Raw genomic sequence first — 57,671 nt, forward strand, 5'->3', positions numbered from 1 at the left:
GATGCAGGGCATGAGCAAAGCCCTCGATGTGGATTTCGTACGGAAGCAGTTCCCCGCGTTCGACGAGCCTTCGCTGAAGGGACAGGCGTTCTTCGAGAATGCGGGCGGATCGTATGCGTGTGCCCACGTGATCCGCCGGCTCGAGACGTATTATCGGCGGCTCAAGGTGCAACCGTATTACCCGTTTCGGACGTCCACCGAGGCGGGGGCGTGGATGGATGCAGCGTATGCGCGCTTGGCGGAATATTTGGGCGTGGACACGGACGAAGTCCATCTTGGACCGTCCACCTCCCAGAATACGTACGTGCTCGCGCAGGCCTTCCGCGAAATGTTGAAGCCGGGGGACGAAATCGTCGTGACCAATCAGGATCACGAGGCCAACGGCGGTGTGTGGCGGCGGCTCGCCGCGGGTGGGATCACGGTGAAAGAGTGGCGCGTGGATGCGGAGAACGGTGCGCTGGATCCGTCGCAGCTCGACGAGCTTCTGACCGAGCGAACACGCCTCGTGGCGTTTCCGCATTGTTCCAACATCGTGGCCTACGTGAATCCCGTTGCGGAAATCACGGCGAAGGCGCACGCGGTGGGCGCGGTCACCGTCGTCGATGGTGTGTCGTGGGCACCGCATGGATTGCCCGACGTGAAGGAGCTCGGCGCGGACGCGTACGTGTTCTCCCTCTACAAGGTGTACGGGCCGCATCAGGGTGCCATGGTCGTGCGGCACGCGCTGGCGGAGCGGCTCGGCAACCAAGGGCACTATTTCAATGCGCCCTACCCGCGCAAGCGCCTGGTGCCAGCGGGGCCGGACCACGCGCAAATCGCGGCGGCGCAAGGCGTGGCCGAGTACTTCGATGCCCTCGATGCGCACCACGGCGGTGGTCCGAACGCGACGCGCCCTCATCGGGTGCGAGAGCTTCTTCGGAATGCCGAGCTCGCGCTCCTGCCGCGGGTGCTCGATTACCTGACATCGCGAAGCGACGTGCGCCTACTGGGCAGCGCCGATGCACACCGCCGGGCGAGCACCGTCTCCTTCGTGCCCCGTCAGCGCGATCCCAAGGACGTCGTCGTCCAACTCGCCGAACGCGGCATCATGGCCGGCTTCGGCCATTTCTATGCACTGCGGTTGCTCGAGGCGTTGGGTGCACCCGACGGCGCCGTGAGGGTCTCGTTCGTCCACTACACGTCGGCCAACGAGGTATCGCAGCTTCTCGATGCGCTCGACGCTGCCCTGGCGTAATCCCAAATAGCAAAAGGCCGGTGGGGGAAACCCACCGGCCCGCAACACGCAAGAACCCGCGCGTCGGACGACGCGCAGCGCTTCTCAGAACTCGCCCTTGGCGTCGTTCGCAGCGCCCTTGACGGCCTTGCCGAGCTTCTTGTACGCGCCGGCAACGATCAGGAGAATCGCAACGAGGAGGAGACCGTACTCGATCGCGGTTGCACCCTTCTCGTCCTTGACCAGCTTCATGATGTCTTTGTTCATAGGAATTCTCCTGATTGTTATCGTTCGTTAGGGGGATTTGGGGAAGCCGCGTTGTCCGCCGCTTCGTGAAGGCACTAGTACACGCTCCGTGCCAGCGCCTCGCGTCGCGCCCGCGAGACGCCGTCATTGCGGTCATCTCCCGGGAAATACTCACGAAAACCTGGCAGAGGACCTATTTCACCCCAAGTAGAAAATCGGCGCGAAATACGGACTTCATCGAGTCCACAGACCGGTAAACGATGATCCATGCGCGTTGAAGTTCGCGAGATCTGGCTCGATTTCGCGAGCGCGCAGCCTCGTTTGGATCATCGCTTACCCTCCAATGAACGAGGGTCGGTCCAGCCTTTTGCCGCACATTTCGGCATCCGCGCGCCATTCAAGAACCAAACAATTTCAAACACTTACGCAAATCGCTCCTTTGACCGCGCGTTCGCAGCGAGCTTGGCACGGAGCGTGTACTAGTGCCCTCACGAAGCAGCGGACAACGCGGCTTCCCCAAATCCCCCCAAGTTACGAAATCAATCCAGGAGAATTCCTATGAACAAAGACATCATGAAGCTGGTCAAAGACGAGAAGGGTGCAACCGCGATCGAGTACGGTCTCCTCCTCGTTGCGATCCTCCTGATCGTCGCCGGCGCGTACAAGAAGCTCGGCAAGGCCGTCAAAGGCGCTGCGAACGACGCCAAGGGCGAGTTCTGAGAAGCTCCGCTCTCGTCGTTCGAGAGCACAATCGAATCGCGGGTCGGAGGTTTCTCCGGCCCGCTTTTCGTTTAAGCGCTGCGAATCACCGAACCGCGGCGAGAACGCGCTGGACGAGTTCCTCACGGCTCGAGGCGCGGAGCGTTTGCCCGTTCAACTCGACGGCTTCGCCGTTCGCGCCGTCGGCGTCGACGCCGGCCACGATGGCCAGCAGCCCGCCGCGCGCACATGCTTCCGCGGCATCGCGTGCGTCGCGCGCCTCGTCGACCACGGTGGCAATGCGCCCGCCGTCGAACAGCGCCCGCTCCAGCGCATAGCCCAGTTCGAACGCGCCTGCGAGCGAGGACGCCAGCACGCGCAACACCGCGCCCGATTGGCCCAAACGCGCCCGGCGCTCCTCGTCACCCACCAAGGTGCGCGACGTTCCACGCTCCGCGCCTTCCAGTGCCTTCGTGATCATCCCCGCGGCCACCGTGTCGTTGGTGACGGAGTCGATCAGAATGAACGCGCCCGTGGCCCGCTGCGCCGCGTATGCATCGAAGAAGATAGGCGCCCTACAGCGCACCTGCACGCGCGCGATGTCATTGAGCACCAAGGTGGATTTGGCCACCGGCTCCAGCGTCTCGGCATCCGTGCCATACACGATGGACGCCACTTCGGCGCGCACGGTGCGCGTGGTGTGCTTCAAGAGGTACGACTTCGCCCGGTCCAGCGGGCGCTCGCTCATCCACACCAGATCGGCCTCCACGTCCGACGCCACCGCCAGCGGCGCATCGGCATGCACCAGGACGTCACCCCGGCTGATGTCGATCTCGTCGGCAAGACGCAGCGCGATGCTCATCGGCGCAAACGCCACGTCCACGGGTTTGCCCGCCACGTCGACGCTCGTCACCCGCGAGGACTTGCCCGAGGGCAGCACGACCACCTCGTCGCCCGGCTTCACCGAGCCCGAAACGATCTGCCCCGCGAAGCCTCGGTAGCCGATGCCCGGACGCAACACGAGCTGCACCGGCAAGCGAAACGCGCCCGCCCGCGCGCCATTTTCGACCGGCAACGTCTCCAGGTGCTCGAGCAGCGTCGTCCCCGCCCACCAAGGCGTGCGCTCGCTCTTGCTCACCACGTTGTCACCCGCGAGCGCGCTCACGGGGATCGCGTGAAGGCTGCGCAACCCGAGCTTCTCGCCGATGGCCCGAAGATCGCGCACGATCGAATCGAACACCGCGCGGTCGAAGTCCACGAGATCCATCTTGTTCACGCACGCCACCACGTGCGAAATCCCGAGCAGCGCGGCAATCTGCGCGTGACGCCGCGTCTGCGGCAGCACACCGAGACGCGCATCGACGAGGATCAACGCGGCATCCGCCGTCGAGGCCCCGGTGGCCATGTTACGTGTATACTGCACGTGGCCCGGCGTGTCCGCGATGATGAACTTGCGGCGCGCCGTCGTGAAGTACCGGTAGGCCACGTCGATGGTGATGCCCTGTTCGCGCTCGGCCTGCAGGCCGTCGGTGAACAGCGAAAAGTCGATTTCCGAGGTCGAGCCCTCGCCGCGCGTGGAACCGCGCACCGATGCGCGCCGCACGGCGTGCAATTGGTCCTCGTAAAGGCCGTGCGCATCGTGCAAAAGGCGCCCGATGAGGGTGGATTTTCCGTCGTCCACCGAGCCGATGGTCACGAAACGGAGCAAATCTTTTTGCTCCTGCGCCCGCAGCCAGCCTGCGAGCCCGTTCGTCATTTCCGTTGCCGCCGCCATGTCAGAAGTACCCTTCGCGCTTTTTCGCTTCCATCGACGCTGCCTCGTCGTGGTCGATGAGGCGTCCCTGGCGCTCGGACGTGGTGGCCTCCACCATCTCGCGCAAAATGTCCGGCAAGGTCGTCGCGTTGCTGCGCACCGCGCCCGTCAGCGGATAACAGCCCAGGGTGCGGAAGCGAACGACTTCCGTGCGGGGCTCCTCACCGGGCAAGAGCGGGAAGCGCTCGTCGTCGACCATGAGCAAGGTGCCCTCGCGCTCCACCACCCGCCGCGGCGCGGCGAAATAAAGCGGCACGATGGGGATGTCCTCCTGCCAGATGTACTGCCACACATCGAGCTCGGTCCAATTGGACATCGGGAAGGCGCGGATGCTTTCGCCTTTGCGAATCTTGCCGTTGTAAAGGTTCCACAGCTCGGGGCGCTGGTTCTTCGGATCCCATTGGCCGTACGAGTCGCGGAACGAGAGCACGCGTTCCTTGGCGCGCGAGCGCTCCTCGTCGCGGCGGGCGCCGCCGAAGGCCGCGTCGTATCCACCTTCGCGCAACGCCTCGAGCAGGGCGTGCGTCTTCATCACCTGCGTGTACTTGTTGCTGCCCCACGCGAAGGGACTCGCGCCCTCGGCCAGGGCGCGGCGGTTGGTGTGAACCCGCAAATCGAGCCCATTTTCCCGGGCGAAGCGGTCGCGAAACTCGATCATCGCGCGGAATTTCCACGTCGTGTCGATGTGCAGCAGCGGAAACGGGAGCGGCGCCGGCGCGAAAGCTTTCTGCGCGAGGCGGACCAGAACCGACGAGTCCTTGCCAATGGAATAGAGCATCACGGGTCGATCGAACTCGGCGACGACCTCCCGCAGGATGTGAATGCTCTCAGCTTCGAGTTGCTCCAGATGCGATAGACGGCCTGGCTTCATGTCCAAAATACCGAACCTGCCGTCTAGCATACCGAAGTTCTTCACGGTAGCCCATCGCGTTACGGATTTTGGCCCTTCAGCAGAGCGAACCGCCAAGGCGCCAAGGACGCCAAAAGGAATTTTTCCTAAAAATCCCAACCTCTTGGCGTCTTGGCGGTTCCATTTTCTCGGCGCGGACTAGCTCAGCTCAACCAGAATGACGGTGATGTTGTCCTTGCCACCACGCTGGTTGGCCAAGTCCACGAACTGGCGCACGGCACTCTCGCCACCGATGCTCACGGTGGGGACGATGTCGCCTGAACGCAGGTAGCCGTGCAGGCCGTCGCTGCAAAGCAGAAAGCGCGAGTTTCGCTCGACCGGAAACACCACGGTGTCGACCTCGACATGGTCACGATTGCCCACAGCCCGCGTGATGACGTTGCGGTAAGGCGAGACCATGGCCTCCTCTTCGCTGATGAGACCCTGTTTGAGCTGCCACGCGATGAGCGAGTGGTCTTCGGTGAGCTGCTCGAATTTCTCCGCGGTGACGTGATAGATGCGACTATCGCCCACGTGTCCAATGATCCCGTATTCGCCGGAAAGCAGCAGGGCGCTGATGGTCGTGCCCATGCCCGCCTTCTGCCGATCGAGCTCCGCCATCGAATAAATGATGGACGTCGCCGCCTGAATGGCGCTTTCCATGAGCTGACAGGCTGCCCGGGTGCGAGACTCGGTCAGCGGGCTCTTGAGCTCTCCGAACTCGCGGACCGCCTGCTTGATCATGCTGTAAATGGTGGCGGTCGCTTCACGGCTGGCAATTTCCCCCGCGGCGTGCCCGCCCATGCCATCGGCCACGATGTACAAGCCCAATTCGTCGTCGACGAACAGCGCGTCCTCGTTCGTCTTCCGCTTTCGGCCCACGTCGGACATACCCCAGCTGGATCTCTCCCCCGGGGATTTTCGTGAAACCTTCATGGATGCCCAGTTTTGCACTGTAACTCTTTAGGCTTGTGCTTGCACAGGAGGGAGCCAACATTTAATGGCGGGAAACACACTGTTGCGGGCGCGGCACTCGGGCGGAGTGGCGGGTCGGATGGATAGACGGTCGCAGCCGCAATCGGGCAAGGGCTCGGGCTGGAGCGCGTCAGGAGTTGGCGCGCTTTGGACGACGGGCACCCGGGCTATGCGCGCGGAAGCTGTCCTTGCGCTGATGGTCGTGGCCGTCGTGGCCATGATGATTGTCCCGCTTCCAACGTGGCTTCTGGACATCCTTCTCTCCGCAAACCTTTCTCTTTCGGTGGCGATTCTTCTCGTCGTTCTATACGTGCCGGATGCGCTAGGCATTGCGACGTTCCCGACGATTCTTCTGCTGACGACTCTTTTTCGGCTCGCGCTCAATGTCTCGTCGGCCCGCCTGATCCTGCTCCAGGCCAATGCCGGTGAGGTGATCCATGCCTTTGGCTACTTCGTGGTCCGTGGCAATTACGTCGTCGGCGCGGTCGTATTTCTCATTCTGACCATCATTCAATTCGTCGTCATCGCCAAAGGTGCAGAACGCGTCGCGGAAGTCGGGGCGCGGTTCGTGCTGGATGCGATGCCAGGCAAACAGATGGCCATCGATGCGGAGCTGCGAAGCTCGGCCATCGACGGGAACGAAGCCCGCCGCCGGCGCCGCGAATTGGCACGGGAAAGCCAATTTTACGGGGCCATGGACGGCGCGATGAAGTTCGTCAAAGGCGACGTCATTGCTTCGCTGGTCATCACGGCCGTGAACATTCTCGGCGGGCTCGCGATTGGCGTTTTGCAGCATGGAATGCCCGTTACGCTCGCTTTGAAGAGGTACGGACTGCTCACCATCGGTGATGGGCTGGTCTCGCAAATTCCCGCGCTGGTGTTGTCGACGGGGGCCGGCGTGCTGGTCACGCGAGTTGCCAGCGAGGAGCCGGATACGCCACTTGGCGAGGAGCTCTGGCGACAACTTTTCGCATCGCCCAAAGCCCTGTTCGTTGCCAGCGGATTCGTGGCGCTCATGGCACTGACTCCGGGTCTCCCGGCCATTCCATTTGCGCTCATCGCGGTAACTCTGTTTTTCGTCGCACGGGCGCGGCGGGATCGGCTCTCCCGGGAGGAGCGCGAGGCTCGCGACGCGGTATCGGCGGCTACCGGTATTCGCCTGCAGGGTTCGTTGCCGCGCGGGGCCGGCGAAGAGGGACATTTCGTGCCGATGGTGATTCCGTGGAGCGTCGACGTCAGCTCCGACTTGGATGCATTGCGCGAAGATGCGGAGTCGCGTAACCGGGTATTCGCATTGCGCGAAACGCTGTTTGCGGAGTTGGGTGTTCCCCTCCCCGCCCCGCGTATTCGCGTCGATCCGGTGTTGCCGCCGCGGCATGTCGTTCTTTCGCTTCACGAGGTTCCAGCGCGGGCTCTTTCGGTACCGCCCGACTTGGACGACCGGGACGCGTCGATCTTCATCGCCGAGGAAGCGCTCACGCTTTTGCGCGCGCGGGCCGCGGATTTTCTCGGGCTCGCCGAGACGCAGCGTCTGCTGGACCAGCTGGAGCAGATTGCGCCGGCCACGGTGCGTAACGTGGTACCCAAGCCGGTATCGCTGCCGCTTCTGGCCGACGTGTTGCGACGGCTCCTCGAAGAAGGGATTTCGATTCGCGACTTGCGGGCCATTCTCGAGTCCCTATCGAGTGCCGCAGCCACGCAGAGCGATCCGCTGCAGCTCTCGGAATTCACGCGGACGCAGCTTAGGCGGGCGATTACATACCGGCTCACACGGGGAGCGCCGCATCTTGAGGTGTGTCTGCTCGACACGATGATCGAGGACACCGTGCGCCGGGCGATTTCGCGCACGCCGGAGGGCGCCTTCCTCGCGCTTCCACCGGCGCAGGCACGCGATCTCATCGCGGCGATTCAACGTGCGCTGACCGAGGCGGCCGCACCCGAGAACGAGGAGCGCGCCGCCGCAGGCATGGCCCCTCCGCGGATCATCCTCACGCAGCCGGATATCCGGCGCTTCGTGCGCAAACTCGTGGAGCACGACTTCCCCGAGCTCACCGTGGTGAGCTTCGCCGAGCTTTTGCCGGAGGTGACATTGCGCCCCATCGCGCGCGCCACCTTGACCGGCATCGGCTAGCGAGAAGTCACATCTTCTGGCGGACCATTTTGCGCGGGACCGCGCCGGTGCTCATGAGGATCTTCTTCGCCTCGCGCTCGAGCAGCGGGTGGGTCTTCTTTGCGCTGACGAACATGCCCAGAAGCTGCGGACTCGTCTCGGCGAGGCGGCGCAGGGTGCGGGCGAGACCCTTGATGTCGTTCGCGTGAGCATAGGCGAAGGCGCGGGCGCGGAGCATCTGCACGCGGATTTCGGCGAGCTCGTCGTCGTCGGGATTGAAAAGCTCCAGGGTCTCCAGGGCCTTCTTCGCTTGGCCGGTGCGGGCCCACGCCTCCGCGGAAACGGTGGCGAACATGGCGCGCTGCTTGCGGTCCTGCGTCTTGCCCAAGTCGATCTTGTCGACGAGCCCGCGCGCTTCGTTCGGCTCGCCCAAGGTCAGATGGAGCATGCCGCGCAGCGAGCGCACTTGGTCGGCGACGGGCTGCAACGCCTTGTCGAGGTTGATGGTCTCCAGGGTCGTGAGCGCCTTGCGCGGGTCTTCCTGCATCTCGAGCTGCGCGCGCGCGAGGACGGCCTGGGTGTCGCCCTTCTTGAAGTCCTTATCGAGCTTCTCCAGCGCTTCCTTGCGGCCCTCGGCGGTGTCCGCGCCGCGGAGGAGATCGCCCAGCGCTTCGTTCTTTTTGACGAAGCGCACGAACCAGATGCCAAATCCGATGGCCACCAACGTCAGCGCGCCGGCAACGGCCTTCGCAATCCACGACGGGATGATGAACGCAATGACCCAGATGACCGCGAGGATGATGGCGATGCGTCCGAAGGTCTTCTTGTAGTCGATGGGCGTCTTGGGCTGCCCCTCGCCTCCGCCACCAGATTGAGCCGCGCGCAGCGCCTTCTGCAGATCGGCCGCGTTTTGCTTCTTTTTCTTCAGGGGTTTCTCATCGGCCATGGTTCTACTCTCCCAGATCCCGCACCGACGCGACGGGCTCGTGGGAGAGCTCGGGATCGGTCTTTTGGACGATCTGTCTGAAATGAATGAATACGCTCTGTGCGATGGACATGCACGGCACCGCGAGAAGCGCGCCGGTCACGTGGAAGAAGTGCTCCCCGACGAGGAGCGAAAAGATGACCAGCACGGGGTGAATCTTCGCCGCATCGCCCATGATCTTCGGGTTGAGGATGTTCGCCTCCAGCTGATGGATCCCGATGATCCACAGCAAAACGAAGACCCCCGTCCCGAACGACTGCGTCAGCCCCAGCGCCACGGCGGGCACCGAGCTGATGATCGAGCCGAAGATCGGAATGAGCGAAAACACCGTGGCGATGATGGCCAGAATCGGCCAGTACTTCAGCCCGACGATAGCCAGGCCAATGGCGCTGAGCACACCGTTGATGAGGCAGATGATGATCTGCCCGCGCACCACGCCGGAGAGCCCCTGATCGATGCGCACGATCAGCCGCTCCAGCCCTGGACGGGACGACGGCCGCACCAGCGACGAAAAGAACGCCAGGATGCGCTCGCGCGTGAGCATCAAGTACGCGGCGATCATCAACGTCAAACCAAAGACGAAGAAGAATCGCCCGATGCTGAAGACGATGCCGCTGCCGATGCGCGCGAGCTCCAGCGCATTGTGCTGGAGGTACGTCATGGTGCCTTGCACCGATTCGGCGAGGAACAAATCCGGATCGAAGGGCACGACCTTCTCGTGCGCCTGAATCGTGTAACCGCCGCGCGTGTTGCGGACGGAAACGCCGCCCTGGATGTCCAGCGCGTAGCTGCCATCGGGCTGCGGCCGCGCGACGAACGCCGGCTCTTGTTGCTCGGTCGTGTCTTCCTGCGGCGGGGAGATGCCCGTGATGGCGTGCAGCTTGTTCTGCAGCGCAGGCACCCATTCATTCTTGAAGCGCGCGGTGAGCGCGGGCACCTCGCGTCCGAACTTGGCCATCTCGTAGCCAATGCGCGGTGCGACGGTGCGGACGAAAATGCCCAGCGTGCCCAGTACCAGGATGTACACGAGCACGATGGCGGCGGCGCGCGGGACGTGGCGCGGGCCAGGAAGCTTCCACCGCTCGACCCATTCCACGAGCGGCATGAGGACGTACGCGATGATGAGCCCGAGCACGATCGGGAGCATCACCTCGCGTGCAAGCCAAGACACGGTGACGACGATGCCCGCCGTGACCGCGAGAAACACGGGGCGCTGCCAACGTAAGCTAGTCACAATGGGTTTCATTTACCCGATCCCGCTCCCCCTCCCGCCCCCGAATGCCCGAAAAAGATCGGGAGAGGGAGCGGGCCCGAGGCCCCCGCTTTGGGGGGCCGTTCATGATCGGGGAGGGGAAAGAATACCGCTTTGGAGCGGTATTCTTACTACTCGTCGCCCTTGTCTTCTTTCTTCTCGAGACCGAGCTGCGCACCGAGCTTCGCCTTGATCAGCTCGCCGATGGTGCCGCCCTTGGTCTCCTCGGAGGAGCCCTTCTTCGGGGCGACCGAAGCGCGCTTCTCGTTGGTCTTGTTCGCCGCCGCAACGCCCTCGCCGATGCGCATGCTCAGCGACAGGCGCCGATCCTGCGTGTCGATGTTGGCGATTTCGGCCTGGATGGCATCACCCACCTTGAGCGCGCGCGTCTCGCCCGATTCTTCCTTGGGCTCCACGATCTCGTTCTGGGGGACATGGCCTTCCACGCCATCGCGGACGCGGACGAAGATACCGTAATCGACGATCGAGATGACCTTCGCGTCGACCTGACGGCCCGGGGGGAACTCCGTGAAGATGGTCGGCCACGGATCATCGAACAGCTGCTTGATGCCGAGCGAGACCTTCTTCTCGTCGTGGTTGATGCTGAGGATGATCGCCTCGACGTCATCACCCTTGTGGTAGAGGTCGGCCGGGTTGTTGACCTTGGCCGTCCACGACAGGTCGCTCTTGTGGACCATGCCGTCGACACCCTCTTCGATTCCGATGAACACACCGTAATCGGTGAGCGAACGGACCTTGCCGCCGATCTTGTCGCCGGGGTGGTACTTCTCGGTGAAGAGAGTCCACGGATCGGGCTCGAGCTGCTTGAGACCGAGGGAGATGCGCTTGGCCTTCGCGTCGACCTCGAGGACCTGGCAGTCGAGCGCCTGGCCGATTTCGAGGAGCTTGCTCGGGTGCTTGACCTTCTTGGTCCAGCTCATCTCGCTGACGTGGATGAGGCCCTCGACGCCCGGCTCCAGCTCCACGAAGGCGCCGTAGTCGGTGATCGACATGACCTTGCCGTGCACGCGCTTGCCCGGCGGGTACGCCTCTTCGGCGTGGTTCCACGGGTCTTCCTGCGTCTGCTTGAGACCGAGCGAAACGCGCTCCGTCTCCGCATTGTACTTGAGGACCTTGACGGTGACTTCGTCGCCCACCTGGAACACTTCGCTCGGGTGGTTGACGCGGCCCCACGACATATCCGTGATGTGGAGCAGGCCGTCGATGCCACCGAGATCGACGAAGGCGCCGTACTCGGTGATGTTCTTGATGACGCCGCGCACGATCTTGCCCTCCTCGAGGGTCTGCAAGGTCTGCGTCTTGATTTGATCGCGCTCCTTCTCGAGGAGCACGCGGCGCGAGAGCACGATGTTGCCGCGCTTCTTGTTGAACTTGATGACCTTGAATTGGTAGGTCTGGCCGATCAACTTGTCCAAGTTGCGGATCGGACGGAGATCGACTTGCGAGCCCGGAAGGAACGCCTTCACGCCGCCGCGAATGGTGACCGAGAGGCCGCCCTTCACGCGCTGGCTGATGGTGCCTTCGATGAGCTCATCGCGCTCGCAGGCGCTCGAGATCTCGTCCCACACCTTCATCTTGTCCGCTTTCTCCTTGGAAAGCGTGACCAAGCCGTCGTCGTTCTCGCGGCTCTCGATGTAGACGTCGACGCGATCGCCCGCCTTGACCGTCAGCTGCCCGGTGGCGTCGGTGAACTCGCTCGCGGGAATGATGCCTTCGCTCTTCCCGCCGATGTCGATGACGACGTTGTCGCGCTGGACGGCGACGACGGTGCCCTGGACGATCTCTCCCTCTTTGGCGAATTCGCCAGTCTGAAGACTCTCTTCGAAGAGGGCCGCGAAGGTGTCGGCGGCGGGGCCGGCGACGGTCTCGGTCTTTTTCCCTGCCGAGGACAGGGCTTGGGGTTCGGTGGTCATGTGGTGGTTGGGTTGCCTTGCCTCACGTTTGCGCGTGATAAAATGGATTGGATTGAGGAATAGAGTGCGCGACGGACCCGTTCCGTTGCGCGCTCGGTGAAACTTCTTGAGACGAGCTTGAGACGAGAGTGGTGCGCCTAAACGAAAACGCGCCAATCCGGCCGGGGTATCTACCTTGCATAGCCCCCCGTGTCAAAGGACGACTTGCAGGGGCCTGAACAGGTACCGGGAGCCGAGCGCGGGCAGGCAGGCTACGACAGGCTAGAAGGTTCCCTCGAGGGAAACGCCCCCACGTTGCAAGCTCAACGATGGAACGACGCGCAATGTCGCGGACTTCTCGACGGACGGCGGCTTCGACGTGAGGATCAGGATGGTTCCTGCGGCCAAGCCGACGATGCCGACGCCAAAGGCCGCGGTGGAGATCCACCCCGCCGTCTGGGCGGAGCTTTTTTGGTCCTGGTCGGCCTGCTCGCTGCCTCCGCAGAAGCCGTTGCACTTGTTGTAGTCGTCCTTCTTGCCCAGGTAGATGACACCGAACACGGTGCCGGCGGCGAGGCCTGCGATACCGACGCCCCCGAGGACGAAGCCGAGGGTGCGCTTGCTGGACGAGGGCGATCGCGTGGGTTCCTTGGGAGCCGGCTCCTCGGTGCGGGCGCTCGCGACGGAGGTGTCTTCCAGGGCGGGGACTTGGATTTCCGTGGTGCTCGGCCCCTGCGGGACTTCGAAGGTGACGTCGCGCGATTTTTTGCCCGACGCGCTGACCTCGATGCGATGCGTGCCCGGATCCATCGGAATGGACGTGCCGAGGGTGCCGGCGCCGATGGTCTTGCCGTCGATCTTGATGGTGGCCGCGGCGGAAGACGGCGGCGCGGAGACGAACTTCACGCGCGAGAGCTTCGCTTCGACGGCGGCGGCGTGTTGCTTGGCGAAGTCGACGCGGCTGCTCTGGCCGGCGCGGGCGGCTTGGGCCATGACCTCGTTGAATTCACCCCACGCGCTGGCGGTTTTGCCGGTGATCTCGTGGCAGGCGGCGAGGTTCAAGAGGGTGCCCATCTGCGGGTCGAGGCGCATGCTCTCGCCGAATTTGGAGCACGCTTCTTCGTAGCGCTTCTCGCGCATGGCGGCTTTGCCTTCGCGGAACAGCGATTCGGCGACGGCGAGATCGGAGCCCGCTTTTTGCTCTCTTACGGGAGGATTCGCGGGTGGACTCGTGGTCGGTTGTTGCGCCAGCGCGTCGGCCGAAAAGGAGAGCACGGAGAGCACTGCGACGCTGATGCAGGCAACGACTCGAGACTTTACGAACATTCGACCCCCACCCACCTTTATTAATGACGTTCGTCCAGGACTCCGTCGACCGGTTTCGCGGCCGCGACATCGTTCGGGGTGTTTGCTGGCTTGGGCGCCGCGGCTTTGGCGGGCGCTTTGCGCGGGCGGTTCCCCGGAGGCGCAGCACCGGCGTCGATTTGCGCTGAAACGACGCTCGCTTGCGCAGGCGGCGTGGCCACGGCCAAGGATTGCACTTTCGGCGGAGGCTCGGTGGCGAGCGGATCGACGGCGGAGGCCGCCGGGCGATCGGAACCGTTGCGGTCGACGATTTTGACGATGGCGATGCCGCCCAGGAAGAGCAACGCGGCAGCGCCCAGGCCGGTGATGAGTTGCCAGCGGGGCCGGCGCGGCGTGAGGTGCGAGGCACTGGTCCCCCACCCTCCGCTGGTGTGGCGCACCGCCGGGAGCGAAACGGCGACCTTCGGCGCGACGCCGCTCACGCCGGGCCCCACGACCATGGCGTTGTGGCTCGAGGGCGGGCCCTCGGTCATCAGGCGCGAGAGCGATTTGCCAGCAAGGAGCCGGCGCGCGCGGTGGACGCAGCGATCCCACTCGCCCGAACCAAACGGCGCGAGCGCTTGGGCGAGCTCCGCGACATCGGCGTAGCGGTCCTCCGGCTTTTTGCGCAGGCAGCGGAGGATCACCTCCTCCAGGCCCTCCGGTGCATCGGGGCGGAGATCGCGAACGCTGGTGGGCTCGTTCTGCAGGACAATCTCGAACACCTCGCCGACGGTCTCGCCGATGAAGGGCACCTCGTGGCAGACGAGCTCGTAGAGGATCACGCCGAGGGCCCAGATGTCCGTGCGCCAGTCGACGCGTTTCGAAGAGCGGAATTGCTCCGGCGACATGTAGAGCGGCGAACCCATGACGGCGGCCGTGCGCGTGAGGGCGGCCTTGTCGATGCCGGAGGAGAACGCGTCCGATTTCGAAATACCGAAATCGAGCACCTTGATGACGTTGCTGCCATCGTCTCGCCGGGTGACGAAGAGGTTCGACGGCTTGAGATCGCGATGGACGATGCCGCGCGCATGCGCCTCGGCAATGGCATCGATGGCTTGAATCACGTAATCGACGGCGACCGAAACGGGCACGGTGAGGCCGTCCTCGAGGATGTCGCCGAGATCGCGTCCATCGAGGAACTCCATGACCATGTAGGGCGAGCCCGTTTCGAGCATGCCCACGTCGGTCACCTTGGCCACATGTTCACTGTGCAGTTTGACGGCGGCGCGCGCCTCGCGAAGAAATCGCTCGACGGCTTCGCGCTGCCGGATGGCGTCGCCCACGAGGAACTTCAGGGCAACTCGTTGCTCCAATGCGGCGTGCCACGCAGAGATGACCACGCCCATCCCGCCTTGCCCCAGCACGCGTTCGACACGGTACTTCTTGAGGAGAACTGCACCTGGCTCGGGTACCCCGTCGATCTCCGGCGCCACGGTCATGCGTTCTCCCCTCGTGTTGGTGAAAGAAGATAACATAAGGATTCCGAGAGTCAGGCATTTCGCGCGCAAAGTCCGAACACCTGCGCGAACACGAGAGTACGAGCACGTGTACGCGCACCGTCACGTGTACGCGCACGTGATCTCGATGGAAGCTCTGCGCTTCTACTTCTTATTCTTCTTTTTCGGCATCAGCTAAACCGCGCAAAAGCTGGGACGGCAACTTAGCTGTAACTTGCACCGATCGTCCGGAGCGCTGAATCGTCGCGTTGCGCAGGAATGCCAAGTTCGGGGAGATCTTCTCGGGGACGATGGTGATGAGCTCTTGCGCACGGCCGCTTGCACGCTCGGCGGCTTTGTCTTGTTCGTAAAGGAAGACGGCTTCGAGGTTGCCTTGGTCGCCCGAGGCCAGCGCCAGGCGCACGTAGCTGAGTTGATCGAAAATCGGTCGCAGGCCGCTGCGTGCGACGCCGCGCAGGGAGTCGAGCAGCTCACCTTGCAGCTTGATGGAGAGCGGCACGTCCTTCTGGTTGCCACTCGGCGCGAGGGTCGCTGGCGCGCGGGGCATCGAGCGGCCGCCCCGTTCGACGAGGCGCTCGCGCACACGTTCCGCCGCGGGACCGACGCCGAGCACCCACGTGCGCTCGCCCACGACGTAGAGCGTGCCCGGTGGATTGCCTTCGCGCGACGAGAGCGCGAGAAGGCCGTTGGGCATGCGCGTGGCATCCTTCCAGGGCGAGCGCCCGTCGTCGTCGCGCACCTTCTCCACGTCGACACCGGCCGGGACGCCCGAGACGATGACGACGGCATCGAGCGGCCGCGAGGAGCGCACCGCGAGCAGGACCTCGTCGGATTGCTCCAGGACCTCGAGGGTCGTGCTGCCCAGGTACGAAGAGCGACTTTCCCCGGCAGCGAGCCGGCTCGCCTTGCGCACAAGCGGGCCGTAAATCGGATCGTGCGAGAGCTTTTTCGGGTGAAGGTTCACCGTCAGATCGCGCGAGCCATCGACGATGTCGCGGACCCATGCCGTGTCGTCCGCGGCCGCGACCGAAGGGCGAGGCTCCGGCCCCGGGCGGCCTGCACAGGCGAGGGGCATCGCCACGAGCAAGGGCAACAGGAACCGGAGGCTGCGCATCATCCTTCCATCTGCGTGATGTGGGCCTGAACGAGATCCGCCATTTTGGAGACGGTTTCGTCGACGGTGTTGTCGGACGAGTCGATGAGGATCGCCGTCGGGGCGCGACGGAGCGGCGCGTGGGCGCGGTTCATGTCCTGCGCGTCGCGCTTTTTCACTTCCTCGAGGGTGCCCTCGAAGGTCACGCTCTGGCCTTTGGCCAGGAGTTCCTCGTAACGGCGCGTGGCCCGCACCTCGGGCGATGCCGTGAGGAAGAATTTCACCTCGGCATCCGGGAACACGACGGTGCCGATGTCGCGGCCCTCGAGGACCACGCCCCCGCCTTCGCCGAGCTTTCGCTGCAGGTCGAGCAAGCCCGCGCGCACGCCCGGGTGCGCCGAGACGATGCTCGCGCCCATGCCGATTTCCGGCGTGCGGATCGCATCGGACACGTCCTCGCCCCAGAGCAGGACGCGCGGTTCGCGCCCTTCGGAGCGCGTGAAGGCGATGGCGCTGGACTCCACCAGCGAGTGCGTCAGCCGTTCGAGGCCTTCCGCATCATCGAAGGCGATGCTGCCCCGCTCCGCCGCGAGGGCGACGGTGCGGTACAGCGCGCCCGTGTCGACGAGCACGAAGCCGAGCCTTTCGGCCAGCCGGCGCGCCACGCTGCTTTTCCCCGCCCCCGCGGGCCCATCGATGGCAACGATGGGCCTATTTCGCGACGTACCCGACGCAATTGAGGTCATTGGCGGCGACTCTATCAGCTACGCCCTTACTGCGCCTCATCGACATCGATGCGGGCGCCAAGGCCGCGCAACGTGGCAACGAATTTCGGGAAGCTCGTGGTGATGCAGCCCGCGTCGCGCACGCGCGTGGGCGCGCGCCCGAGCAAGCCGAGGATGGCCGAGGTCATGGCAATGCGGTGGTCGCCGTGGCTCTCGATGTCCGCCGCCTCGAGCGGGCCCTCTTTTCCTTCGATGCGGAGGCCGTCGGGGAGCTCCTCGCACGTCACGCCGAAGGAGCGAAGCACGGTGGCCATGGTGGCGATGCGGTCGCTCTCTTTGACGCGCAGCTCCTCGGCATCGCGGATCACGGTGGTGCCGGAGGCCCGCGCGGCGAGTGCACACGCAATGGGGATCTCGTCGATGGCCCGCGCGACACGCTCTCCGCCGATGGTGGCCGCGCGCAAAGGCTGGCTCCACGCGTGGATGTCCGCAATGGGCTCGCCTGCACGCTCGCCGAGCGACTCGATCGAGAGGCCCGCGCCCATGTCGCGCAGGACCTCGAGCAGGCCGGTGCGCGTCGGGTTGGTACCGACGGAACGGGTCACCACGCGCGAGCCGGGCACGATTTGCGCGGCCACGAGCAAGAAGGCGGCCGCGGAGGCATCGCCCACGATTTCGGTATCGAGCGCAGGCATCTGGCCGTTCCAACCCGCGGGATCGAGCTCCACCATCGTTCCGACCGTGCGGAGCGGCACGCCCAGGGCCGACAGCATGCGCTCGGTGTGATCGCGCGACAGGGTCGGCTCTTTGAAGTGCGTCGCGCCGTGGGCGAAGAGGCCCGAGAGCAAAATGGCGCTCTTGATCTGCGCGCTCGAGACGGGGCTCTCGTACTCGATGGGACCGAGGTACTGGCCCTCGCCGAGGCCGTGGATCTGCAGCGGCGCGGTGATATCGCCCTCGCGCTTGGGGTGCGGCTGGCCATCGATGCGCGCACCGCGTGCTCGCAGCGGGCCGACGATGCGCATCATGGGGCGCTTGGTCAGCGAGTGATCGCCGATGAGGGTCGAGGGAAACGACTGCGCCGCGAGGATGCCCGTGATGAGGCGCATCGTGGTTCCCGAGTTTCCGCAGTCGAGCGGCTTGTCGGGGGCACGTAGGCCGTAGAGGCCGACGCCTTCGACGGTCAGCTCGGTCTTGCCGGTCGTCTCGATGCGGACGCCCATGGCACGCAGCGCGTCGGCCGTGGAGACGTTGTCTGCCGAGAACGAAAAGCCCGAGATGCGGCTCTTGCCGTTGCAGAGTGCGGAGAACAAGAGGGCGCGATGGCCAATGCTCTTGTCCGAAGGAACCGGGACGCTGCCCGAAAGCGCGCCCTCACCGATGGGATGGATTACGAGATCAGTCACCCGTCCAATTTGCCATCACGAGCAGGCCGCCGGCGAGAGCCGTCGACGCCGCAACGCAATAAAGACCCAAGGAGCGGATCTTGGTGCGGCCGCCGTAGCGGATCAGCATGCTTCCGACGACGCCCAGGACGAAACCGAGCCCGGCCAGCAGCGCAAAGAGGCCTTGGACGGCCCGAAAGCCAGATCCGGCCACGGTGCGCCACATGAAAAGAGCAAATAGCGCGGCGTGCGCCACCCCGTCCGCGGTGGCCAGCACCCGCGCCGCCCGCTGAAGGCCGCCACCTGGATTCCCAAATGCCATGTTTTCTAGAGTGAGCCCGCAAGGCCCCGCGCGCAAGCTGGGGTTTGCGCGGCTAGAGCGCGAACTGCTCGACGGCCTTGAGGAGGGTGCGCATCGACTGGTCGTCGACCGAGAACTTCCATTGCACGCTCGTGTCCGCCACCTGGACCGTGAGCCCCTGGATTTTCGGGATCAGGCCGCTGAACGTCGAGGCCATGGTGGCCAGGTTGTGCGCGCTCTCGATCCCGCGCTTGCCGGTCTGCGCGGCCTCCGCCGTGTCGTACGTGAGGCTTCCCGCGACCTCCATGCCCGGCTCTTTGAAGTTGCCGATCACCCTCACCTTTTGCAGGCCTTTGAGCCAGTCGAGCCGCAGCGGCCCTGCGCTGAGGTTCGCGAGGTTCTGCGCTGCGAAATCCGCGGCAACCGCGCCCTCCGCGCCCTCGGTCTCGATCGTGGTGATCATCCACTCGGGGATGGATCGCTTGACCCGGCCCTCCTTGATGCGGTCGAGCGCGCGGCGGATGCCGGTCTCCGTCCCGGCCAGGATGGTGTGCGAGGTCAGCACGCAGATGCCGATGTTGTTCAAGGTGAAGAGCGTGCGCCCTGCGTACGTGGACTCGACGATCTGGCCGCCGCCCTTGGCGGGGGTGTTCTTTTTGGCCATTTCGTCGAGCTTTTTCTCGTCGAAACGGCCCGTCACGACGGCGGCGACGTCGACGCCCTGCATCGCGTAGCTGCCCAGCACGATGCGGTCGACGTCGCGCGAGGGACGAAACCCGGCCTCTTCGCCGATGGGCAGAAGGCGCTCGGTGATGCGCGCAAGCTGCGGTCCCAAGGTGGCGCTTGCGTAAAAGGCGCGCGCGTCGACGTTGGTGACCGCGATGGCCGACCCGGGGAGGAGCGCCAGCGGGTCGGCGTCGATTTGTTCGGGTTTGACGTCGGCCGGGGTCTGCGGCGCAACCGAGTTCTCGGATTCGCCACCACACGCGGCAAGGCCGGCCGACAGAATCAACGAGGTGAAAGCTACGGCGAAGAAGCGCATCGCTCCTTCATACCGAATACGAGCCGAGCACTTTGAAAAACTTCGTCAACCGTTTGACCTCCTCGAAGGCGGTGACGAGCGGGCGGTCCGTGGTGTGGCCGGCCACCTCGACGAAAAAGAGGTAGGTCCAGGCATCCACGAGCAGCGTGGACTGGAGCGGTTGCGCCGGTTGGGACTGGATGCGCAGCAGATTGACGCCACGCTCGGCGAATTGCCGCAGGACGTCGAGCAGCGCCCCCGGCGTGTCCGCCACGTTGAAGACGAGGGCGGTGACATCCTCCCCCGTTCGACTCGACGGGCGCGCGCCGACGATCGCGTAGCGTACACGCTCGCTCGCATCGCCCACCCCCGGCTTGCTCGGCGACTCGACGGCCGACACGATTTTCAGATCCGTGGCAACGAGTGCCAGGATGGTCGGTTGGACGATGCCTTCGAGCTTCGTTTCGATGGGCACGACGGCAAACTCCGCACGGCGCCGTGCCACCTCCTCGAGCGCGGCGGGCGTCCCTTCCACGGAGGTAAGGTCCGCGGTTTTGCCGAAGCGCGCACGCGCGGCCTCGTGGGCAAGCCCGCCCTCCGCCCCTGCGTACACCACTTTGACGGGCAGCTCGAGGGCCAGGCAGGCGGCGAAAATCTCACGGAAGATCGCCTCCAAGCTCTCGGCAGGCATGTCGTGCCCGCGGGCCACGAGCTCGTGAAGGGCTCCCGGATCGCTGCGAAGCTGCGGTGCATCATCGGCCCGAAGTTCGCGAAGTTTCCGGGAAATCCGCGCTCGGTTGTCGAGTGCGGCGAGAATCTGAGCGTCGAGTTTGGCGACTTGCTGCAAAAGCTCCACGCTCGCGCGTTTGCGGTCGCTCACGACGAAAGAAGTTAAGCGACAAGATGCGGCCTGTCCATGGCGACGCGGGCGCACGCGCGCTTCGCGAGTTGCGGTATCCTGTCTCTGTGACGCTTTCACGCGCCGACCTGACGGAACTAGCGGCCAAGTATGCCGAGATGCTCCGCTTGCGTCGCGCCGATGGCACGTCGGCGTCGCCCGGACCCATGAAGGCGGCCATGGCGCGGCTCGCCACGGAGTTCCCGGGGGTTCTTCGCGAGCTCGACGATTTTCCGCTGGAGCTCATCGAGTCGCGCCACGCTGCACTCGAACGGGCGGCCCATGCCGACGAGGTCGAACCGTGGATGACCGCCTGCGTCGCCTTTCACCGCCTCACCCGAGGGGCGCTCTCGGCGAAGCGATGGCTCGGTGGCCGAAAACACGTCGACGCGGTCACGACCTCGACCTTCGCCAACGCGGCGGGAGAACTCGCGTTTCCCGAGGATGCCCTCGCCTGGAAGGACGATCTCCAAGCCATCGCGCATCCACCCCGCGGGCGCATCTCACAGCTCGTGCTCCAGCGCGTGGCGAGTACCTTGGGCATCTCGACCGGTGAGGTCCGCGTTCTCATCTTTGGGCCGAGCCGCCGTTCACCCCGCGAGACATGGGTATGAACGCGCGAATCACACAGGCCCCGCTCGATGCCAGCATGCGCCAACTGGGGGCCCTCGCGCTTTTTCCGCTCGCGGGCGCCGCGCTCGTGATTCTCGCCGCGCAGTTCGCGCCGCCGCCGTCGCTGAAGTTGTTCTTCCACCTCGAGGCCGCCGTGGCGGAGGCGCTCGCCTTCATCGGCAGCGCCATCGCCGCGCGCGCGTTCGACCGCGATGATTACCTGCGCAGCGCGTGGGTCTACCAGGCGACGTGCTTCCTCTTCATTTTTCTCTCGGATCTCACGCGCTTCCCCGGCTTTCCGCAAGCGATGGGCATCGACATCGCGCGCGGCGTCCTGTCGCTGATCGGCAACGGCTCCGCCATCGTGAGCGCGTTTCGATTCGGGCGCGCGTGGACCGAGGCCGATCTTCCCGACGCCGTCCGCACGCGCCGCCGTGCTTACGTGGCCACGGCCATCGTTGCGTTTGCCCTCGCGGGCGGGCCCTTGGTGCATGATCTGCGTGCTTTTTTCGCAGGCTACATCGAGGCCCTCACCAACGTGGCCTCCGAGCTGGGCGACATTGGCTCGCTCTGCATGCTCGCGCCCGTGCTTCCCACGGCCATCGCCCTGCGGGGTGGCACACTCGCGTGGCCCTGGAGTTTTCTCGGGGCGTCGCTCTTCGCGTGGCTCGCCTTCGATGGCGCGGTCAACTACGCCGGAGGCGCCCACGTCGACGACGTGACGAAGCGCATGCTCGTCGAGGTCTTCCGCGGTTTGGGCTGCACCCTCACCCTTTCGGCGGGGCTCGCGCAGCGGCACGTCCTCCGCCTCACGCAGCGAACGCTGACGCCGCCGACGTACTAGTTTCTCGAGCTATTCCACGCGATTGCGGCCGGCGCGCTTGGCGACGTAAAGCTTCTCGTCGGCGCGCTGGATCAACTCGAGCCCGGTCTTGTCGCCCTTGGTGAAGCTGGCCAGGCCGCACGAGATCGTCACAGGAATGCGCGCCCCTTGGAACTCGAACACGTTGTTCTCGATGCTGGTGCGCAACACCTCGGCCAGGATGCGCGCGGCCTCCAGCGGCGTTTCCGGCAGCACCACCGCGAACTCCTCGCCGCCGTAGCGGGCCAGCACGTCGCCCGGGCGAATGCGCCCGAGCACGATGCGCGCGACCTCTTTGAGCACGTGATCGCCGGTGACGTGGCCGCGCTCGTCGTTGATGCGCTTGAAATGATCGAGGTCGAACATCATCAGCGAGAGCTCGCGCTCGTGCCGGCGTGCGCGCCCGATCTCCTTGTCGAGGTACTCGAGCAGGTAGCGCTTCAAATACGCGCCGGTCAGACCATCGATGATGGTCATCCGGTAGATTTCCTCGTGGTACAGCGCCTCGACGTCGTCGCCGGAGAAGTATTTGAAGATGGTCGACCCGACCTTCACGCGGTCGCCATTTTCCAGACGGCGCTCCCCCATCACGCGCTCGTCGTTGACGTAGGTGCCGTTCGTGGAGCGCTGGTCGTTGCACCACCAACGGCCGTCCTTCTCCTCGACCAGGCAGTGCCGGCGCGACACGCTATCGCCCTCGAGCACGATCTCGTTTTCTTCGCCCCGGCCGATGCGCGTCGGGTTCGTCAGGACGAAGCGCTTGCCGAGCTGGGTCGCATCGCCCGTGTAGATGCACACGAGGCACCCCCCCTGACCGACGCCCTCTTTGACCAACAAGCGCTTCGTGCGGGGATGGGTGACGCGCGTTTTTGCGCTCTCCGCGTCGTCGTCTTCGAAGTCTTGAGGGCGAGGGCGTTCGGACATGCGTGGACTTTTTTGGAACTAACTCCCGCTACTGGAACTCGACGAGCCTCCCGAGGAGCCGCCGGAACCAGAAGAGGATCCGGAGCCGCTCGAACTGCTCTGTGAGCCTGCGCCGGACGAACCATTCGATGACGACGAGGCCGCCGGTGTCGCGTCGGCCTTCTTCGAAGCATCGCCATTCGACGATGTTCCGTTGGCCTTGGAGCCTTCCGTTTTCTTGGTCGAAGAATAGAGGTCGGCGTACCAGCCTCCCCCTTTGAGAATGAAGTTGCCCCCGCTGATCTGCCGCCGTGCGGTGGATTGGTTGCACTTGGGGCACACGGTGGAGGCAGGCTCGGAGATCTTCTGAATCTCTTCCCACTGATTCTGGCAGTTCGAGCAGGCGTACTCGTAGGTCGGCATGGTTTTCTACGGCGCGAAATATGAACGCGTGAGCACTCTGTCAAGAGAACACGGCCCAACCGCACGGAGTGCCTTCACATATAGACACCCGAGCCCAACCGCTGCCAGTTTGTTCTTGCCGGCCCCCGGATCATTTCGTAGCTTCCAGCGTGACCCTATGTGAAGTGACCATACGTTTGCCATGTGGTCACTTGACGAGGATCAGTAGAGCGGGCGGGTCCCGCTCCCGGAGCGGAAATGAAGATCAAAAAGCTCGAGATGATCGGGTTCAAGTCGTTCGTCGATCGGACCATCGTCAACTTCGAACACGACGTGATGGGCATCGTCGGCCCGAACGGCTGCGGCAAGTCGAACATCGTCGACGCCATCCGTTGGTGCATGGGCGAGCAGTCGGCGAAGCACCTGCGCGGTCGGGCGATGGAGGACGTGATCTTCAACGGCTCCGAATCGCGCGCCGCGAACGAGTTCGCCGAGGTCACCCTCACCTTCGAGAACGACGCGGGTGACGTTCCGCTCGAGTACAAAGACTACCCCGAGATCGCCGTCACGCGCCGGTTGAACCGCAACGGCGACAGCGACTACTTGATCAACAAGACACAGGTTCGTCTCAAGGACGTGACGGATCTCTTCCTCGGCACCGGCGTCGGCGCCAAGGCGTACTCGATCATCGAGCAGGGCAAGGTCGGCCTCATCGTGAGCGCCAAGCCGGAGGACCGGCGCCTGCTGATCGAGGAGGCCGCGGGCATCACGAAGTACAAGTCGAAGAAGAAGCAGGCCGAGCGCAAGATGGAGATGACGCAGCAAAACTTGCTGCGCGTCGGTGACATCGTGGCCGAGATCGAGCGCAACCTCGGTTCGTTGAAGCGCCAGGCGGCCAAGGCCGAGCGCTTCCTCTCGTACCGCAAAGAGCTCGAAGATCTGCAGCTCTACGAAGCCTCGCACCGGTACTTGGAGCTGTCGGGCTGGATCAAGCTCGAGGCGAACGAGGTGGAGCGCTTCACGACGGAGAGCGACCAGGCGCGCGTGGCCCTGACCGAGCGCGAAGCGCAGCTCGAGGGCTTCCGCACGCAGATGCACACCGCCGAGGAGCAGCTCGAGCAGGCGCAGAACGCGAACTTCGGCGCCGAAAACGAGGTGCGGGCGGAAGAAGCGGCGATGGCGCGCGCGCAGGACAAGCTCGATGGGCTGCGCCAGCGCGACGAGAAGGCCTCGACCGAGGAGCGCGAGATCGAGGAGCAGTGGCAAGGTGTCGTGCGCGAGCGCGAGACCGTGCTGGAAGAGATGGCAGCCCTCGAGGGCGTCGAGGAGACGCATGCGTCGCTCGTCGGCGGCGAGGAGGACCAGCTCGCGGAGTTGGTCGCCGCGCACAACGAAGCCGAGCAATCGGTGAAGACCGTGCGGCAGCAGGTGTCGCAGGCGCAGGCGAACATCGCGAGCGCACAGGCGAAGCTCGCCGGGATCGAGCGGCGCAAGGACGAGATGCAGGCGCGCCTCGACAAGGTGGTGTCGGAGCGCGAGCGCCTGGAAGGCGAGCGGCTGGAGCAGGCTTCGCGCACCTCGCGGCTCGAGCAGGAGATCACCGAGCACCGCACGGGCAAGGAGATGAGCGCCGAGGAGCAGGCGCAGCTCGAGACGCGGCTCGAAGAGCTGAAGCTGCAGATCGCCACCAGCGAGCGCGAGCTCGAGGAGGCGAAGAACGAGTTTTCGCGCAAGCGCTCGCGGCTCCACGCGCTCGAGGAGATGCTGGCGCGTCTCGAAGGCGTCGGCGCCGGTGTGAAGGCCCTGGTCGGCACGAAGGACGAGACCTTGTGCGGTCTCGTGGCCGACCGCATCGAGGCGCCTGCGGAGTTCACCTTGGCGGTCGCCGGTTGGCTCGGCAGCCGTTTGCACGACGTGGTCGTGCGCGACGTCGACCGCGGCCTTTCGCTGCTCGACGGGCTCGCGCAGGACAAGAAAGGCCGCGCGGTCATCGTTCCGCAGAGTCCTCAGTACGTCGCGGGGACCATCGCGGTGGGCGATGCCCCTCGCCTGGTCGAGCGACTCCGCTATGCGCCGGAGGACGAAGAGCTGGTGCGCTCGCTCTTCGGCGACACCTTGGTGGCGAAAGACATCCCCGAGGCGCGTCGGCTGCGGGAAACGCTGGGCAATGTCGCGGTGGTGACGCTCGCGGGGACGGTGTTCTTCCAGGACGGGCGCATCGCCGGCGGTACGGGCGAAGACGTGGCCGCGGGCATGCTCGACACGAAGCGCGAGACACGCGAGCTCACGGAAGATGTCGCGCGCTTGGACGTGCTGGTGACCGAGCGCCTCGCGCAGCATCAGACCTTGCGCGCGGAGTTGGGCGAGACCCAGGGCGCGCTGGACAGTGCACGCCATCGGGCGCACCAAGACGAGCTTTCGCTGGTCCGCGCGGAGAAGGATCTGCGCGCGCTCGAAGACCAACTTGCCACCATCGTGCAGCGGCTCGAGGCCCTGTCGACCGAGGTGGAGGACCTCGGCTCGACGTTGGCCGAGGCGGACGTGGAGCGTGCGGAGACGCAGCGCGCCCTCGAGGAGTCCAACGCGCTTCACGAGGAGGGCAGCGCCCAGCTCGGCGAGGCGGAGGCTTTGGCGGAATCGTGGCGCGATCGCGTGGACGCGCAGCGCCAGGTGCTCACCGAGAAGAAGGTGCAGCTGGCCGGTGCGCGCGAAAAGCTCACCGCGGCGCGCAGCACCTTGAGCCGGCTCGAGCGAAGCACCAAGGAGCTCGAGGAGCGGCGCACGCGTTTGCAGGCGGAGATCCTCGAGTGCGCGAAGTCCATCGGCGAAACCGCCGCCCTGCTCATGGCCCACCGCGAGAAGCACGCCGCGGCCGCCGAGGTCGCGCGCGTGGCCGCCGAGGAACTCACCCGCACGCGCACCGAGGTCGAGTCGCTGCGCGTCTTCTTCGGCGAACACGAGGGCGTGCTCAAGGAGCTCCGGGCGAGCGCCGAGCTGGCCCGCGAGGAGCTCACGCGGCACGAAATGGCCTTGCGCGAGCGCCGCTTGGCCATGACCCACCTGCTCGAAGGCGTCGCGGAGAAGTTCCGCGGGCTCGAGCTCGGCCGCGTCGTCGGCGACTACCACATGCGGCCGCCGCCCGAGGAGGAGACGCACGAGCGCATCTCCGAGCTGGGCACGCTCATCGAGCGCATGGGCAGCGTGAACCTCGACGCCGTGCGCGAGCACGCCGAGGCCGAGAAGCGCTACGAGTTCTACTCGACGCAGAAGCTGGACCTCGAGAAGGCGCTGGCCGACTTGAACCAGGCCATCCAGCAAATGAACAAGGAATCGAAGCGCCTCTTCGCCGACACGTTCCAGGCGGTGAAGGAGAAGTTCGAGACGATCTTCCCGCAGATGTTCCGCGGCGGGCGGGCTTCGCTCCGGCTGACCAACCCGGAGGACATGCTGGAGACGGGCATCGACATCCTCGCGCAGCCGCCGGGGAAGAAGCTGTCCAGCATCGAGCTGATGAGCGGTGGCGAAAAGGCGCTGACCGCGGTGTCGCTCATCTTCGCGATCTTCCAGATCAAGCCTTCGCCCTTCTGCATCCTGGACGAGGTCGACGCCCCGCTCGACGAGGCGAATGTTGCAAGATACAACGAGATGATCCGCAACATGACGGATCGGTCGCAGTTCATCTTGATCACGCACATCAAACGGACGATGCAGATGGTGGACGTGCTTTACGGCGTCACCATGCAAGAGTCGGGCGTTTCTCGCCTGGTCAGCGTGAAGATCAACGACACGGCGGAGAAGAAGCAGCGCCCGGGGCTGCCGGCGACCGGCGGTTCGGCGGCGGCGGTGGCTTAACGACAACGAGGCACGCAGCTGTCGCATGAACGTCACGTGCTCCCTTTAAGGTGCGCGCGTCCAGACCGACCTGGATGAGATGCGCGGGCGAGTCCCAACTCGCCCCTTACAAGGGAGCTTCACGTGATTCCTTCTTCGAGGCGAGTGGCGCGCGTGCGCGCGCTGAGCGTGACGGTTTGCACGGCTGTGGGTGTGGCCATGCTGGTGGCGGCCTGCGGCGACGATGGATCGACGGGTGCGCCGGGTCAGAACGGCGCAAACGGCGCGAATGGCGAGGCGGGCGCGCCGGGCCAGAACGGAAACAATGGCCAGCCGGGCAAGGGTGCAGGCGCGCTCCTCTTCTCGGAGGTTCAGACCGCGACGACGGATACCGACAAGCGCGCGGTGCTGGGCATCAAGAGCGCGAAGGTCAACGGCGCCGACGTGAACATCGGCTACCACACCGAGCTTCGCTCGCGTGCGGCGCTGGGATCCGGCGTGTACGGACGGCTCGTGGCCAAAGACGGCACGCCGCTGACCAATGCGGATCACTCCGAGGTGATTTCGCCGTCGAACGACTTTTCCTCGATTCTTCCCGTGGGCGACAAGCTCTGGGAGATCACGCACTTCGAGACCGTGCCCGCCGCGATGTACCTCACGGAGCTGAAACAGGGCACCGATGGGAACCTGACCGCGGTGAGCACGAAGCCCGTGGATTTCGCGGGTGTCGACGGTCTGTGGACGCCGTGCGCGGGTTCGGTGAGCCCGTGGGGAACGCACCTCGGGAGCGAGGAGTATCCGCCGGATGCGCGGCCCATCGAGACGGCGGCCACGATTGCCGACTTCAAGAACGACGAAATCAAGGAGATGCTTCGCTATTGGAAGGTCGATGCCTCCACGGCGTCGGCCGACGAAGCACGCAAGGTCTTCCACCCGTACAACTATGGCTATGCGGTGGAGATCGCGGTGGACGCTGCCGGCGCGACGACGGTCAAGAAGCACCCTGCGATGGGGCGGCGCGCACTCGAATTGGCGTACGTCATGCCCGACAAGAAGACCGTGTACTTGACCGACGACGGCACGAACGACGTCTTTTCGATGTTCATCGCCGACAAGCCCGGCGATCTCAGTGCCGGAACGCTGTACGCCGCGCAGTGGTTCCAGACCAGCCCCGCGGGTGCCCCGCACGGTACGGCGGAGATCTTTTGGGTCGATCTCGGGCACGCCACGGATGCGGAGCTTTTGCCGCTCGTCGCGACGACGAAGTTTTCCGATCTGTTCGAGGTGGCGGCACCCAACGCGGCTGCGCCCTTCTGCCCCGATGGCTTCACCAGCGTGAACACCGATTCGGTGGCCGCGCTCGAGTGCCTCAAGTTGAAGCCGGGCAAGGAGATGCTCGCCTCGCGCTTCGAGACGCGACGCTACGCGGCCTACAAGGGCGCGACCACGGAGTTTCGCAAGAACGAGGGCATGACCTTCGATCCCGATACGCACACGTTGTTCGTGTCGTACAGCGAGCTCAATAAAGGTACGGAAGACGGCAGCAGCAACGACCGCGGCGGGCCAAATCACATCAAGTTGGCGCGGAACGATTGCGGCGCGGTGTTCGCGTTGGACGTGGGACCCGATTCGGTGCTGGCCAGCGATTACGTGGTGCACTCGGCGTCGGCGTTCATCGAGGGTATTTCGTTGAAGGCCGCCGGCGCAACGCCCTATCCGCCGGGAAGTCCGTATTTCGGCAATACGTGCGCGGCGAGCGGAATTGCCAATCCGGACAATCTGACGTTCTTGCCCGGGTACAACACGCTCATCGTCGGCGAGGACTCGGGCGACGGGCACCAGAACGACGTGGCGTGGGCGTACAACACGAACACGCGCACGTTGACGCGCATTTTCTCGACGCCCTATGGCTCCGAGACGACGGGCGCGTATTGGTTTCCCAATGTCAACGGGTACGGCTATCTGAAGATGCAAGTTCAGCACCCGTACGGCGAGTCGGACAAAGACAAGGTGCCGGCGAATTCGCCCGAGCGCGAATCGTATACCGGTTACATCGGGCCCTTCCCCGCGCTTACTCGGTGATCGTCCGTGTTGAAGTGGCTTGTTCCGGGTGTGGCCGTTGCGGTTGGGGCAGCGGCCCTGGCGGTGTGGGGGGTAAGCCCGCATTCGCGATTCGCGATTCGCGATTCGCGAATTGCGAATGCCTCCGAGCCCCCCACCGTCCCTTCCGTTCTCAATTTGGCCGCCTACATTCCCCCACAATGTTACGCCAAGGCGCGTGACGAACAGGGCACGCACAATGGCTGCTTCACGTGCCATCGCGAATCGCGCATACCGAATTACGTCGACGACGAGGACGTGCAGACGACGTTTTCGTTCGCGCGATTCGCGACGGACAATCACTGGGCGAATTCTCTGCATCCGCCGGCACCGGCGGACATCGACGATGCGTCGCTTTTGTCGTGGGTACGCACGAGCAATTACCCGGTGAACAAGACGGTGGGGTTCGTCCCCGATGCGGCCTTTCGCTTCGATACCGACGGCTTCGACCATGCCGCGGACGGTCGCGCGACGGGCTGGCGGGCCTTCGCGTACACGCCGACGCCGGGCATGTTCTGGCCGACGAACGGCTCCGCGGGCGACGTGTTGATCCGGCTGCCCGAGGCTTTTCGCCAGAACGAGCGCGGCGAGGAAGATGCGCGCATCTACCAGCTGAATTTCGCGCTGGTGGAGGCGTACGTGCGCGAGCAAGACGTCCCCATCGCCGCGACGGACGAACGCGCGCTCGGTTCGGACTTGGACGGCGATGGTGCGCTGGGAACCGCACGGCGCGTGGCCTTCCGATGGCCGATGCCCGCGGATGCGCCGCGTCGCTACGTGGGAAAGGCGCGCGAGGAGCGCATGGCGGCGGGGCTCTTTCCCGTCGGGACCGAGTTTTTGCACACGCTGCGCTACCTCGATGTGCAAGGCGCCGAGGTTCGCATGGCGCCGCGCATGAAGGAGGTGCGCTACATGCGCAAGATGCGCTGGCTCACGTATTCCGATTTGCAATTGCGCGCCCAAGAGGAGGCGCGCGAAAAGACGAAGACGCCCAATCGGCTGAAAAAGCCCATGGGCGATGCCGAGCACGGGATCAACAACGGCGTCGGCTGGGTGCTCCAGGGATACATCGAAGACCGCGACGGCAAGCTGCGTCCGCAAAGCTTCGAGGAGACGCTCGCCTGCGTCGGCTGCCACGGCGGCGTGGGCGCGACGACGGACAGCGTCTTCGCCTTCCCACGCCGCATTGGCTGGTACCACTGGACCGATCACGGGCTCGCCGGCGTTGCCGAGCCACTCCGCAAAGACGGCCAAGGCGAATACGCACACTGGCTGGCCCAGGTCGGCGGCGGCGACGATTACCGCACCAACGAGGAGGTGCGCGCCCGCTTCTTCCGCGCAGACGGCTCGCTCGATCCGGAGGCCCTGCACAGGCTCTCCAAGGACATTGCCACCCTGCTCGTCCCCTCCCCCGAACGCGCCCTCGCCCTCAACCGCGCCTACCTCGCCATCGTGCGCGCCCAATCCTTCAACCTGGGCCGCGAAACCATCGTCGGCGACTCACCCCACGTCCACACCGCCGTCCTCCAAGACGACACCACCGGCATCGAGCGCGCCGCCAGCCCCTAAGCCACCGGCGCACCCTCCTGCGAAATACCAACTACAGCTGATACGTATACCCGACGCTGATGCCGAGACCGATCGCGGCGGATTCGTCACCTTTCCCGATTAAATTGTAATGAATGAATTGCCCACGAAGATCGATGGGCAGGTCGGGGCTGATGACATATCCGCCGAATGCGCTAAATCCAAACCGGGTGTACGACTTGTCGCCATCGACATCGGCCACTCCCGCCCCAGAAACACTTGCGCGGTAATTGATGAAGTTGAATCCAAGCTCCGCACCAGCGTATGGACCGGCGGTCGGGGTGTGTTCGAAGAAGAAGTAGCGTGCACCACCCCAAAGCGGAATCACCGAAGCGCCGACATCGCTTTTGACCGGTCCGACCTCGGTAGACTTCGAGAATCCATAGATGTAGCCGGCGCGCCCCGTGATCTCGAGTTGCGGAATGACTCGGTAGCCAAAGCGACCGAGAACACCGAGTTGCGCCCCGGTGGCATCGGAGAAATCTCCGATCGGGAGCACGAACATGGCGTCACCCCCGACGGCCATTCTGCTGTCCGAGTCCGCGGCGAGCGCAGGAACGCTGAACAAGGTGGCGGCCGAAAGAACTGCTGCAACGAGAGCTTTTCGCATGGAGAGAACCTCAGTAAGGGCTGCCGCTCGACCTCGAGCGCGGCTGGCGCGAGACGTACCACAGCCGTAGGGGTGGTTGGGAATGCCCCATTAAGAGTCGAAGAAGGTGCGTCTGCGCAAGCGAAAGACGCGCCTTCTTCGGTAGGTCTCTCCCGACTGCCCGTCAGTTGACGACGGTCGCGCAGCCGATGATCACACGAACCTTGGCCCCGGGGTCCGCTTTCAAATTGTTGCAGGCCTGGCCGGTGAGCGTCACCTTCGTGCGCGCGCCGTCCAAGGTCCAACCCTCGTTTTGCTTCACCAGCCTCTCCGGCTGCCCCGTCGGTGTGTAGAGAACATTCACCTTGTTCGGGTCGAGACCGGGACTCACGTTTTGAAGCGGCAGCTCGCAGCTTTGGAGCGAAAGCGCCACGTTGTCGATGGCCGCCTTGATCTCGTTTTGGATCTGGTCCGCCGTTTTGGCGCCCGGCGTCACCTGGTAGTGGCACGGCTTCGTGTTGCCCGGGTTCGCACCATCCCAATCGGCCGTGCACGTATCGGGCGCGGCACCGCCCACCTTGGCGAGCTGGCTCAGGAACTTCTCGTCGTACACGAGCGGATCGTCCGTCGGATCGCCGATGCCCACGACGAAGGTGGTGATGTTCGGAACCGCCTTGCTGACGGCATCTTTGATCTTCGCCTGCGTCGCTGCGCTATCGCTGCCGCTGGTTGGGTTGGGAACGCCGTCGGTCATGAGCAGGATCACGCGCTTGCCGCCGCCCTCGAGCGGCGCCTTCGGTTGGAAATTCGCCAGACGAGCGAGCTCTCCGCCGTCGCGGCCACTGCTGCCGGTGAAGGCTTCGTACAACGGCGTGCCTCCGCTCGGCCACACGCCGGGGGCGATCTTGTCTTGCAGCGCTTTCTTCTGCGCTGCCGTCATGGCGTCGAAGCCGATAGTGCCTGGGGCCGTGCTCGAGAAGAGGTAGAGGCCAATTGCCAACTTGGAGCTTTGGGCCTGGCTCGCGAAATAGGCTTTGAGCGCTCCGCGCGCGGCGATCCATTTCTTGCCGGTCAACCCCCGGTAGGCGGGGCAATCGTTGATGCTTTGGCTCTCGTCGTGGCACACCCGATCCGTGCGCCCGGACGCCTCGGGATCGGTCTGGCGCCTTCCTTTGAGAAAGCACGTCGCGGCCCCGGATGCCGGAGGGGGATTGTCGTCGCACGGCACCGCCGTCGTCGGGGTCCCGTGGCCATCCATGCTTCGCGAACCGTCGAGGATGACATCCAAGTAGACAGGAAGACGCGTGGTACCGCTTTCGCCCGTGGCGCATTGCCCCAGATTTCCGCCGCCGTCCCCGCCGACGCCACCGTCGCCGAAACCGCCGCCATTGCCAGGCCCGCCACCGTCGCCGTTGCCATTCCCATCGCCCGACCCGTTGCCGAAGGTCGACTCGTCACTTCCGCAGGCGGCCAAATTGACCCCGGCCAGCAGCAGCACCCCCATCACCTTCATCGCGATCCGTCGCATTCCAAGTCCTCCGAAAAAATGCCAAAGCGATACGGGGCAGCAGGTTTACGCATCCTAGCCTGATGCACAAACGGGCGCGACCATGAGCCCATCGCCCTGACCGCCATCTATAGGCGAATTTCAGCGAACCTTGAACATTTCATAAATCCAACCCGTGCTTTCGAAGCGGAACTGTGCGCTGAGGTCGGGCAAGATCTCATAGACGCGCGTACCCACGTAGTTGGCCTTCGGAAGCAGCACGAAGACGCGACCGTCGAGGCGGACGGAGAAGAATTGGCCGGTGAATGCGCCGATTCCGTTCATCGGCGCGGCCTTGCGCGTGGTCAGGTTCAGCACCCAGAAGTGCCAGTTTTCGCTTTCATTGACCGCGCGGCGTTCGTCGATGCTCGCGTTGGGATTGACGGGGGTGACCGCACGGTGATCGAAGACGGCCAGGAAGCCTTTGTCACCGCCATAGTATTGAAAGGCCGCGGCCTCGAACCCGCCGGTGAGCTCTTCGAAACGAATCGTGAAATCCGTATCGATGCGATCCTCGCCGGCTTTGATGCGCACCATGCAGTTGCGCGGTGCGCTCGCGTCGTAGAGCCACTGCGTGGCACTTCCCGGACCGCTGCTGAAGTACACGTTGCCCTGATCGTCTTTGGCCGAGCGATGCAGGTGCGGGCACGGCGTGTCGAGCAGCGCCCGGGTCTGGTCCGTGCCCGTGTCGTAGACCGCAACCTGCGAGTAGGGTGCGAAGCGCTGAAAGTCGCTGGATGCCCAGTAAAATGGCTGGAAGGCGCGGTTGCCTTCCACCGCTTGCTCGTAGCCTTGGTTCACGGTCAAACCGTCGCGCACGAGCTGGATGCGCGCATCGGCGCGGACCATGCCTTGGATCTGCAGGCGTGACGGATCCCACACGATGCGATCGACCACGTTCAATGCGCTGTAGGCCTTCTGCGGGCCCGTCGTGATGGTGGTGAAGAAGCTCGCGGCCGAAAGGCCCTGGGCCGCGAAGTTGATGCGGCCCTCGTCCGTCCAATTCGTGCGGTTCGTGACGTCGAAGCGGGTGATGATCGGTGCCTCGCCGCTGGCGACGAACAGCTTGCCATCGATGCTGGCCGCGCTGGTGGTGCCTGGAAACTCGCGCGCCTCGGCGCGATCGATGCCGGTCGCGTCGAGGGAGTCGAGAATGTTGACGTAGGTGGTGGCGCCTTCGGTGCCCAAGACTTGGGTCACCACGCCATAAGCGTGCTCGGAGCGGACGGCGCTCTCGTTCTTCCCGTCATTGTCGCTGCTGCTGCAAGCGGAAACGAGGCCGAGAGCGCCCATTGTGAAGATGACTTTGAAAATCATTTGCACGAGCAATGACAAACCCGCGCATTGATGTCAACGGGCCAGTCAGGCGTTCACGCCGCCATCGATCACCCATTGGGCACCATTCGCGGAGCGACCCTCCGCGCTGGCAACGTAAGCCACCAATCCCGCGACCTCGTCCGCGCGGCCGTAGACGGGAATGGCCATGAGGCTGCGCTGATGCTCCGCGTGGGCACCGTTGGCCGGGTTCATGTCCGTGTCCGTCGGGCCTGGGGAGATGAGGCTTACGCTGATGCCACTCGGGCCGAAATCGCGGGCCATGCCCTTGGTCAGGCCCACGAGTGCCGATTTGCTCATCGAGTAGAGCGTCATGTACGGACTGTGCACACGGTCGGCGAGGTTGCTGCCGATGTTGATGATGCGGCTCCCCGATTTCATGTGCCGCGCCGCAGCTTGCGCGGCCACGAAGACGGCCCGCACGTTCACGGCGATGATCCGATTGAAGTCCTCGATCGTGGCCTCGAGCAGGGGCCCGTCCATCCAGATGCCCGCGTTGTTGACCAGGATGTCGATGCCCCCGAACGCACGCACCGTCTCCTCCACCGCGCGCACCACCGCCGCCGGATCCGCACTGTCGGCGCGAATGGCCAGCGCACGCCGGCCCGTGGCTTCGATTTCCGCCGCGACCGCGCGCGCCTTCTCCTCACTGCCCACATAGGTGAGCACCACGTTCGCGCCCTCTGCGGCAAGGCGTTTCGCGATGGCCGCCCCTAGGCCGCGGCTTCCCCCCGTTACCAGTGCCACCTTCCCATTCAAGTCCGAGCTCGGCATTGCAGTCCCTTTCATTTTGTGTCGATCGTTACACAAATCATGGGGCCTTGCCGACGAGGGTCAAGGCATTAATTTGTCGATCGTTACAGAAATCGAGGGAGTATGGAGAAACCCATGGCCGGACGCGGTCGCCCGCGAAGTTTCGATCGGCAACAGGCGCTGGAAACGGCGATGCAGGTCTTCTGGACCAAGGGCTACAAAGGCACCTCGATGGCCGATCTCACGCACGCGCTCGGCATCAACTCGCCGAGCCTCTACGCCGCGTTCGGGAGCAAGGAGGCGCTCTTCCGGGAGGCCATCGAGCTCTTCTCGTCCAGCCGGCAACCCTACAACGTGTTGAACGGCCTCGAGGAGGCCCCCACCGTGCGCGAGGGCATCGAGCAGATGCTGCGGGACACCGCCATGAACTTCTCGCAACCCGCCTCGCCCGGCGGCTGCTTCATCACGTTGGCGGCCATCCACAAGGACTGCGACGAACTCGAGACCGATCCCATCTTCGAGGAACTGCGAGCGATGCGCGCCTACCCGATCGAGCGCCTTCGGAAGCGCGTCGCGCGCGCCATCGACGAAGGCGAGCTCTCACCCTCGGTGGATCCGGCGGCCATCGCGAGCTTCTACATCACCTTTCAGCAAGGGATGTCCCTTCGCGCCCGCGATGGAGCCTCGCGCGAAGCGCTTCTCGCGCTCGCAGAATCCGCAATGCGCGCCTGGGACGCGCTTACTCGTATTCCCTAAAAACGCACTGCAACTTCGAATTCACAATCGTCCAATGACTATCCGATTGGACGGGTTCTTCAGGGACGACTCACGGACAGAGTCGGCGGTTCGCGCTGGTGGCCGCGGCCGTTTCCGTGCAGTTCGTGCTGCTGGGTATCCCATCATTGCCGGGAACGCCGGTGACCGTGGTGGGCGGATTCACCGCCAAAGGCCGATAATTGGGCGAAGGCGTGTACAGGCTGGACGGGTCGTAGCTCGCGCTGGGATCGTAGGCGGTTCGCGGTTGCCTCCCTTCGCTCGCGCATGCCATCAAGCCGAGGGCGACCAAGGCGATGGATGCAGTTCGAAATGAAACCATGGGGAGCCTCCTTTAGATCGAAATCAATGATTACAAATTAGGGATGCGATGCAGCAACGGCTACTGCATCCGTACGAATGACCGCCATACCGAAACTGCATGACTTACATGCCTGTCATGCAAATAAGCCATGCCCATGCCTGCCGCGGCCGAGCAGGCACAGGTGCTTCTTCTCTGCGATTTTGGTACTGCTGCCCCCCGTTCTACCGGTTGCTACTGGTCTCTGCTTGGATGCTCGTTCCACACCGAAGCGAGCACCTCCATCCGAGCAACCGACAGCAGGAGCAGACTTATTCCTCTATTCGCGCTATTTCGCGGGCGAGTTGGCTGGGCCGCGCGGCGTTCGAGCGCCATAGATGAAGTAGAAGAGCAACCCAACCGCGAGCCAGATCCAGAAGCGCTCCCACGTGTGGGTGGGCAGGCCCCAGGAGAGCCAGCCGCAGAACAGAATGCCCAGCGGCGCATTGACCCAGATCCAGGGAGCGCGGAAGCGGCGCGGCGCATCGGGCCGGCGCACGCGAAGGACCAACACGCCCAAGCAGACCAAGGCAAAGGCGAATAGGGTTCCAATGTTGGTCAATTCGACGATCTCGTCGATGTTCATGAATCCCGCGGGCAATAAAACGATGACACCGGTCAGCAAAGTGGCATTCACCGGGGTCTTCGTCTTGGGGCTCACCACGCCGAACCAAGGGGGAAGAAGGCGATCACGGCTCATGACCATGAAAATGCGGGGCTGCGCAATCTGGTAAACCAGCAGCGCGCCCGCGAGGGCGATCACGGCGGCCACGCTGACGACGCCGGCGACCCAGTTCAGGCCCACGGCGGCGAACGCGTGGGCGATGGGATCGGCGATGTTCTGGTACTCGGTGTAGCGGAGCATGCCCGCCACGACGGCACAGACGCCAATGTAGATCACGGTGCAGATCAGCAGGCTGCCCAGGATGCCCCGTGGCAGGTCTTTTTCCGGCTGCTTGCACTCCTCGGCGGTCGTGCTGACCGCGTCGAAACCGATGAAGGCGAAGAAGATGATCGCAGCGCCAGCCTGCACGCCCCGCCAGCCATTCGGCATGAAGGGGTGGAAATTCTCGGGGTGCACGTAGAAGGCGCCCACGGCGATGACGCCCAAAAGCAGAACGACCTTGATGGCCACCAGGATGCTGTTGGTGCGCACGGACTCACGAACCCCCGCGACGCAGAGCGCGGTGATCACCACCGTGATGAACATGGCCAGGAGGTTCATGCCGACGGGCACGCCGAAAATCACCGGCGCACCCGACAGCGCATCCCAATGCGAGAACACCGTGGTACCATCCAGTGTGCCGGCCCGCGCCTGGGCGAAGAGCGTCAGCTGATTACCAAAGCCGAGTCCCGTGTGGGCGGCCGCGTATTCGCTGGCGGGTTGAAGCATCGTACGGGTATCGAGGGTCAGCCAACCCGGCAAATGAATCCCCATGCCATCGAGCAACGACGTCGCGTAGCTGCCCCACGAGATGGCGATCGCCACGTTCGATACGGCATACTCGAGCAAGAGGTCCCAGCCGATGATCCAAGCCATCAACTCGCCCAAGGTGGCGTACGCGTACGTGTACGCCGACCCGGACGCGGGGATCATGCTTGCGAGCTCCGCGTAGCAAAGTCCAGTAAAGGTGCAGGCCACCGCCGTGATGACGAAGGACAGGATGAGCGCGGGGCCAGCTGCAGGTCGAGTGACGCCAAAATTGACGTCGAACCCACCCGCGAGCCCCGTACCCAAGGCCGAAAGGATGCCTGCACCAATGATCGCGCCAACACCGAGGAGCATCAGATCCCAGGCGGTCAAGGCCCGGCGCAGCCCCGTCCCGGCCTGCTCCGATTCCTCACAGTTGGCGCGAATCTGCTCAACCGTTTTAATGGCAAATAGACGCTCAAACACGAGGCTTGAGGTACGCTACCACTGCACCGGGTATCAACTGGGAAAAAAGCGGCGATGACCGATATCGCGACCCACCTTCTGGACACCATCACGGCAGGCACCGAAAGTGCGACGCGCGCCCGTGAGGCTGGGACACCTCGATTTCTCGAGGTTGGTGACGTCGTGGGTGGGCGCTACCGCATCGTGGAGCTCCTTGGGACCGGCGGGACGGCCCGGGTGTGGCTGGCCGAGGACGCGGTCGAGGGGCACGACGTGGCCCTCAAGGAGATCGAGGCGATGCCGATCTCCGCGCCCGACGAGGTGGAGGAGAGCGCGCTGATGTTCCGCCGCGAGTTTTTCGCGATGCGGAGGCTGCAGCACCCGTTCACGCTCAAGGTCTACGACTGCGGCATGCTCCCCTCGGGCAACCGCTACATCACGATGGAGCGCGTCGAGGGAGAGGACCTTCGCGCGCGCGTTCGCGACCAGCCGCTGGATTCGTCGGAGGCGTTCGGGCTGCTCATGCGGCTGGCGCAGACGCTCGCGTTCATCCACGCCCGGCTGTTCGTTCATTGCGACATCAAGGCCGACAACGTGCGGCTCTTCGCCGATGGCGGCATCAAGCTCATGGACTTCGGGCTGATGCACCAGCTCGGAACGCCGACCATGGGCCGGCTCTGGGGAACGGCCGCCTACATCGCGCCGGAATGGTTGTCCGGCGGCGCCATCGACGGGCGTGCGGACCTCTATTCACTCGGCGTGCTCGGGTTCTTCGCGGTAACGGGCCAGCACCCGTTCCATGGCGCGACGGTGCAGGAGCTGCTGCGCGCGCACCGTGAAACGCCGCCACCGGATCCGGCCTCGCTCCGGCCCGACGTGGATCCGGAGCTGTCGCGCATTCTGCTGCAGCTCCTCGCGAAGGATCCGACGGAGCGGTTTCAAAGCGCCACCGAGCTGATGGCCGCGCTCGCATCGGCCAGCGATGCCATCGCCTCGGAGGAGCCGCTGGCTGCGCGCGCGAGCTACCTGCACGTGCCCACCGTCGTGGGCCGCCAAAAGGAATCCGCGCAGCTCGAGCAGGCCCTGCATGCGGCGGAAAATGGCGAGGCGCGTGCGCTGTTCATCGCGGCGCCGGCCGGCACGGGAAAATCGCGGCTTTTGTCGGAGTTGGAGCTGCAGGCGAAGTTGTCCGACGTGGCGTTCGCCTTCGGGCAGTGCCACGCGGAGGGCCTCGCACCGCTGGCGCCGCTCAAACGCGCGCTGCGTCTCCTGCTGCCCATCACCTCGGCGGATTTGATCGACAGCATCCGCGAGCCGCTCGCGCCGCTGCTTCCCCCCGAGTACGGCGCGCCCGAGGGCGAACGCAAGGTGCGCGCGCCGGCGGAGGAGAAGCTGGTCGTCTTCGAGGCGCTCTCGCAATGGCTCAGCGAGCTGGCCAAGAACCGGCGCTTCGTCCTCTGCTTCGAAGATCTGCATTGGGCCGACGATGCGACGGTGGAGCACCTCAATGTCATCATCCGGGTGCTTCAGGGCACCCACGGCCTCGTATGCGGCACGTTCCGCTCCGACGAGCTGACCCGGCTTTCGCCGCTGTACCAACCGGTGTTCGCGGGTGCGGCGCAGATCCTCAAGCTGTCCCCGTTGTCGCGGGAGCACCTTCGGGAGCTGGTCGCACTGGCGCTGCCCGGGTTCGTGGTGCCCGAGGCCTTCGTGGCCAACCTGCACGCAGCCACCCACGGCAACGTCTTCTTCGCGACCGAGTGCCTGCGTGCACTCGTCGAGCAAGGTGCATTGCGTAGGCTCACCGGGCGGTGGTTCGCGCACGCCGATCTGGCCCATGTCCCCTTGCCTTCGAGCATCGGGGACGCGATTCAATCGAGGCTAGCGACCCTGTCGCCCGAGCAGCTCGAGTTTCTGCAGCGCACGGCGCCGGCCGGCCGCGTGCTGGACATGACCCTCGTGCGGGCAGCGGCGGAACTCGAGGACGAGAAGCTGTTCTCGGCCCTCGACGACGCCGTCGAGCGGCAATTTCTGCAGTACTCGGGTGGCCAGTATCACTTCACGCACGACACCGTCCACAAGACGATTTACGACGCCACGCCCGAGACGGATCGGCGCGTGCACCACGGGCGCATCGCCGAGCACCTCGAACGAACCGTGGGCAAGACGCCGGAAGGGGCGCGCGCATCCGGCTACCACTTCGCGCGGTCGCTCGAGCCTTCACGGGCGATTGCGCCGCTGCTCTTGGCGTCGAATCACCTGCTCGCCCACAGCGGTATGCTCGAGGGGTATCGCATTCTCAAGGAGGCCGAGGCGCTCTTGGAGAACGATCCGGCGTATCCGAATCGCACGGAGCTCCAAGTGTCCGCGTGGGGGAAGCTCATCGAAGTCGGCTACAGCAGCGACACGCCGGCCTCGTTCTTCTTCGCCGAGAAGCTCTTTACGTATTGGAGCAAGGCCGTCGATCTCGATCTGGGGCGTGACATCGTGCGTTCGCGCACGGCCGCCGAGGCGCGCGAGGCGTATCGCGAAATCCCGGTGCGCGCGAACATGACCGCCGAGGAAGCGTTCCTCAAGCGCGCCGAATACCGCATTTTGCAGAGCATCGCGCTGGCCATCATGGGGCGCACAGCGGAGTTTCAGAGCGTGCTGGCCAAGGCAGATGCCGACGGCGACAAAGATTCGCCGTTCCGTGCTGCGGCATACGTCGCCAAGGGCGGCCTGACGGCCCACACGGGGCACTTCGCCGGCATCGTGGACGAGATGATGGGGCACGTGCAGGTGCTGCGGAAGTTCCATCGCGAGAAGACGGCCGGGCCCGCGCGCCTTTCCTGGGCGCTGGCCATGGGCAGCTATTTCTTGAATATGAACTTGGCGCTGATGGGCAAAGAGACCGACCCTCACGCGACCGCGGACGGAATGTCCGTCGCGTCCGAGTTCGGATTCATCGAGCTACGGATTTACCATCTGTTCTCGCTCTTGGTGCGCAGCTCGTTCATTGGCGATCGGAGCAAGTTCGACCCGCTTTACGCGGAGATGAACGACTGGATGCGCCGCCTGGGGAACCCTTCCCTGCCCGAGCGAAACCTGGCGATCTACACGCCGCCGTATTACCTCGAACGGTGCGATGTCGAATTGGCCACGGCCATCGTGCAGCGCGGGGCGTACATCAGTGAACACGTGCTTCCCGGTGATGGGTGGCTCAAACTCTACGTGGCGGTCTACCGCGGTTGCCTGCTCGTGCTGCGAAGGGAGTACGACGCGGCCTACACGGCGTTGCAAGAGGCCATCGAGCTCGCACGCGCACGCGGTTTCCGAATGGAGACGTACGCGCTGGTCCACCTGTCGCGTCTGGAAAAGCTTCGCGGTCGAGATACCGCGGCGCGGGAAGCGGCGGAGCTCGCCCTAGCGCGGGCAACCGATCCGCTGTATGCCAACCCCTTCGATGAAATCATTGCTCGCCGAGCCATGGCCGACGTTTTGCCCGGTGCAGCCGGGGATCGTGAGCTCGAGCTCGCGCGGGATGTCGCGAGCGACTCGGGCAATGTGCTGCAACACGGGGTAACCTTACTAACTCTTGCGGAGCGTCGCTCGTGCGCGCATCCGGGCGGAGCATGTGCTCTTCTTTCCTTGGCTCAAAAGTACCTCACAGCGGCGGGGGCGAGTGTATGGCTCGAGCGAGCGGCCCAACTTCGCGGATCGTGGCAGTAGATCGAGGAAGGAAATATCGACGAGGTCGTACGATGCAGAGTGCAGGTGGTCGCATCATCGACGTGGGCACGGTACGGGCACACGCGATGTCGCTTACGCGCGAAAGCTTCATCCGTGAGTATCCTGGTTATTACTTGGTCGTAACGGCGCATCCGGAGGCGCTAAACATCGGATACCGCACGGTAAATATGACCATCGAAAACGTGCGGCAGTCGAACTTCGACAACGCGTTCGATATCGTCCCTGTGGTCAAAGCGCCGCAAAATCCGTATCCCGACCGGGTGTCGGTCGGGAGAGCCACGAACTGCGATATCGTCCTACGGGACGCGTCCGTATCCAAACTTCACGCGCACTTCCACGATTTCGACAAAGGACCGTTGCGCGTAATCGACCTCGGCTCGAGCAACGGCACCAAGGTGAACAACGCCCCCATCGAAGCCCAAAAGCCCATGGTGCTCGAGCCCGGCGACACCTTGCAAATCGGCGGAGCCAAAGCCCGCGTCGCCGACGGAGACGCCCTGTACGAGTTTTTGCGCTGAAGAGGATTGAACAGGGAGGCGGGGAGGCGGGGAGTTTTTTTGTTCTTCAATCGGCCCAGTTGGCCAACTGGAAAATCAAAAAAGCCTCGGTGCGCGGTGGGAATCGCGTTGTTTCCCTCCCTGCCTCCCCCCCTCCCTGTTCAATCCTCTTCGGGCGTTCGACCTAGAAGATCTCGGGGCACCAGGGGGCGCGGGGGCTGTGGAAGAGGAGGTCGGCGCTGCGCAAGGCGCCGGGGGTGTGTTCGAGGATGCGGCCGGCCCGAGCCATTTGGGTGAAGGTGAAGCCACCCAGGTAGGCCGAGCCGAGGGCGTTGACGTCGAGGGAGAGATCCGGCGCGAGATCCGTGGGGCGGGCGGTGCCGTTCTCGAGGAGGTAGCGGCCCGTGTTGGAGGGCACGAACGTGTCGTTCACATGGAAGACGATGGGCGGGCCCTCGTTGTATTTGCGCTGCGACAAGGCCGCCGCCACATCGAGAAGGCGCACCCATAGGTTGTCGGATACGCGCATGCGCATGTCGCGCGCGGAGGCCAAGAGGAAGAAGAGCGGATGATCCGGCGGGAGCAGGGACGCCTTGACGGTGGTCACCAGATCGAGATCCAGGAGCCAGCGCCAGAGCGCGCGCGTGGCCGCGGGCGAGTCGGCGATGGCCTCTACGATGTCCAAGGTGTTCACCAGGTGAAAGCCGTCGAACCCGGTCGCGGAGCGGTAAAATGCGTAGCCTGCCGGACGGCCTTCGAGCTCGAGCACGATGCGCTGCAAGGGCGGGCGCCCCGCGCGAACGCCGTCGGGATCGCCGACGCGGCGACCGCGCCACCAGCCCTCCGAGCGGCTGCACATGCCCGGCGACTCGGCGCGCACGCGGTCCCAGATCGACGAGAAGAGCGGGATGCTCTCGTCCTCGGTGACGTAGCGCACGTGCGCATCCACCTGCGGGCCATCGACGAAGGCCGTGCCATGGCGCGGAAGCTCGATGTCCCCACCGAGGGAGGCCATGCCGTAGCCGTAGCGGCCATAGATGACACCCTCGCTCGCGTAGAGCGCCGAGACGGCCTGCCCGCGCTTGCGATTTTCCTCGAAGACGCCGCGCATCAAGCCCGTCAAAATGCCGCGCCGGCGGTGCGTGGGCAGCACGCCCACGTGGGTCAATCCGCCGATTTCGGGCGAGACGCCGCCGGGCACCGTCATGCGAAACGTGAACGAGCCGGCCGCACCGACGAGCATGTCGCCGTCGAACGCGGCGTAACGAATCTCATGCTCCGGCACCGAGGAACGCCCCAGGCGATCCGGATTGAACGGAAAGCCCATGGCCGTGCAGACGACGCGAACGTAATCCGAGATCTCATGCGCCGCGACGGCGCGGAACTCTAAGCTCACGGTCCGGTGATATCACGCTCGAGCACCATCTCGGGTCCCATCGGCGGCGGCGAATCCCGGAATCCGAATCGCGCGTAAAGCCTTTGCGCATCGCGTGTATTGAGGCGAACTCGTCGGACGTGGCGTACCGCGGGATGCGCCAACAGGAAGCCCATGATGGCTTGGGCCACGCCCCGGCCGCGCCAGTCGGGTCGCACGATGACGTCGTAGATCCACGCGACCTTCGCACCATCGCTCAGCGCGCGCGCCGTTCCCACGAGCGCGCCTTTCCCGTGTTTCCCGTCTGAGTCGTCGAAGGCGCCGACCCACACCGTGGCTCCGAGAAACGAGCGGGCGATGACCTCCTTGGGGATGCCCACGTTCCAGTAGGTGCCGTCGAGGAGGGCGACGGCTTCGGGAAGGGACCGCTCATCCAGGCCGTCCATGAGGCGAATACCGCTTGGAATGCAGAAATCCGATGCAGCAGCAGGTTCGGGCATACCCCGTATCCTGAGGCAAGAGAAAAGTGCACAACAGCCCCAAATCACCGATTTCCATCGGACAATTGGGCCAAATACCGTATCTAGATTGACACCCGTACAGTGAACCCCATATGTTGTACCTCCCTTCTGAATCGCCTGAACTTGCGAACAGGTACTCAGTGAGGCAAAGTCCTTGAGTTGTGGGACGAGCCACCGAAGACGAAGCAAACTGAGCAGCAGTAACTGAGCAGTACGTACGGAGGAGGAGCCGCACCATGTTGAGCGAATACGTCGCGCCCGCGAAGGCGCGGGCGGTTGCGGACGTGCGTCCGCAAACGACCATGCGGGTCAAGAAGCGCAACGGTTCGACGGAGCCGGTGGACGTGAACAAGATCGTGCGCGCCGTGGGGCGGTGCTGCATCGGTCTGCAGGACGTCGACCCGCTTCGAGTGGCCACGAAGACCATCAGTGGGCTCTACGACGGTGCCAGCACGCGCGAGCTCGACCAGCTCTCGATTCAGACCGCGGCGGCCCTCATCGTCGAGGATCCGCAATACGCGAAGCTCGCGGCGCGGCTTCTGGCGACGTACATCGACAAGGAAGTTCGCAACCAAGAAATCCATGCCTTTTCGCAGTCGATTTCGGCGGCGTACAAGCTGGGGCTCATTGGCGATCGTCTGCACGATTTCGTGACGCGCAACGCGCGCAAGCTGAACGACGCCATCGAGTCGGCGAATGATCACGAATTCGAGTACTTCGGATTGCGCACGGTCTACGACCGATACCTCATCAAGCACCCGAAGGAGCGCCTCGTTCTGGAGACGCCGCAGCAGTTTTTCATGCGCATCGCCTGCGCGCTCTCGGAGACGGCGGCCGAGGCCATCGAGCTGTATCGGCTGTTCTCGTCGCTCGAATATTTGCCCAGCTCCCCCACCCTGTTCAACGCGGGCACGCGCCACGAGCAGCTGTCGAGCTGCTTCTTGCTCGACTCGCCGGGCGACCATCTGGAGGAGATTTACTCGCGCTACACCGACGTGGCGATGCTCTCGAAATTCTCGGGCGGCATCGGCCTCGCGTACCACCGCGTGCGTTCGCGCGGATCGCTCATCGAGAGCACCAACGGGCACTCCAACGGAATCGTGCCGTGGCTGAAGACGCTCGATGCCTCGGTGGCTGCGGTGAACCAAGGCGGCAAACGCAAGGGCGCCTGCTGCGTGTACCTGGAGCCTTGGCACGCGGACATCGAGGAGTTCCTCGAGCTGCGCGACAACACGGGCGACATTGCCGCCCGCACGCACAATTTGAACCTGGCCAATTGGATTCCCGATTTGTTCATGAAGCGGGTCGAGGCCGATGGGATTTGGAGCCTGTTCGACCCGAAGACCGTGCCCGATCTGCCGGACCGATTCGGCGCGGATTTCGAGCGGCGCTACGAAGAAGCGGAGGCCCAGGGGCTCGCCGTCAAGACCGTGAAGGCGCGCGATTTGTACGCGCGGATGATGCGTACCCTGGCGCAGACCGGCAATGGCTGGATGACGTTCAAGGACAAATCGAACCTCGCCTGCAACCAAACGGCGCTGCCCGGTCGCGTGGTGCACCTGTCGAACTTGTGCACGGAGATCCTCGAGGTGACGTCGCGCGAAGAGAGCGCGGTGTGCAATTTGGGGTCGATCAACTTGGGGCGGCACACGTCGGTGGACGAGAACGGCACGGTGTCGTTCGATTACGACAAGCTGGCGCGCACCGTTCGAACCGCGGTGCGGCAGCTCGATCGGGTCATCGATTTGAATTTCTATCCCATTGGGGCCACGCAGCGGTCGAACCAGCGATGGCGGCCGGTCGGGCTCGGGCTCATGGGCCTGCAGGACGTGTTTTTCCAGATGCGTCTGCCCTTCGATTCGCCCAATGCGCGTGAGATTTCGCGGCGCATCTCCGAGGAGGTGTACTTCCACGCGCTCACCACGTCGGTCGATCTCGCGGTCGAAAAGGGAAAGCATCCGTCCTTCGACGAGACGCGCGCGGCACGGGGAGAGCTTCAGTTCGATGCGTGGGGCGTCGTGCCCACGGATGCTGCGCGCTGGGAGGCGCTGCGCGCGCGCATTCGAAGCGAGGGAATGCGCAATTCGCTGCTCGTGGCCATTGCGCCCACGGCGACCATTGCCAGCATTGCCGGTTGCTACGAGTGCATCGAGCCGCAGATTTCCAATCTGTTCAAGCGCGAGACGCTGTCGGGCGACTTCCTGCAGGTGAATCGGTACCTGGTCGCGCTCTTGAAGGAGTTCGGCATGTGGACGGAGGCGATGCGTTCGCGGTTGAAGCTCGCCGAAGGCTCGGTGCAGGCCATCGAGGAGCTGCCCTCCGAGCTGAGGATGCTCTTCCGCACGGCGTGGGAGATCCCGATGCGCGCGCTCATCGACATGGCGGCGGATCGCGGAGCGTTCATCGATCAGAGCCAATCGCTCAATCTGTTCAGCGCGTCGCCGAACATCGGACAGCTCTCGAGCATGTATTTCTATGCATGGAAACGCGGCCTGAAGACGACCTATTACCTGCGTTCGCGCCCGGCGACGCGCATTGCCAAGGCCACGGTTTCGCCGGAGATGCCCGGCTCGCCGGGCTCGACTTTCAACGCAGCGTCGGCGGTCGCATGCTCGTTGGAAAACCCTGAATCGTGCGAGGCTTGCCAATGAGTGTTCGACGACCCGCGCGCATCCTCGATCCGGGGCTGTGCCTTACGTTGCGGCCGATGGCTTACCCGGTGTTTTTCGAGATGTACCGGGATGGCATCAAAAACACGTGGACCGTGGAGGAGGTCGATTTCTCCACGGACACCGCGGATCTGCAAAAGAAGATGAGCGACGCCGAGCGGCATCTCGTGCAGCGGCTCATTGCATTTTTCGCCACGGGAGATTCCATCGTGGCGAACAATCTGGTGCTCAATCTTTACAAGCACATCAACGCGCCCGAAGCCCGCATGTACCTCTCGCGGCAGCTGTACGAGGAGGCGTTGCACGTGCAGTTCTATCTCACGCTGCTCGACACCTACGTGCCCGATCCCGACGAGCGCCATCGGGCGTTCGCCGCGGTGGAGAACATTCCGAGCATCCGCAAAAAGGCGGAGTTTTGCATGCGGTGGCTCGACGGGCTGCAGGAGATCGATCGGCTGCCGGCCGGGCCGGAGGGGCGCGCGGCGCGGCAGCAGTTCCTGCTCAATTTGATTGCGTTCGCGGCGTGCATCGAAGGGCTCTTTTTCTTCGGCGCCTTTGCGTACGTCTACTTTCTGCGCTCGCGCGGCCTGCTCCATGGGCTGGCGGCGGGAACGAATTGGGTCTTTCGCGACGAGAGTGCGCACATGGCCTTTGCCTTCGAGGTAGTCAAGACGGTGCGCCGCGAGGAGCCGGAGCTCTGGGATGCCTCGCTCGAAGCGTCGATTTACGCGATGCTCGACGAGGCCATCGACTGCGAGACGCAGTTCGCCGAGGATCTCCTCGGGTACGGCGTGGTCGGGCTCTCCGTGGACAGCGTGCGCCAGTACCTGGAGTTCTGCGCGGACCAGCGTCTTTCGACTCTGGGTTTGCGCAAACGTTACAACGTGAAGAATCCGTTTTCGTTCATGGCCCTGCAGGACGTGCAGGAGGTGACGAACTTTTTCGAACGCCGCGTGTCGGCCTACCAGGTCGGCATCACGGGCGAGGTCGTCCTCGACGCGGCGTTCTGAAAATGAAGCGCTAGAAGCGGCCCTGCCAGGAGACGCCGCCGGAACGATGGTCGAACCACGGCGTGAGGTGGGCGCGCTCGTCTTTCGGGGCGTCGGCGGGCTTGCCAACGAAGTACCAAATGAGGCCGCCCGCGATGGCGGCGAGGCCCACGCTGCCGACGACGACGCCGACGTTCACCAGCTTGGCGCCGTTCGAGGCGTCTTTGAAGACGGGAGAGCCCGGCGCGGCGGAGCAGTCTTTGGACCAGTAGCTGCACTCGCTCGGAACTTTGTTGAGGCCGATGATGGCGATGACACCACCGGTCACCAAGGCGGCCGCGCCTGCACCCGCGAGGACGATGGGACCGACACTGCGGCTCGGCCTCTCGTCCTTCGGAGAGGTCTCGCCCTCGTTGGCGGAGGGCGGCGCGACGGCGCCGTTGGCGGGCGCCCCCAGATCCGGAAAGGTGCCGACGACGAGGCGTTCGCGCTCGCCTTGGTGCACGACGACCTTTTGCTCCACCTTCTTGTCGCCGTGCAAAAACTTGATCGTGTGCTCGCCCGGGTCGACGTCGAAGCTCTTGCCCTTGTCGAGCCGATCGGCGACCTGCACATCGTCCACGAAGACGATGGTGTCGACCACGTCGTTGCCACGAGCGTCGCGCGCGACGAAGGACACGCTGGGTACGGTGCGGGTCATCTCGTCGGCAAAGCGCGCGCAATCTCCTTGAATGAGGGAGGGGCAACCGCTCTGGGCGCACCTGAGAAAGAGCTCGCGCGCCTGGGATACTTTGCCCGAATCGCGCAGCGTCTGTCCGCGGCTATGCGCGTCGAGGCACTGCTCTTTGGTCATCGGATCGGCGGCGCGTGCTTCGGCGGCGAAGGCCGTAATGGCGGCGAAGGCAAAACAAACGTGAATCGCACGTATCATGACGAGGCAAATCCTCTCCCCTGGTCTTGTCGGCTCCCCCTCTCGGGGGCGTGGGGCGGCGGAGCCCCCCACAACCTGACTAGATGCAGCCCGGCTTGTATAGCTTCTTCGTGCCTTCGAAGTAAAACGGCGGATCGCAGTTCGGCGTCGCGGAAGGTGCGCCGGATGCCGCCGGAGCACCACCCGCGGAGGGGGCCGGACGCTGCGGAGACTTGGTCGATGCCCCCGGACGCGCGGACGGCGCTCGATAGGCGGGCAACTTGGGGACACTCGCACTCACCTGCGAGGCCATCGGAGCACTCGAAGTCGGCGCGCTCGAAGCCACCGCCGAAGCCGATGCGGCGACGGGCGGGGGCGGTGCAGCCGCCGGCACGGGCGTGGGCGTCGGCACAGGAGCCGCCGCCACGGTCTCGGTGGCAACCGGCGGTGGTGGCTGTGGCGTCGCCGCCTCCGCCTGGATGCCGAAACGAGGCTTCATGTAGACGAAAACCACGACGGCCGCAGCGATCAACGCGAGGCCGATGATCCACGGCCACTTGCGCCGCCCCTCCGACGGGGCGACCTCCGTCTTCGCCGTGCCGCTCGGCGTCTGCCGGATGCGAAGTCGGGGGCGGCTTCCGCCCATGCTCTCACGTGCGCCGCTGGTATACTTGGCGGCGCTGATCGTCGAAATGGCGGGCACGCTCGCCCGGATCGCGCCGAGGTACGTCTCCAATGTCTCGCGGCGCTCCGCACGTTCGTCGGCGAACATGTCGGCGACGCGTGCCGACACGTCGCGAACCGACACGGGTTCTCCGGCATTGCGCAGGTAGCGCTCCAGATCGGCCAGAAACTCGACGGCCGTCGAGTAGCGATCTTCCGGCTTCAACGCGCGCGCCTTGTCGCAGATGCGCACCAACTCCACCGGGGCGGTGGGCACCTCTTTGCCGAGCGACGGGATCTGCCCCTGCGACAACAGCGAGAGAACCTCCGCGTCGGATTTCTGGTGCCACATGGGCGCACCGGACACCGCTTCCCAGATCATCACGCCGACGGCGAAGAAGTCGGTGCGCACCGTGATTTCGCCGGTGAGCTGCTCGGGCGCCATGTACCAGGGCTTGCCCTTGAAGACGCCAATGCGCGTCTTCAAGCGCGAGTTCTTTGCCTTGGCGATGCCGAAGTCGAGCAGCTTGACCTGCCCGTCGTACGTGACGAACACGTTCTCCGGGTTCACGTCGCGATGGACCAGGCCCATCGCGCTGCCGTCGAAGTCGGTGAGCGAGTGAGCGTACTCGAGCGCGCGGAGCACCTCGCACAGGACACGCAGGTACATCTCCAGGGAGAACCCGAGATGTCGGGCGGCGAGCACCCGGGCCAGCGACTGTCCGCTCAGGTACTCCATGGCAATGAAGTGGCGGTCGCCTTCACTGCCCACCTCGTACGTGTGGACGATGTTCGGGTGATGTAGACGGGAGGCCACCCTCGCCTCCTCGTAAAACATCGCTAGAAAATCGGGATCACGAGCGAACTCCGGCTTTAGCTCCTTGAGGACCACCAGCTTGCTGAAGCTGCCCGGTCCTTGGGCCATTGCGATGTAAACATTCCCCATCCCCCCTTGCTCGAGATCGGCAATTAATTGGTATTTCCCGATCACGTGCTCGGAGGCAGTGCTCTCCGGCATCGCACTTCCTCCATCATCTTCGACTTCGACGAGTCGTAGTTGCCGCCCACGATGATCTTTTATCATCACCCAACTCGGTCAAATGTAAATCGTTATGGCTGTGCCTTCGCGCCAAAAATATGCGTTGCTGAAGGAACCATCCGCATTGATGCGAGTTCCCCACACGCTCTTTGAATAGTTGTGGTCGGATGGAGAGAAACCCGAGTTCGTCCCAAGCCCGATCTCGTCACCCGTGCTCAGGTGTTCGAACGTATTGATGAGACTCTCGGAGGTAATGGCGCCATTGTGTTGCAGCAGCCCGGCAATGAAGACACGCCCCGCGATGTAGCCCTCGAAGGACGTAAAATTCCGCTTGGTCGGGTCGCTGCTGGTCAAGTCGTTGTACGACTGAACCAAGCTTGCCTGGTCTTGCGCGTAGTTTGGCACGACCTGCGACACGAGCACGTTCTCGGTGTACTTGGGACCGAGAGCCTTGAGCCTGTTGGCCAATGAATTCGGACCGACGAACGACACGTTGCTGAATACGACGGTCGTGCGGTCCTTGTAGGTGGGATTGTCCGACCGCCAATCTTGAACGGCTTTGATGAAAGCCTCACCCACAGGATAGGTATCCGTCATGAGGATACCGAAGGTGTGTTTGCTGGTCGTGTTCGAATCGGCATCCACCACACCTTTGATGTAGTTGATGACCTTCGTAGCTTCCGCCTGCGCCGAGGAAACCGAGTCGCGCGTGTAGCGGCTGCGAAAGAGCGCCTCGGAGTTGGGCAGCGCGGTCAATCCCTGAGAGGCCTGCAGCGCATTGTACGCGTCGATCAATCCAGAGAACCCGGCCTGCCCGTACGAGTCGTTCTGATCGAAGCTGATGAGGTGCTTGTAGTCTTTGATCGAATGGTGCGCGATGAAGTACTCCATCGTCGCGCGCGCCTCTTGGGCGTAACTCGCGCGCACGTTGAAGATGAACTTCTTGCACTCCGGGCCGGCTGTCTCGTCGCGAAGCAACAACTTCGCACCGGTGAAGGCACCGAAGAAGAGCGTCTGCGTCTCGACGGCAATGGGAGCAAACCTCGCCATCGTGGGGGTGCCGACATTTCCGAGAATGGCAAGCACCGCGTTCGAACCCCGATCGAGCCGATTGGTGGACACGGGGTTCACTCCATCCGGGTACAATGCGGCGGTCTGCGGATTCTTCGTCGTCGACTGGCAACGCGGGGTCGCGCCGACGGCTGACTGGACGTCCAGCAGCTCCCTCGCCTTCTCTTCGGCGGTGGCCGGATCGTAGCCGTCGTCCTCGAACTTGAGGATCAACGTGCGACCGCGAACACCACCGCGATCGTTCTGTGCCTTGAAAGCGAGGTTGATGCCGGCCTTCATCTCGAGGCCGAGGTCCTGGCTCGGACCATTGCCGACGGCGGAGAGGCCGATGTTCAGCGGGGCTTGATCAGGCTGCACGCATGCCGCCGATTTACCTGTCTTGTTGCCCTCTTGGCCTGCTTGAACGCAGACCAGGTTCGACCCGCAGTCGCCGTCGATCTTGCACTCACGCGCCGAAAACTCCGTAGAACATGCGCCGCCAACCAATGCGGCAATTGCCACGGGTGCTCCCACCAGAAACACCTTGGAGAAAAATTTCATCCAACCTGCCCCCTGCCCAAGTTACTGCCGCAGTTTCTGCGTTTGGCGCGCCGCGATCTCGACCCGCTCGACTCGATTCTCATGCCTCGATGATCCCTGATCTCGCGAAACAATTCGATGGGTTAGCGCTAGCAATCGAACAATAAAATCGTGAGGCTTTGAAACGTGCAAACCCGCTACGGATGAGGCTACGTCGATCTGCGACAAGGTCAAGAGGCGTCGCGTCATCGACGAGGATCTTTCGCACTGGTGGGAGCGAAAGGTCCTCCATCCAAGTTTCAGCATCCTCCGTGGCGCGCGCTAGCCCTATTGAAACGTCCTATGGCCTTTCTTATTCGGATATGACGTGGTCACCGGACTGACCGGCGTGTGATGAGACTCCGCAAATGCCGAGCAAACTCGGTATTGTCTTGGTATCCGCGAAAAATTCCGGCGCCGGGCCCAATCGCTCCGACGACCACGGGTTCGGTCGTATGACCGGACGTTCCCCAATAGAACCCCGTTTGGCGAGAGACCATCCGCGCGAGCGCCGTGGCAACTGCGTCGCGCCGATCGCGCCCGTCGGGTCGTCTTCCTTCGCCGGCGTCACCAAGCTGGCCAGCCTCCAGGATCGTGCGGCGCAATTCGGCGTCCAGGATGAAGCCGGGAAAGTGCATGGCCAACAATTGGTCCAGTGTTTCCGCGGCCGACGCAGCTGACGTGACGGGCGCGCTGGCAATCTTGTCCGCCGCAACCTCGAGTGACAAAGAGATGCGGTCGATGAGGCGAAGCTCCGTTTCACCCGGAACGATGCGAGCGTTCGATCGAGCCGCGCGGGCCGTGGTGACGCTCAGGCCCCCGGTCTCGTGGTCGCCCGTGACAATCACCAAGGTGTCGGGGTGCTGCTTCTGGAAATCGAGGGCGACGGCCACGGCGTCGTCGAAGTCCCATAGGGCGTGCATCAAGCCGGCGATGTCGTTGGCGTGGCCGGCATTGTCGGTGCTTTCATTCTCGACGAAGAGCAAGAACCCGCGCTCGTCCCGCGAAAGGACGCTCAATGCGGCGCGTTCCCTTTCGGCGACGGTGGGCCGGTCGACGAAGGACTGCGGGGACTCGGGAAAAAGGCCGAGCAGTCGCGCTGGCGTGCCCCCGGGCGGCGACGAAACGCGCAGGTCAGCCAGGTCATTCGCGTTCTGCACGACGCGGTAGCCTTTCGCGGTGAAGGCTGCGATGACGTCCTCGCCGTCGTTTCGCTTTCCGACTGGCGACGGGAGGAAGTAGTCGGCGCCGCCGCCCATGAGGACGTCCGGCTCGAAGGCACGGTATTGGTCGACGATGGTTTGAAAGGCGCGCCGATCGTTGGCGTGCACGCTGAAGCCGGCGGGCGATGCATCGTAAATGGCGGTGGTGGTGACCAAGCCGGTGCGCAGGCCGGCGGCCTTCGCCGTCTCCATCATGGTGGGGAGCGGTTTGCCGTCCGGCGCGATGCTGAGCATGAAGTTGTGCGTCTTTTCCCCGGTCGACATGGCGGTGGCCGCGGCCGCGGAATCGGTGACCATGCCGGTGGCCGAGCAGGTGCTCATCAAGCCAAGGGTGCCCTGCCGAAAGACGACATCGGTGACGAGAAAGGGGCGCTTTCGCAGGTGTTCGCTGGTGTAGCGGCCGAATTCCCATTGTGTGGAGGCCGTTCCGTCCGCAAAGAGAACAATGACGTTCTTGGGGAAAGCCGCCTGCGGTGTAGCCGGCGCGATCTTCGATGCGGGCGCGCACGCCGCGCAGACCGCCGTAGCTACCGCGAGAAAAAAGCCCCGTCTCATGTACCCAATAGGATGGAGCTTCTCGAACCGGAGAGCGAATCGAAACTTCGCGCGACCTCCGTATTCATTTTTTCGATGGCTGCTACGCCAATCGATTGGTTTTTTTGAATCGAGTGCGACCTCCGCTTAGGAGGTGTCAGATGCAGCCTACGCCACTTTTGTGGACTGGCAGTCGACAGTGGATCGCCAGACCACGCGCGTGCTGGCTTTTTTTCCGGGGATTCCGCGACGAGGCGAACGGTACCGGCGTTGCAGTGCAGCTTGCTCGCAGCACGGACGATCCTCCACGCAGAGCAAGACACGCAAGACAGGACAGGTGGCGATTTGAAGACGACAACGCTGGTCTGGAGCATTCTTGGAGCGGCCGCTCTGGCATGGGGCGGCGTCGGATGCGCAGGGGCCGAGTCGAGGGACGATTCCGGTTCGGGCGATGCACCGGGCGATACGGGCGAGATGTCCGAAGAGGCGCTCACGCAGGCCGTGGGCTCGGCGGCGTTTCTGCCGAAGGGCAATGCGAAAAGCATCCTGCGAGGTGCGGCGCTCTTCTTCTTCGAGTTCCCCGGCGTCAAAGGAAACGGGCGAACCTGTGCGACGTGCCATCGACCCGAGGATGGCTTCGGCCTTTCCGCCGCCTCGGCGGAAGCGCTTTACCGCAGGACGAAGGGGCGCGATCCCCTGTTCAAGTCGATCGATGCGGACGACGGCAAGGACGACTACACGAGCCTTCGCACGAAGGGTCTGATTCGCGTCACCTTGAAGCTGCCGCCGAACGTGCACTTGGCCGACGATCCGGCGGCGACTTCCGTGACCGTGCTACGCGGTGTGCCGCCGGTGTTGAACATCGGGCTCACGGCGCCGTACCAGCAGGACGGACGGCAGCCGAATCTGCCGTCGCAGGCGCTCGGTGCGCTGCACGATCATTCGCAGATCCAGCGTGAGCCGGGCGCGGGGTTGCTCTCCGACGTGGCGGAGTTCCAAAAGGTGCTCTTCTCGTCGCCGGGCATGTACCTGGTGGCCAGGGCGCTCGAAAAGGGCGAGACGCCGCCGGATCCGGATCCGCCGCTGAATGCCCTGGAGCAAGAGGGCAAGACGCTGTTCACGAACAAGTGCTCCTCACTTTGCCACAGCGGCCCGACGGGGGCGGGCTCCAACATCGGGTTCGGGCAGGCGCAGAATCTCTTCGTCTCGGGTCCGCGTCCGCCGGAGGTGCCGTTCGGATTCAAACCGAGCACGTTGCCGGTGCGGCCGTACATCTTCACCTTGCCCGATGGAAGCATCGCCCCCTGCCCGCTCACGCAGAAGAAGGAGCCGTGCCCGAGCACCGATCCGGGAATTGCGCTCATCAGCGGCAAAATCGAAGATTTCAATTCGTTCGATATTCCGCAATTGCATGGTCTGCGCTTCACCGCACCGTACTTCCACGACAACAGCGCAGCCACCATGGAGGAAATGCTGCAGCACTACACCGCGCTGATGGAGTTCCTCAACGCCGTGGGCGCCCCCGGCATCCCGCACCTCCCGCCATCGGATTATCCGGCGATGCTCGCGTATTTGAAGAAACTCTAGTCTCGCGCTCTCCTCTTCCCCCGTGCCCGTGCCCGTGCCCTTGCCCGTGCCCGATCGGACGGCGCGGCTCTGAGCCGACGCCTACTGTTCGCAAGCCTGCGCGAGTCGAATGAGCATCGACACCATCCGCACGATCATCTCCTTGCCGCTGCGGTGACCGGCTTCGTCGAGAACCTTCAGCCTCGCGCAGATGTCCAGCAGCGCCGCGGACTCTGTCGCCGATCCGCGCGCGATCAAGTAATAGCGTCGCTTGTCGGGCTTCGACACCTTGCCTGCGCCCTCCGCGATGTTGAGCACGATCGACATTGACGCTCGCGTAAACTGGTCGGTCAGATGACCGTGCCCGCGTGGAAATGACTCGATGACGCCGTTCACGAAGATCAGGAAATCCAGGGCCAAGTGGTAGACGTCGAGTCGCTCGTGATCCAGGACCATGTCTGCTCATCGGCCACGGAGCGACCTATGTTGCCTCGGGCACGGGCACGGGCACGGGCACGGGCACGGGCACGGGCACGGAGTTAGAGCAGGTGTTTGCGGATTAGACGATACAGGTAGGTGCGGTCGACGCCGGCGGCGCGGGCGGCGTTGGAGACGTTGCGGGCGTGGCGGGCGAGAAGGCGACGGACGTATTCGCGTTCGCCGGTGTCGCCCCAGCTCTCGCGGAATCGTTTGAAGTCGGCGTCGAAGATGGCGGGGTCGAAGTCGGCGACGCCGGGTAAGGAACCCGGTGCGGGCGGCGGCAGAGAGGGGGACGGTGAAAAGGCGGGGAACTGTGCGCTGTTCGAGGCGGAGGCCACGGGGACGCCTTCGCCTGCGGTGTCGCTCAAGGAAAGTGCGACTTGGGCGCCCATCACCGCGGCGCGGTGGACGAAGTTGCGAAGGGCGCGCACGTTGCCGAGCCAGGGGCGCTTGGTGAGCTGGGCCACGATTTCCGGACTGGCGACCACCCCGCGCGGGAGAAAACGCTCGACGAGCAAGGGCACGTCGTCCAGATGCTCGCGAAGCGGGGGCACGCTGACCGGGAGGACCGCAAGGCGGAAATAGAGGTCCTCGCGAAAGTCACCGGCGTTGACCATCGTGCGCAGGTCGCGGTGCGTGGCCGAGAGGAAGCGCACATTCACTTTGCGGCGCGACGTCTCGCCCACGCGGCGGATGGTGCCCGATTCGAGCGCGCGCAAAAGACGCGGCTGGACGGACATGGGCAGATCGCCGATCTCGTCGAGGAAGACGGTGCCGCCGTCGGCGGCTTCGATGGCGCCGGTGCGGGCGGTGATGGCACCGGTGAAAGCGCCCTTGGCGTGGCCAAAGAGCTCACTTTCGATGAGGTTCTCGGGAAGCGCGGCGCAGTCGACGATCACGAACGGCTTGTCCGCGCGGGGTGAAGCCTCGTGGATGGCCTGGGCGACCAGCTCCTTGCCGGTACCGGTCTCGCCCTGGATGAACACGGGGGAGTCCGCCTTCGCGATGTTCGACAGGTAGGCGAACAGGGCGCGCATGACCGGGGTGCGGCCGACCAGAGGGCCGAAGCTTTCCTCCGGCCAGAGCTCGGGCGGTTGTTGCTCGCCGTCGTAGACCACGGTGAGCTCGGTCACGCCGAGTTTCACCTTGCTGCCGTCGGCGACGCGCGCCCGGGAGACGAGGACGCCCTCGACGAAGGTGCCGTTGCGGCTACCGAGATCGCGGATCCAGACGCCGTCTTCGCGCAGCTCGATTTCCGCGTGGAGGCGCGACACCGTGGTATCCGTGATGACCACCGAAACGCCGCTCGCGGAGCCGAGAAGCGTCGAGGGCATGGTGAGCTTGACCTTGTGTTGCCCGCGCAGGTCTCGCCACATCAGGTGAGGACAAGGGGCAGCCTTGGCGCGGGGCTCGAATGTTTGGACCTTGGTGTGCTCGCCGCCGGGTGGAACTGCGTGTCGCATGAATGGAACAGCCTGCATCATGTTCTCTCCGAAGCGACGCCGCAAGAGTCCACATTGACGCAGGATACCAAGCAGCGATGATGGGACGATGCACCTCTCGCCGCGCGACATCGACAAGCTCGTTCTGCACCAAGCCGGTTTTCTCGCGCAAAAGCGCCTCGCCCGCGGGACGCGCCTCAATTACCCGGAGGCGGTCGCGCTGCTCGCCACGCAGCTGCTCGAGTGGATCCGCGATGGGCGCTCGGTGGCGGAGCTGATGGACCTCGGACGCCGCGTGCTGGGACGCCGCCAGGTGCTGCCCAGCGTGCCCGAGATGATTCACGAGGTGCAAGTCGAGGGCACGTTCCCCGATGGAACCAAGTTGGTCACCGTGCACGATCCCATCGTGCTCGACGACGGCGATCTGTCGCTGGCACTGTACGGGAGCTTTTTGCCTCTGCCCGATCTGGCCATTTTCGGCGAGACGGAGCTGGCCGAGACGAAGCCGGGCGAAATCGAGGTGGCGGCCGGCGAAGTCGATCTGTATGCGGGGCGCAAGCGAACGACGAT

At 64.3% G+C, this 57,671-nt stretch carries 46 protein-coding genes (1 of these 46 running past the window's edge); 15 read left to right on the forward strand and 31 right to left on the reverse strand.

From position 1 onward, the window contains the following. Positions 1–10 precede the first annotated feature (10 nt). Entirely contained in the window at positions 11–1,234 is a 1,224-nt protein-coding gene (locus LZC95_23740; GenBank protein ID WXA99815.1) for an aminotransferase class V-fold PLP-dependent enzyme, read from the forward strand. A gap of 84 nt (positions 1,235–1,318) precedes the next feature. On the opposite strand, the gene LZC95_23745 is transcribed toward LZC95_23740, so the two are convergent. Next, on the reverse strand, positions 1,319–1,480 hold the full coding sequence (locus LZC95_23745) for a Flp family type IVb pilin (GenBank protein WXA99816.1): 162 nt from the start codon (positions 1,478–1,480) through the stop codon (positions 1,319–1,321). Between the two features lie 537 nt (positions 1,481–2,017). On the opposite strand from LZC95_23745, the gene LZC95_23750 reads away from it, so the two are divergent. Further along, the gene (locus LZC95_23750; protein WXA99817.1) at positions 2,018–2,179 is read left to right on the forward strand and encodes a Flp family type IVb pilin; all 162 of its coding nucleotides are present in this window, start codon (positions 2,018–2,020) and stop codon (positions 2,177–2,179) included. 85 nt (positions 2,180–2,264) lie between these two features. Here the strand turns inward: LZC95_23750 and LZC95_23755 are convergent, their stop codons facing one another. From LZC95_23755 to LZC95_23765, 3 genes are all read right to left on the reverse strand, one after another. After that, on the reverse strand, positions 2,265–3,932 hold the full coding sequence (locus LZC95_23755) for a GTP-binding protein (GenBank protein ID WXA99818.1): 1,668 nt from the start codon (positions 3,930–3,932) through the stop codon (positions 2,265–2,267). A 1-nt stretch (position 3,933) separates the two neighbouring features. Further along, complete coding sequence (cysD, locus tag LZC95_23760) at positions 3,934–4,842, reverse strand: sulfate adenylyltransferase subunit CysD (GenBank protein WXB00216.1); 909 nt, start codon at positions 4,840–4,842, stop codon at positions 3,934–3,936. A 177-nt stretch (positions 4,843–5,019) separates the two neighbouring features. Next, complete coding sequence (locus LZC95_23765; protein ID WXA99819.1) at positions 5,020–5,751, reverse strand: Stp1/IreP family PP2C-type Ser/Thr phosphatase; 732 nt, start codon at positions 5,749–5,751, stop codon at positions 5,020–5,022. Positions 5,752–5,914: 163 nt separating this feature from the next. On the opposite strand from LZC95_23765, the gene LZC95_23770 reads away from it, so the two are divergent. Further along, positions 5,915–7,966, forward strand: a complete 2,052-nt coding sequence (locus LZC95_23770) for a flagellar biosynthesis protein FlhA (GenBank protein WXA99820.1) — start codon at positions 5,915–5,917, stop codon at positions 7,964–7,966. Positions 7,967–7,973: 7 nt separating this feature from the next. On the opposite strand, the gene LZC95_23775 is transcribed toward LZC95_23770, so the two are convergent. The 11 genes from LZC95_23775 to LZC95_23825 form a co-directional block, all read right to left on the reverse strand. After that, positions 7,974–8,891, reverse strand: a complete 918-nt coding sequence (locus tag LZC95_23775) for a hypothetical protein (protein WXA99821.1) — start codon at positions 8,889–8,891, stop codon at positions 7,974–7,976. A gap of 4 nt (positions 8,892–8,895) precedes the next feature. After that, positions 8,896–10,164 (reverse strand): AI-2E family transporter, encoded by a 1,269-nt coding sequence (locus LZC95_23780; protein WXA99822.1) that lies wholly within the window; start codon positions 10,162–10,164, stop codon positions 8,896–8,898. A gap of 149 nt (positions 10,165–10,313) precedes the next feature. After that, the gene (locus LZC95_23785; GenBank protein WXA99823.1) at positions 10,314–12,116 is read right to left on the reverse strand and encodes a 30S ribosomal protein S1; all 1,803 of its coding nucleotides are present in this window, start codon (positions 12,114–12,116) and stop codon (positions 10,314–10,316) included. Between the two features lie 261 nt (positions 12,117–12,377). Further along, positions 12,378–13,421: a tetratricopeptide repeat protein gene (locus tag LZC95_23790; protein WXA99824.1), complete on the reverse strand. Its 1,044-nt coding sequence runs from the start codon at positions 13,419–13,421 to the stop codon at positions 12,378–12,380. 20 nt (positions 13,422–13,441) lie between these two features. Further along, positions 13,442–14,881: a serine/threonine protein kinase gene (locus LZC95_23795; protein WXA99825.1), complete on the reverse strand. Its 1,440-nt coding sequence runs from the start codon at positions 14,879–14,881 to the stop codon at positions 13,442–13,444. A 169-nt stretch (positions 14,882–15,050) separates the two neighbouring features. Then, a complete protein-coding gene (locus LZC95_23800; GenBank protein WXA99826.1) occupies positions 15,051–16,016 on the reverse strand; it encodes a hypothetical protein in 966 nt (321 codons plus the stop codon). Beyond that, positions 16,013–16,738 carry a (d)CMP kinase gene (gene cmk / locus LZC95_23805; GenBank protein WXA99827.1) on the reverse strand — a complete coding sequence of 242 codons (726 nt, stop codon included), beginning with the start codon at positions 16,736–16,738 and terminating at the stop codon, positions 16,013–16,015. Before cmk ends, LZC95_23800 begins: the two co-directional genes overlap by 4 nt. 26 nt (positions 16,739–16,764) lie before the next feature. Beyond that, a complete protein-coding gene (gene aroA / locus LZC95_23810; protein WXA99828.1) occupies positions 16,765–18,123 on the reverse strand; it encodes a 3-phosphoshikimate 1-carboxyvinyltransferase in 1,359 nt (452 codons plus the stop codon). Next, on the reverse strand, positions 18,116–18,424 hold the full coding sequence (locus LZC95_23815) for a hypothetical protein (protein WXA99829.1): 309 nt from the start codon (positions 18,422–18,424) through the stop codon (positions 18,116–18,118). The genes aroA and LZC95_23815 overlap by 8 nt, the downstream gene beginning before the upstream one ends. Positions 18,425–18,476: 52 nt before the next feature. Further along, positions 18,477–19,445 (reverse strand): hypothetical protein, encoded by a 969-nt coding sequence (locus LZC95_23820; protein WXA99830.1) that lies wholly within the window; start codon positions 19,443–19,445, stop codon positions 18,477–18,479. Positions 19,446–19,452: 7 nt separating this feature from the next. Continuing rightward, on the reverse strand, positions 19,453–20,304 hold the full coding sequence (locus LZC95_23825; GenBank protein WXA99831.1) for a chorismate mutase: 852 nt from the start codon (positions 20,302–20,304) through the stop codon (positions 19,453–19,455). Positions 20,305–20,390: 86 nt separating this feature from the next. On the opposite strand from LZC95_23825, the gene LZC95_23830 reads away from it, so the two are divergent. Both LZC95_23830 and LZC95_23835 read left to right on the forward strand, forming a co-directional pair. Next, positions 20,391–20,936, forward strand: coding sequence for a hypothetical protein (locus LZC95_23830; protein ID WXA99832.1), 546 nt, complete (start codon positions 20,391–20,393; stop codon positions 20,934–20,936). Further along, the gene (locus LZC95_23835) at positions 20,933–21,778 is read left to right on the forward strand and encodes a hypothetical protein (GenBank protein ID WXA99833.1); all 846 of its coding nucleotides are present in this window, start codon (positions 20,933–20,935) and stop codon (positions 21,776–21,778) included. Before LZC95_23830 ends, LZC95_23835 begins: the two co-directional genes overlap by 4 nt. Positions 21,779–21,787: 9 nt before the next feature. Here LZC95_23835 and LZC95_23840 read toward each other — a convergent pair whose 3' ends face one another. After that, positions 21,788–22,720 (reverse strand): GGDEF domain-containing protein, encoded by a 933-nt coding sequence (locus LZC95_23840; protein WXA99834.1) that lies wholly within the window; start codon positions 22,718–22,720, stop codon positions 21,788–21,790. Between the two features lie 18 nt (positions 22,721–22,738). Next, positions 22,739–23,122 carry a zinc ribbon domain-containing protein gene (locus LZC95_23845; protein WXA99835.1) on the reverse strand — a complete coding sequence of 128 codons (384 nt, stop codon included), beginning with the start codon at positions 23,120–23,122 and terminating at the stop codon, positions 22,739–22,741. Between the two features lie 237 nt (positions 23,123–23,359). On the opposite strand from LZC95_23845, the gene smc reads away from it, so the two are divergent. The 3 genes from smc (at position 23,360) to LZC95_23860 (ending at position 30,601) form a co-directional block, all read left to right on the forward strand. Then, positions 23,360–26,953: a chromosome segregation protein SMC gene (gene smc, locus LZC95_23850; protein ID WXA99836.1), complete on the forward strand. Its 3,594-nt coding sequence runs from the start codon at positions 23,360–23,362 to the stop codon at positions 26,951–26,953. A gap of 123 nt (positions 26,954–27,076) precedes the next feature. After that, a complete protein-coding gene (locus LZC95_23855) occupies positions 27,077–29,014 on the forward strand; it encodes a DUF839 domain-containing protein (protein WXA99837.1) in 1,938 nt (645 codons plus the stop codon). Positions 29,015–29,020: 6 nt separating this feature from the next. Beyond that, positions 29,021–30,601: a hypothetical protein gene (locus LZC95_23860; GenBank protein ID WXA99838.1), complete on the forward strand. Its 1,581-nt coding sequence runs from the start codon at positions 29,021–29,023 to the stop codon at positions 30,599–30,601. Between the two features lie 31 nt (positions 30,602–30,632). Here LZC95_23860 and LZC95_23865 read toward each other — a convergent pair whose 3' ends face one another. The 4 genes from LZC95_23865 to LZC95_23880 form a co-directional block, all read right to left on the reverse strand. Beyond that, positions 30,633–31,229, reverse strand: coding sequence for a porin family protein (locus LZC95_23865; GenBank protein WXA99839.1), 597 nt, complete (start codon positions 31,227–31,229; stop codon positions 30,633–30,635). A 163-nt stretch (positions 31,230–31,392) separates the two neighbouring features. Further along, positions 31,393–32,736 carry a VWA domain-containing protein gene (locus tag LZC95_23870; protein WXA99840.1) on the reverse strand — a complete coding sequence of 448 codons (1,344 nt, stop codon included), beginning with the start codon at positions 32,734–32,736 and terminating at the stop codon, positions 31,393–31,395. 120 nt (positions 32,737–32,856) lie between these two features. Continuing rightward, positions 32,857–34,047, reverse strand: coding sequence for a hypothetical protein (locus tag LZC95_23875; protein ID WXA99841.1), 1,191 nt, complete (start codon positions 34,045–34,047; stop codon positions 32,857–32,859). Between the two features lie 69 nt (positions 34,048–34,116). Next, a complete protein-coding gene (locus LZC95_23880) occupies positions 34,117–34,878 on the reverse strand; it encodes an SDR family oxidoreductase (GenBank protein ID WXA99842.1) in 762 nt (253 codons plus the stop codon). A gap of 99 nt (positions 34,879–34,977) precedes the next feature. Between LZC95_23880 and LZC95_23885 the strand changes: the two genes are divergently transcribed. After that, the gene (locus LZC95_23885) at positions 34,978–35,598 is read left to right on the forward strand and encodes a TetR/AcrR family transcriptional regulator (protein ID WXA99843.1); all 621 of its coding nucleotides are present in this window, start codon (positions 34,978–34,980) and stop codon (positions 35,596–35,598) included. A 70-nt stretch (positions 35,599–35,668) separates the two neighbouring features. On the opposite strand, the gene LZC95_23890 is transcribed toward LZC95_23885, so the two are convergent. Both LZC95_23890 and LZC95_23895 read right to left on the reverse strand, forming a co-directional pair. After that, positions 35,669–35,938: a hypothetical protein gene (locus tag LZC95_23890; GenBank protein ID WXA99844.1), complete on the reverse strand. Its 270-nt coding sequence runs from the start codon at positions 35,936–35,938 to the stop codon at positions 35,669–35,671. 307 nt (positions 35,939–36,245) lie between these two features. Further along, a complete protein-coding gene (locus LZC95_23895) occupies positions 36,246–37,760 on the reverse strand; it encodes an amino acid permease (protein WXA99845.1) in 1,515 nt (504 codons plus the stop codon). A gap of 147 nt (positions 37,761–37,907) precedes the next feature. On the opposite strand from LZC95_23895, the gene LZC95_23900 reads away from it, so the two are divergent. Further along, entirely contained in the window at positions 37,908–41,543 is a 3,636-nt protein-coding gene (locus tag LZC95_23900; protein WXA99846.1) for a protein kinase, read from the forward strand. A 32-nt stretch (positions 41,544–41,575) separates the two neighbouring features. Next, positions 41,576–42,082, forward strand: coding sequence for an FHA domain-containing protein (locus tag LZC95_23905; GenBank protein WXA99847.1), 507 nt, complete (start codon positions 41,576–41,578; stop codon positions 42,080–42,082). Between the two features lie 163 nt (positions 42,083–42,245). On the opposite strand, the gene LZC95_23910 is transcribed toward LZC95_23905, so the two are convergent. Then, a complete protein-coding gene (locus LZC95_23910) occupies positions 42,246–43,457 on the reverse strand; it encodes a GNAT family N-acetyltransferase (protein ID WXA99848.1) in 1,212 nt (403 codons plus the stop codon). Then, on the reverse strand, positions 43,454–43,882 hold the full coding sequence (locus tag LZC95_23915) for a GNAT family N-acetyltransferase (protein WXA99849.1): 429 nt from the start codon (positions 43,880–43,882) through the stop codon (positions 43,454–43,456). Before LZC95_23915 ends, LZC95_23910 begins: the two co-directional genes overlap by 4 nt. A gap of 311 nt (positions 43,883–44,193) precedes the next feature. Here LZC95_23915 and LZC95_23920 point away from each other — a divergent pair, with 311 nt between their 5' ends. Continuing rightward, positions 44,194–46,608, forward strand: coding sequence for a ribonucleoside-diphosphate reductase subunit alpha (locus LZC95_23920; protein WXA99850.1), 2,415 nt, complete (start codon positions 44,194–44,196; stop codon positions 46,606–46,608). Then, positions 46,605–47,636 carry a ribonucleotide-diphosphate reductase subunit beta gene (locus tag LZC95_23925; GenBank protein ID WXA99851.1) on the forward strand — a complete coding sequence of 344 codons (1,032 nt, stop codon included), beginning with the start codon at positions 46,605–46,607 and terminating at the stop codon, positions 47,634–47,636. Before LZC95_23920 ends, LZC95_23925 begins: the two co-directional genes overlap by 4 nt. A 10-nt stretch (positions 47,637–47,646) precedes the next feature. Here LZC95_23925 and LZC95_23930 read toward each other — a convergent pair whose 3' ends face one another. The 4 genes from LZC95_23930 to LZC95_23945 form a co-directional block, all read right to left on the reverse strand. Next, positions 47,647–48,546: a hypothetical protein gene (locus LZC95_23930; protein WXA99852.1), complete on the reverse strand. Its 900-nt coding sequence runs from the start codon at positions 48,544–48,546 to the stop codon at positions 47,647–47,649. 79 nt (positions 48,547–48,625) lie between these two features. Next, the gene (locus LZC95_23935; GenBank protein WXA99853.1) at positions 48,626–50,206 is read right to left on the reverse strand and encodes a serine/threonine protein kinase; all 1,581 of its coding nucleotides are present in this window, start codon (positions 50,204–50,206) and stop codon (positions 48,626–48,628) included. Between the two features lie 78 nt (positions 50,207–50,284). Then, entirely contained in the window at positions 50,285–51,838 is a 1,554-nt protein-coding gene (locus LZC95_23940) for an ABC transporter substrate-binding protein (protein ID WXA99854.1), read from the reverse strand. Positions 51,839–52,188: 350 nt separating this feature from the next. Further along, positions 52,189–53,634, reverse strand: coding sequence for an alkaline phosphatase (locus tag LZC95_23945; GenBank protein WXA99855.1), 1,446 nt, complete (start codon positions 53,632–53,634; stop codon positions 52,189–52,191). Between the two features lie 324 nt (positions 53,635–53,958). On the opposite strand from LZC95_23945, the gene LZC95_23950 reads away from it, so the two are divergent. Continuing rightward, positions 53,959–55,200: a hypothetical protein gene (locus LZC95_23950; GenBank protein ID WXA99856.1), complete on the forward strand. Its 1,242-nt coding sequence runs from the start codon at positions 53,959–53,961 to the stop codon at positions 55,198–55,200. Positions 55,201–55,281: 81 nt separating this feature from the next. On the opposite strand, the gene LZC95_23955 is transcribed toward LZC95_23950, so the two are convergent. Beyond that, on the reverse strand, positions 55,282–55,635 hold the full coding sequence (locus LZC95_23955; protein WXA99857.1) for a four helix bundle protein: 354 nt from the start codon (positions 55,633–55,635) through the stop codon (positions 55,282–55,284). A gap of 83 nt (positions 55,636–55,718) precedes the next feature. Then, the gene (locus LZC95_23960) at positions 55,719–57,122 is read right to left on the reverse strand and encodes a sigma 54-interacting transcriptional regulator (protein WXA99858.1); all 1,404 of its coding nucleotides are present in this window, start codon (positions 57,120–57,122) and stop codon (positions 55,719–55,721) included. Between the two features lie 88 nt (positions 57,123–57,210). Here LZC95_23960 and ureA point away from each other — a divergent pair, with 88 nt between their 5' ends. Beyond that, a protein-coding gene (gene ureA / locus LZC95_23965; protein WXA99859.1) for an urease subunit gamma crosses the window boundary here: on the forward strand, positions 57,211–57,671 show its 5' portion. The gene runs 208 nt beyond the window's last position; only the first 461 of its 669 coding nucleotides appear in the window; the start codon lies at positions 57,211–57,213; its stop codon lies beyond the right edge, outside the window.

The sequence above is a fragment of the Sorangiineae bacterium MSr12523 genome, from assembly GCA_037157775.1.
Lineage (GTDB): Bacteria > Myxococcota_A > Polyangia > Polyangiales > Polyangiaceae > Pendulispora > Pendulispora brunnea.

Excerpts from the sequence above, each read along its gene's own strand:
- LZC95_23740 (WXA99815.1), top strand. The coding sequence starts at position 11 with ATGAGCAAAGCCCTCGATGTGGATTTCGTACGGAAGCAGTTCCCCGCG.
- smc (WXA99836.1), top strand. The coding sequence starts at position 23,360 with ATGAAGATCAAAAAGCTCGAGATGATCGGGTTCAAGTCGTTCGTCGAT.
- LZC95_23885 (WXA99843.1), top strand. The coding sequence starts at position 34,978 with ATGGCCGGACGCGGTCGCCCGCGAAGTTTCGATCGGCAACAGGCGCTG.
- LZC95_23820 (WXA99830.1), bottom strand. The coding sequence starts at position 19,445 with ATGCGCTTCTTCGCCGTAGCTTTCACCTCGTTGATTCTGTCGGCCGGC.
- LZC95_23745 (WXA99816.1), bottom strand. The coding sequence starts at position 1,480 with ATGAACAAAGACATCATGAAGCTGGTCAAGGACGAGAAGGGTGCAACC.
- LZC95_23925 (WXA99851.1), top strand. The coding sequence starts at position 46,605 with ATGAGTGTTCGACGACCCGCGCGCATCCTCGATCCGGGGCTGTGCCTT.
- LZC95_23960 (WXA99858.1), bottom strand. The coding sequence starts at position 57,122 with ATGCGACACGCAGTTCCACCCGGCGGCGAGCACACCAAGGTCCAAACA.
- LZC95_23775 (WXA99821.1), bottom strand. The coding sequence starts at position 8,891 with ATGGCCGATGAGAAACCCCTGAAGAAAAAGAAGCAAAACGCGGCCGAT.
- LZC95_23955 (WXA99857.1), bottom strand. The coding sequence starts at position 55,635 with ATGGTCCTGGATCACGAGCGACTCGACGTCTACCACTTGGCCCTGGAT.
- LZC95_23900 (WXA99846.1), top strand. The coding sequence starts at position 37,908 with ATGACCGATATCGCGACCCACCTTCTGGACACCATCACGGCAGGCACC.
- LZC95_23880 (WXA99842.1), bottom strand. The coding sequence starts at position 34,878 with ATGAAAGGGACTGCAATGCCGAGCTCGGACTTGAATGGGAAGGTGGCA.
- LZC95_23920 (WXA99850.1), top strand. The coding sequence starts at position 44,194 with ATGTTGAGCGAATACGTCGCGCCCGCGAAGGCGCGGGCGGTTGCGGAC.
- LZC95_23915 (WXA99849.1), bottom strand. The coding sequence starts at position 43,882 with ATGGACGGCCTGGATGAGCGGTCCCTTCCCGAAGCCGTCGCCCTCCTC.
- LZC95_23930 (WXA99852.1), bottom strand. The coding sequence starts at position 48,546 with ATGATACGTGCGATTCACGTTTGTTTTGCCTTCGCCGCCATTACGGCC.
- LZC95_23845 (WXA99835.1), bottom strand. The coding sequence starts at position 23,122 with ATGCCGACCTACGAGTACGCCTGCTCGAACTGCCAGAATCAGTGGGAA.
- LZC95_23795 (WXA99825.1), bottom strand. The coding sequence starts at position 14,881 with ATGACCGTGGCGCCGGAGATCGACGGGGTACCCGAGCCAGGTGCAGTT.
- LZC95_23840 (WXA99834.1), bottom strand. The coding sequence starts at position 22,720 with ATGTCCGAACGCCCTCGCCCTCAAGACTTCGAAGACGACGACGCGGAG.
- LZC95_23940 (WXA99854.1), bottom strand. The coding sequence starts at position 51,838 with ATGAAATTTTTCTCCAAGGTGTTTCTGGTGGGAGCACCCGTGGCAATT.
- cysD (WXB00216.1), bottom strand. The coding sequence starts at position 4,842 with ATGAAGCCAGGCCGTCTATCGCATCTGGAGCAACTCGAAGCTGAGAGC.
- cmk (WXA99827.1), bottom strand. The coding sequence starts at position 16,738 with ATGACCTCAATTGCGTCGGGTACGTCGCGAAATAGGCCCATCGTTGCC.
- LZC95_23935 (WXA99853.1), bottom strand. The coding sequence starts at position 50,206 with ATGCCGGAGAGCACTGCCTCCGAGCACGTGATCGGGAAATACCAATTA.
- LZC95_23765 (WXA99819.1), bottom strand. The coding sequence starts at position 5,751 with ATGTCCGACGTGGGCCGAAAGCGGAAGACGAACGAGGACGCGCTGTTC.
- LZC95_23835 (WXA99833.1), top strand. The coding sequence starts at position 20,933 with ATGAACGCGCGAATCACACAGGCCCCGCTCGATGCCAGCATGCGCCAA.
- LZC95_23770 (WXA99820.1), top strand. The coding sequence starts at position 5,915 with ATGGATAGACGGTCGCAGCCGCAATCGGGCAAGGGCTCGGGCTGGAGC.
- LZC95_23800 (WXA99826.1), bottom strand. The coding sequence starts at position 16,016 with ATGATGCGCAGCCTCCGGTTCCTGTTGCCCTTGCTCGTGGCGATGCCC.
- LZC95_23790 (WXA99824.1), bottom strand. The coding sequence starts at position 13,421 with ATGTTCGTAAAGTCTCGAGTCGTTGCCTGCATCAGCGTCGCAGTGCTC.
- LZC95_23865 (WXA99839.1), bottom strand. The coding sequence starts at position 31,229 with ATGCGAAAAGCTCTCGTTGCAGCAGTTCTTTCGGCCGCCACCTTGTTC.
- LZC95_23905 (WXA99847.1), top strand. The coding sequence starts at position 41,576 with ATGCAGAGTGCAGGTGGTCGCATCATCGACGTGGGCACGGTACGGGCA.
- LZC95_23755 (WXA99818.1), bottom strand. The coding sequence starts at position 3,932 with ATGGCGGCGGCAACGGAAATGACGAACGGGCTCGCAGGCTGGCTGCGG.
- LZC95_23815 (WXA99829.1), bottom strand. The coding sequence starts at position 18,424 with ATGGCATTTGGGAATCCAGGTGGCGGCCTTCAGCGGGCGGCGCGGGTG.
- LZC95_23875 (WXA99841.1), bottom strand. The coding sequence starts at position 34,047 with ATGGGCGCTCTCGGCCTCGTTTCCGCTTGCAGCAGCAGCGACAATGAC.
- LZC95_23870 (WXA99840.1), bottom strand. The coding sequence starts at position 32,736 with ATGCGACGGATCGCGATGAAGGTGATGGGGGTGCTGCTGCTGGCCGGG.
- LZC95_23750 (WXA99817.1), top strand. The coding sequence starts at position 2,018 with ATGAACAAAGACATCATGAAGCTGGTCAAAGACGAGAAGGGTGCAACC.
- LZC95_23945 (WXA99855.1), bottom strand. The coding sequence starts at position 53,634 with ATGAGACGGGGCTTTTTTCTCGCGGTAGCTACGGCGGTCTGCGCGGCG.
- LZC95_23890 (WXA99844.1), bottom strand. The coding sequence starts at position 35,938 with ATGGTTTCATTTCGAACTGCATCCATCGCCTTGGTCGCCCTCGGCTTG.
- LZC95_23785 (WXA99823.1), bottom strand. The coding sequence starts at position 12,116 with ATGACCACCGAACCCCAAGCCCTGTCCTCGGCAGGGAAAAAGACCGAG.